Annotated in this window: 52 protein-coding genes (2 of these 52 cut by a window edge); 20 read left to right on the top strand and 32 right to left on the bottom strand. The window is 44.6% G+C overall.

What is annotated here, in order from left to right; genetic code table 11:
* Positions 1-1017 carry the 3' portion of an ABC transporter substrate-binding protein gene (locus R7Q47_RS08570; RefSeq protein ID WP_130546440.1) on the top strand. Its footprint begins 651 nt before the window's first position, so only the last 1017 of its 1668 coding nucleotides appear in the window; its start codon lies beyond the left edge, outside the window; its stop codon occupies positions 1015-1017.
* Positions 1018-1092: 75 nt separating this feature from the next.
* Here R7Q47_RS08570 and ompV read toward each other — a convergent pair whose 3' ends face one another.
* The 4 genes from ompV to R7Q47_RS08590 form a co-directional block, all read right to left on the bottom strand.
* Complete coding sequence (ompV, locus tag R7Q47_RS08575; RefSeq protein WP_017635134.1) at positions 1093-1869, bottom strand: outer membrane protein OmpV; 777 nt, start codon at positions 1867-1869, stop codon at positions 1093-1095.
* Between the two features lie 221 nt (positions 1870-2090).
* Positions 2091-2624, bottom strand: a complete 534-nt coding sequence (locus tag R7Q47_RS08580; protein ID WP_318088921.1) for a copper resistance protein NlpE — start codon at positions 2622-2624, stop codon at positions 2091-2093.
* Between the two features lie 260 nt (positions 2625-2884).
* Complete coding sequence (locus R7Q47_RS08585) at positions 2885-4114, bottom strand: glycine betaine/L-proline ABC transporter ATP-binding protein (protein WP_154204190.1); 1230 nt, start codon at positions 4112-4114, stop codon at positions 2885-2887.
* Positions 4107-5006, bottom strand: a complete 900-nt coding sequence (locus tag R7Q47_RS08590) for a proline/glycine betaine ABC transporter permease (RefSeq protein ID WP_318088922.1) — start codon at positions 5004-5006, stop codon at positions 4107-4109. Before R7Q47_RS08590 ends, R7Q47_RS08585 begins: the two co-directional genes overlap by 8 nt.
* Before the next feature lie 500 nt (positions 5007-5506).
* On the opposite strand from R7Q47_RS08590, the gene R7Q47_RS08595 reads away from it, so the two are divergent.
* The 3 genes from R7Q47_RS08595 to nqrM are packed head-to-tail and all read left to right on the top strand — an operon-like array spanning position 5507 to position 6511.
* On the top strand, positions 5507-5797 hold the full coding sequence (locus tag R7Q47_RS08595; RefSeq protein ID WP_005373924.1) for a DUF134 domain-containing protein: 291 nt from the start codon (positions 5507-5509) through the stop codon (positions 5795-5797).
* Positions 5794-6300 carry a NifB/NifX family molybdenum-iron cluster-binding protein gene (locus tag R7Q47_RS08600; RefSeq protein ID WP_137282820.1) on the top strand — a complete coding sequence of 169 codons (507 nt, stop codon included), beginning with the start codon at positions 5794-5796 and terminating at the stop codon, positions 6298-6300. Before R7Q47_RS08595 ends, R7Q47_RS08600 begins: the two co-directional genes overlap by 4 nt.
* Position 6301: 1 nt before the next feature.
* Entirely contained in the window at positions 6302-6511 is a 210-nt protein-coding gene (gene nqrM / locus R7Q47_RS08605) for a (Na+)-NQR maturation NqrM (protein ID WP_017635136.1), read from the top strand.
* Here nqrM and R7Q47_RS08610 read toward each other — a convergent pair.
* Positions 6489-7301: a phosphotransferase gene (locus tag R7Q47_RS08610; protein WP_318088923.1), complete on the bottom strand. Its 813-nt coding sequence runs from the start codon at positions 7299-7301 to the stop codon at positions 6489-6491. The two genes, nqrM and R7Q47_RS08610, sit on opposite strands and share 23 nt — an antisense overlap.
* A gap of 187 nt (positions 7302-7488) precedes the next feature.
* On the opposite strand from R7Q47_RS08610, the gene R7Q47_RS08615 reads away from it, so the two are divergent.
* Positions 7489-7683, top strand: a complete 195-nt coding sequence (locus R7Q47_RS08615; protein WP_005373920.1) for a hypothetical protein — start codon at positions 7489-7491, stop codon at positions 7681-7683.
* Positions 7684-7758: 75 nt separating this feature from the next.
* Here R7Q47_RS08615 and fusA read toward each other — a convergent pair whose 3' ends face one another.
* From fusA to R7Q47_RS08640, 5 genes are all read right to left on the bottom strand, one after another.
* Positions 7759-9783, bottom strand: coding sequence for an elongation factor G (gene fusA / locus R7Q47_RS08620; RefSeq protein ID WP_154204193.1), 2025 nt, complete (start codon positions 9781-9783; stop codon positions 7759-7761).
* 293 nt (positions 9784-10076) lie between these two features.
* Positions 10077-11069, bottom strand: a complete 993-nt coding sequence (dgcA, locus tag R7Q47_RS08625) for an N-acetyl-D-Glu racemase DgcA (protein ID WP_213966653.1) — start codon at positions 11067-11069, stop codon at positions 10077-10079.
* 50 nt (positions 11070-11119) lie between these two features.
* On the bottom strand, positions 11120-12124 hold the full coding sequence (dgcN, locus tag R7Q47_RS08630; RefSeq protein WP_213966693.1) for an N-acetyltransferase DgcN: 1005 nt from the start codon (positions 12122-12124) through the stop codon (positions 11120-11122).
* Between the two features lie 101 nt (positions 12125-12225).
* The gene (locus R7Q47_RS08635; protein WP_213966652.1) at positions 12226-13107 is read right to left on the bottom strand and encodes a LysR family transcriptional regulator; all 882 of its coding nucleotides are present in this window, start codon (positions 13105-13107) and stop codon (positions 12226-12228) included.
* Positions 13108-13261: 154 nt separating this feature from the next.
* Positions 13262-14470: an MFS transporter gene (locus tag R7Q47_RS08640; protein ID WP_318088924.1), complete on the bottom strand. Its 1209-nt coding sequence runs from the start codon at positions 14468-14470 to the stop codon at positions 13262-13264.
* A 201-nt stretch (positions 14471-14671) separates the two neighbouring features.
* Here R7Q47_RS08640 and soxR point away from each other — a divergent pair, with 201 nt between their 5' ends.
* Positions 14672-15106 carry a redox-sensitive transcriptional activator SoxR gene (soxR, locus tag R7Q47_RS08645; protein ID WP_005373898.1) on the top strand — a complete coding sequence of 145 codons (435 nt, stop codon included), beginning with the start codon at positions 14672-14674 and terminating at the stop codon, positions 15104-15106.
* Between the two features lie 9 nt (positions 15107-15115).
* Here the strand turns inward: soxR and R7Q47_RS08650 are convergent, their stop codons facing one another.
* Positions 15116-15511 (bottom strand): DUF2391 family protein, encoded by a 396-nt coding sequence (locus tag R7Q47_RS08650; RefSeq protein WP_005373896.1) that lies wholly within the window; start codon positions 15509-15511, stop codon positions 15116-15118.
* 13 nt (positions 15512-15524) lie between these two features.
* Positions 15525-16370: a tetratricopeptide repeat protein gene (locus tag R7Q47_RS08655; RefSeq protein WP_005373890.1), complete on the bottom strand. Its 846-nt coding sequence runs from the start codon at positions 16368-16370 to the stop codon at positions 15525-15527.
* 200 nt (positions 16371-16570) lie between these two features.
* Here R7Q47_RS08655 and R7Q47_RS08660 point away from each other — a divergent pair, with 200 nt between their 5' ends.
* On the top strand, positions 16571-17041 hold the full coding sequence (locus tag R7Q47_RS08660; protein WP_017819794.1) for an ASCH domain-containing protein: 471 nt from the start codon (positions 16571-16573) through the stop codon (positions 17039-17041).
* A gap of 54 nt (positions 17042-17095) precedes the next feature.
* Here the strand turns inward: R7Q47_RS08660 and R7Q47_RS08665 are convergent, their stop codons facing one another.
* The gene (locus tag R7Q47_RS08665; protein ID WP_017819795.1) at positions 17096-17683 is read right to left on the bottom strand and encodes a class I SAM-dependent methyltransferase; all 588 of its coding nucleotides are present in this window, start codon (positions 17681-17683) and stop codon (positions 17096-17098) included.
* A 90-nt stretch (positions 17684-17773) separates the two neighbouring features.
* On the bottom strand, positions 17774-19291 hold the full coding sequence (locus R7Q47_RS08670; RefSeq protein ID WP_154204198.1) for a phospholipase D family protein: 1518 nt from the start codon (positions 19289-19291) through the stop codon (positions 17774-17776).
* 518 nt (positions 19292-19809) lie between these two features.
* On the opposite strand from R7Q47_RS08670, the gene R7Q47_RS08675 reads away from it, so the two are divergent.
* From R7Q47_RS08675 to R7Q47_RS08695, 5 genes are all read left to right on the top strand, one after another.
* Entirely contained in the window at positions 19810-20967 is a 1158-nt protein-coding gene (locus tag R7Q47_RS08675; RefSeq protein ID WP_154204199.1) for an efflux RND transporter periplasmic adaptor subunit, read from the top strand.
* A gap of 13 nt (positions 20968-20980) precedes the next feature.
* Entirely contained in the window at positions 20981-24139 is a 3159-nt protein-coding gene (locus R7Q47_RS08680) for an efflux RND transporter permease subunit (protein WP_154204200.1), read from the top strand.
* A gap of 324 nt (positions 24140-24463) precedes the next feature.
* A complete protein-coding gene (locus tag R7Q47_RS08685) occupies positions 24464-24730 on the top strand; it encodes a hypothetical protein (RefSeq protein ID WP_005373876.1) in 267 nt (88 codons plus the stop codon).
* 395 nt (positions 24731-25125) lie between these two features.
* Positions 25126-25974 carry a DNAase gene (locus R7Q47_RS08690; protein ID WP_318088925.1) on the top strand — a complete coding sequence of 283 codons (849 nt, stop codon included), beginning with the start codon at positions 25126-25128 and terminating at the stop codon, positions 25972-25974.
* A gap of 164 nt (positions 25975-26138) precedes the next feature.
* The gene (locus tag R7Q47_RS08695; protein ID WP_033906310.1) at positions 26139-26978 is read left to right on the top strand and encodes a hypothetical protein; all 840 of its coding nucleotides are present in this window, start codon (positions 26139-26141) and stop codon (positions 26976-26978) included.
* Between the two features lie 507 nt (positions 26979-27485).
* Here the strand turns inward: R7Q47_RS08695 and R7Q47_RS08700 are convergent.
* The 9 genes from R7Q47_RS08700 to R7Q47_RS08740 form a co-directional block, all read right to left on the bottom strand.
* A complete protein-coding gene (locus R7Q47_RS08700; protein ID WP_318088926.1) occupies positions 27486-30587 on the bottom strand; it encodes an efflux RND transporter permease subunit in 3102 nt (1033 codons plus the stop codon).
* The gene (locus R7Q47_RS08705; protein WP_258509836.1) at positions 30584-31912 is read right to left on the bottom strand and encodes an efflux RND transporter periplasmic adaptor subunit; all 1329 of its coding nucleotides are present in this window, start codon (positions 31910-31912) and stop codon (positions 30584-30586) included. The genes R7Q47_RS08700 and R7Q47_RS08705 overlap by 4 nt, the downstream gene beginning before the upstream one ends.
* Positions 31899-32555, bottom strand: a complete 657-nt coding sequence (locus R7Q47_RS08710) for a TetR/AcrR family transcriptional regulator (RefSeq protein ID WP_025998534.1) — start codon at positions 32553-32555, stop codon at positions 31899-31901. The genes R7Q47_RS08705 and R7Q47_RS08710 overlap by 14 nt, the downstream gene beginning before the upstream one ends.
* A gap of 192 nt (positions 32556-32747) precedes the next feature.
* Complete coding sequence (locus R7Q47_RS08715; protein WP_017633566.1) at positions 32748-33407, bottom strand: HAD family hydrolase; 660 nt, start codon at positions 33405-33407, stop codon at positions 32748-32750.
* Positions 33408-33409: 2 nt separating this feature from the next.
* Positions 33410-34429 carry an ABC transporter ATP-binding protein gene (locus R7Q47_RS08720; protein WP_005373862.1) on the bottom strand — a complete coding sequence of 340 codons (1020 nt, stop codon included), beginning with the start codon at positions 34427-34429 and terminating at the stop codon, positions 33410-33412.
* Complete coding sequence (locus tag R7Q47_RS08725; RefSeq protein ID WP_005373859.1) at positions 34426-35214, bottom strand: ABC transporter permease; 789 nt, start codon at positions 35212-35214, stop codon at positions 34426-34428. Before R7Q47_RS08725 ends, R7Q47_RS08720 begins: the two co-directional genes overlap by 4 nt.
* A gap of 2 nt (positions 35215-35216) precedes the next feature.
* A complete protein-coding gene (locus tag R7Q47_RS08730) occupies positions 35217-36107 on the bottom strand; it encodes an ABC transporter permease (protein WP_248486531.1) in 891 nt (296 codons plus the stop codon).
* A complete protein-coding gene (locus tag R7Q47_RS08735) occupies positions 36104-36928 on the bottom strand; it encodes an alkaline phosphatase family protein (protein WP_005373854.1) in 825 nt (274 codons plus the stop codon). Before R7Q47_RS08735 ends, R7Q47_RS08730 begins: the two co-directional genes overlap by 4 nt.
* A gap of 12 nt (positions 36929-36940) precedes the next feature.
* Positions 36941-38008, bottom strand: a complete 1068-nt coding sequence (locus R7Q47_RS08740; protein ID WP_005373851.1) for an ABC transporter substrate-binding protein — start codon at positions 38006-38008, stop codon at positions 36941-36943.
* Between the two features lie 210 nt (positions 38009-38218).
* Here R7Q47_RS08740 and R7Q47_RS08745 point away from each other — a divergent pair, with 210 nt between their 5' ends.
* The gene (locus R7Q47_RS08745) at positions 38219-38947 is read left to right on the top strand and encodes a UTRA domain-containing protein (RefSeq protein WP_005387087.1); all 729 of its coding nucleotides are present in this window, start codon (positions 38219-38221) and stop codon (positions 38945-38947) included.
* 62 nt (positions 38948-39009) lie between these two features.
* Here R7Q47_RS08745 and R7Q47_RS08750 read toward each other — a convergent pair whose 3' ends face one another.
* Positions 39010-40596 (bottom strand): BCCT family transporter, encoded by a 1587-nt coding sequence (locus R7Q47_RS08750; RefSeq protein ID WP_005373846.1) that lies wholly within the window; start codon positions 40594-40596, stop codon positions 39010-39012.
* 303 nt (positions 40597-40899) lie between these two features.
* On the opposite strand from R7Q47_RS08750, the gene R7Q47_RS08755 reads away from it, so the two are divergent.
* A complete protein-coding gene (locus R7Q47_RS08755; RefSeq protein ID WP_213962707.1) occupies positions 40900-43308 on the top strand; it encodes a beta-mannosidase in 2409 nt (802 codons plus the stop codon).
* A gap of 101 nt (positions 43309-43409) precedes the next feature.
* Here the strand turns inward: R7Q47_RS08755 and R7Q47_RS08760 are convergent, their stop codons facing one another.
* The gene (locus R7Q47_RS08760; protein ID WP_005387084.1) at positions 43410-43664 is read right to left on the bottom strand and encodes a hypothetical protein; all 255 of its coding nucleotides are present in this window, start codon (positions 43662-43664) and stop codon (positions 43410-43412) included.
* Positions 43665-43831: 167 nt separating this feature from the next.
* Between R7Q47_RS08760 and R7Q47_RS08765 the strand changes: the two genes are divergently transcribed.
* Both R7Q47_RS08765 and R7Q47_RS08770 read left to right on the top strand, forming a co-directional pair.
* Positions 43832-44197, top strand: a complete 366-nt coding sequence (locus R7Q47_RS08765; RefSeq protein WP_054576155.1) for a DUF6559 family protein — start codon at positions 43832-43834, stop codon at positions 44195-44197.
* A 137-nt stretch (positions 44198-44334) separates the two neighbouring features.
* The gene (locus R7Q47_RS08770) at positions 44335-45369 is read left to right on the top strand and encodes a PotD/PotF family extracellular solute-binding protein (RefSeq protein ID WP_064369399.1); all 1035 of its coding nucleotides are present in this window, start codon (positions 44335-44337) and stop codon (positions 45367-45369) included.
* A 107-nt stretch (positions 45370-45476) separates the two neighbouring features.
* On the opposite strand, the gene tyrS is transcribed toward R7Q47_RS08770, so the two are convergent.
* The 4 genes from tyrS to ppsA all read right to left on the bottom strand — a co-directional run bounded on the left by tyrS (position 45477) and on the right by ppsA (position 51141).
* Positions 45477-46736 carry a tyrosine--tRNA ligase gene (gene tyrS / locus R7Q47_RS08775; protein ID WP_213969605.1) on the bottom strand — a complete coding sequence of 420 codons (1260 nt, stop codon included), beginning with the start codon at positions 46734-46736 and terminating at the stop codon, positions 45477-45479.
* 82 nt (positions 46737-46818) lie between these two features.
* Complete coding sequence (locus R7Q47_RS08780; protein WP_318088933.1) at positions 46819-47625, bottom strand: helix-turn-helix transcriptional regulator; 807 nt, start codon at positions 47623-47625, stop codon at positions 46819-46821.
* A gap of 193 nt (positions 47626-47818) precedes the next feature.
* The gene (locus tag R7Q47_RS08785; protein ID WP_005373824.1) at positions 47819-48598 is read right to left on the bottom strand and encodes a hypothetical protein; all 780 of its coding nucleotides are present in this window, start codon (positions 48596-48598) and stop codon (positions 47819-47821) included.
* Positions 48599-48768: 170 nt separating this feature from the next.
* Positions 48769-51141 (bottom strand): phosphoenolpyruvate synthase, encoded by a 2373-nt coding sequence (gene ppsA / locus R7Q47_RS08790; RefSeq protein ID WP_005373822.1) that lies wholly within the window; start codon positions 51139-51141, stop codon positions 48769-48771.
* A gap of 251 nt (positions 51142-51392) precedes the next feature.
* Here ppsA and R7Q47_RS08795 point away from each other — a divergent pair, with 251 nt between their 5' ends.
* Positions 51393-52229 (top strand): pyruvate, water dikinase regulatory protein, encoded by an 837-nt coding sequence (locus R7Q47_RS08795; protein WP_005373820.1) that lies wholly within the window; start codon positions 51393-51395, stop codon positions 52227-52229.
* Positions 52230-52305: 76 nt separating this feature from the next.
* Here R7Q47_RS08795 and ansB read toward each other — a convergent pair whose 3' ends face one another.
* Both ansB and R7Q47_RS08805 read right to left on the bottom strand, forming a co-directional pair.
* Positions 52306-53370 (bottom strand): L-asparaginase 2, encoded by a 1065-nt coding sequence (gene ansB / locus R7Q47_RS08800; protein ID WP_318088927.1) that lies wholly within the window; start codon positions 53368-53370, stop codon positions 52306-52308.
* A gap of 370 nt (positions 53371-53740) precedes the next feature.
* Positions 53741-54997, bottom strand: coding sequence for an adenylosuccinate synthase (locus R7Q47_RS08805; RefSeq protein WP_005373814.1), 1257 nt, complete (start codon positions 54995-54997; stop codon positions 53741-53743).
* Between the two features lie 105 nt (positions 54998-55102).
* On the opposite strand from R7Q47_RS08805, the gene R7Q47_RS08810 reads away from it, so the two are divergent.
* The 3 genes from R7Q47_RS08810 to R7Q47_RS08820 all read left to right on the top strand — a co-directional run bounded on the left by R7Q47_RS08810 (position 55103) and on the right by R7Q47_RS08820 (position 57076).
* Complete coding sequence (locus tag R7Q47_RS08810) at positions 55103-55972, top strand: LysR family transcriptional regulator (RefSeq protein ID WP_054702556.1); 870 nt, start codon at positions 55103-55105, stop codon at positions 55970-55972.
* A gap of 19 nt (positions 55973-55991) precedes the next feature.
* Positions 55992-56384, top strand: a complete 393-nt coding sequence (locus R7Q47_RS08815) for a ribosome recycling factor family protein (protein WP_054577722.1) — start codon at positions 55992-55994, stop codon at positions 56382-56384.
* A 77-nt stretch (positions 56385-56461) separates the two neighbouring features.
* A complete protein-coding gene (locus R7Q47_RS08820) occupies positions 56462-57076 on the top strand; it encodes a LysE family translocator (RefSeq protein WP_017633575.1) in 615 nt (204 codons plus the stop codon).
* Positions 57077-57168: 92 nt separating this feature from the next.
* On the opposite strand, the gene R7Q47_RS08825 is transcribed toward R7Q47_RS08820, so the two are convergent.
* Positions 57169-57671, bottom strand: the 3' portion of a protein-coding gene (locus tag R7Q47_RS08825; protein WP_186585493.1) for a DUF2058 domain-containing protein. The gene runs 19 nt beyond the window's last position; only the last 503 of its 522 coding nucleotides appear in the window; its start codon lies off the right edge, out of view — the gene reads right to left on this strand; its stop codon occupies positions 57169-57171.

Raw genomic sequence — 57671 nt, forward strand, 5'->3', positions numbered from 1 at the left:
GAGCTCTGGCAATGCATTGATAGCGTGGTTGCAGAAACATCTAACTGCTTAAAAATTATATTGAAGCATCCGAACAAGTTGTTTCCATACATGCTAGCAACTCCTCATGCGTCTATTCTGTGTCGAGATGTCGTCTCTTTCGGTTCTAGTTATTCCTACCACATAGGGACTGGACCATTTAAAATCAGCGGCTGGAACCAGGAGAGTATGACTCTTGAAGCGCACAAAGAGTATTTTTCAGCACGCGCATTGTTAGATCAAATAACGCTGTCTCATGGTGATGTTAAAACCTTAAATATGTTGAGCTTTAACCAAAGCTCCGATCACGTTGAAGTGGAAAAAATTAGCGCATTTTCATATCTGACCTACCGCGAACGCGTGGAATCCCAACTCACAAAAGAGACTTGGTATCAACTCGCTGATTACATCCATGTGCAAAAGCGAATTTATGATGCGCCAAGTGCCGTTGACAGCATTCAGTTAGAGACTCATGAGCAAGATTTATCAATAACAGATGGTGGTGTGATACCTAAACTGAAAGGTAAAGTGGTATTAGCTGAACCTGTTTGGACGATACCGAGTCTAATTCGCCATTCCGAATGGTTGCACAGTGTGATTCGTGCAACGGGATTGGAGTTGGAGATCGTCGTTATTGATGACATTAGTTTTCCTGAGGTAGTGTCTCACCAAGCAGATTTGCTCTTCATTGAGGAAGTCATGGAAGCACCATTTGAATATGGCATCTTCGAATGGCTGTCGATAGCAACTGGACTGCGTTTTAGTTTTGATCAAAGCCAGATGTTAAGCCACAGAGAAAAGGTTCGCAGGGCGATGGCAGATGATCACTCGCTACAGTCTTTATTAAACCTAGAGAAAGCGCTGCGCGATCAGTACCTATATTTGCCTTTGTTTGTTGGCTACGAAGAAGTGACAAAAACACAGCAAGTGCGAGGTGTGCAGGTGAAGAATACAGGCTATAGCGATTTACATAGGTTATGGATTGCTCATTCACACTAGAGTCTGTGTTCAAGATTATGCAAATGTCCAACGCATAAAGCCATCGAAATGATGGCTTTATAAGGGCGTGTCGGATTAGAAGTTGTACGACACACTTGCGCCAACAACCCATTGGTTTGCACTATCAACGATAGAAGAGTCGCTGATACCGCTGCCTAGGCGCGTGTATTGTGTCATTTGGCTTACTTGCCAGTTGTCGTTGATTGGCATAACAAGTTTGTAGCCAACACCATAGCTTACCGTTGAATCACCTTTGTATGCTTTGCGGTTTGCGTTTGCTTCGCGTTGTTTTACACCAAAGTAGTAATCTACGTAGTCTTCACTTTGATAAGTTAGGTTAGCAAAAGGAACAAAATCAACACTACCGAATTTCATGATGTGGAAGTAAGTCGCGCCCGCTAAGTAACCTTTGTAAGCACCACTGATATCGTGCTGAAGGTATGTAGAAATGACGTTGTTTTGATCCAGTGTAAAGTCTGCGTTTAAACCTAGATCGACGGCGAAACGGCGTTTATCTGTGCCTTTCAGGCTTTTCGCTGTATCACCGTCGCGCATTACACCACTACCTACAAGGTAGGCACTCATGTTGATTAACTCATTGGTGTTACCGAAGAAGCGGTAGTTAATGCCACTTAGGTCGGCATTAAAGTCGTCACCATGGTAACCACCGTTGAGAATTGGTGCTGTATTATGCTTTTGATCTTTGAAAAGATCGCTGCCTTGAGCCACACCAGCTTCTACGTTCCAACCGCCTTCGTTGTTGTAGATGTTACCGTTACGAATGTAAGTATCGCCAGCGAAAGCTGAGCCAGCAGCTGTCAGAGTAAGTAGTGCAATTAATGTTTTTTTCATCATTTTTCCGAGTTGTTCTGTTTTGTTTTGAACACTGTACAAAATGACGTTGTAAGCATCTATCGGCAAAGCGTATGGAAATGTAATGAACAATCAGGGTAAGAAGCAGAATGTTGCTTCAGAATAGAAAGGTTGCTGGAATAGCTTTCGTTAAAATAACGAAAAATCCGAGCTGGGGTGGCTCGGATTTGGGGTATTTATCAGGTATTGATACTAACTTCTTACTGTTTCGTTAAGTTGTATAGTGGTGCTAGGTCACCCGTTACTTTTTCGCCATTCATGTCTAGCTTCATAAGTACGTTTTCACCAACAAAGTATTGGTTTGGTGCATCTTCATTTGTCAACGTTACGATGCTGCCATTTGCGTCCCAAGTGAATTGACCTTCAGATTTTGATTGACCGTCTTCTTTGTCTTGGTAGCTTTCTTCAAGTACGTAAGTGCCATCTTGATTTAGTGTGATGGTCATATCGATACCAGCACAATCCGCGCAAGGTAGTGTTCCTTTGTAGGTGCCGTTCCAGTCCAGAGCACTTTGTGCGTTGTGTTCAGAGTCTACAAATGTCTCTTCAGTAATTACCTGTTCTTCTTCTACTGGTAACGTGTCAATTGTCTCAGTCGTAACGTCTGCACTGGTGGTGACTTCAGTTTCCGTTGCCTGAGGTACTTCAACTGCGGTTGTTTCGGCAGGTTTCTCATCTTGACAGCCTGCAAGAATGATTACCGCGCCTGTTAGTGCCAACATTGTCTTTTTCATTTTATCCCTCTTTAAATCAAGATTTTGTATGAGAGTAATAGTAGACATTTATCGAGGATTTGCGTCATCAAAAAGCAATAGAATGATCTAACTGTGTCAATAAAACCGGATATGAGCATGAAATTGTCAGGAAAATCAGAACAATGTAAATGTTGCTTTGGGTATCAAGCTTGAGCCCACAGACAAATATCTAAAAGGGGAGTGGGAGCGAGTTAATTGATAACAGCCCACATTATTGTGAGTTGTATTATCAACATCATCTAAGAAACGTTATTGAAGCTTGAGCGTGAAGTGCCTCGTTTTGTGCTTCGTTGATCAGAAAACAGCTCCGCAATAACCTGACGATTTAATTCGCCTTTCAAATTGCCGTGCTCATCGATGACGGGCAGTGAATATTCACACGACATGGCTTCAGTCAGCACTTGCTCAATGGCTAAATGTGGAGAGATGATAGGCACCTCTTCATAGATATCATCACGCCAATCTGATATATGAGTTAACTTCGCTGCGTTTAGCAATCCTTGCTGTGTTATCACGCCTTGATAGCCTGCATTGGTCTCATGGTAGGCATAATCACGTTTAACACCTTTCATTTCACTCAGCGCATCTTCAATGGTTTCAGCGCGAACACAGTACGAAGGTGGCTGCATCAGCGTTTCGACCGTCAGTGCTCGCGCTCTATTGACGTCTTTTACAAAGGCTTCAACGTACTCATCGGCAGGATGCAGTAAAATTTCGTCTGGTGAACCTTGTTGGACAAGTTCACCGTCTTTAAGAATCGCGATGCGATCGCCAAGTCGAAGCGCTTCATCTAAATCATGAGTAATGAAAATAATGGTTTTGTGCAGCTTCTGTTGCAGCTCTACCAGCTGATCTTGCATTTCGCTCCGAATCAGAGGGTCCAATGCTGAGAAAGCCTCGTCCATCAACAGTATTTCGGCGTCGGTAGCCAGTGCCCGTGCAAGGCCCACTCGCTGTTGCTGTCCACCCGATAGTTGAGCAGGATACTGGTGCTCATAACCCGTCAGTCCAACGGTTTCTAACCATTCATTTGCTTTTTCTAAGCGCGCCTCTTTATTCATTCCCTGAACTTCCAAACCATATGCGATGTTGTCGATAACAGTGCGATGAGGCAGTAAGCCAAAGCGTTGGAACACCATAGACATCTTGTGACGGCGAAACTGTTCAAGTTCTTTGTTAGAAAGTTGCATGACATCCACCCCTTCTACCAAGATCTGCCCCATGGTTGGATCGATTAATCGGTTGAAGTGGCGAATCATGGTGGATTTTCCAGAACCGGATAACCCCATAATGACAAAAATTTCACCCTTTTGAATTTGCAGGTTGATGTCTTTTAGTCCGACCGTATGGCCCGTTTCCGCTAAAACCTGCTCTTTACTATGTCCCAACTTAACGCGCTCAATCACGCTATTGGGCTTGGGGCCGAAGATTTTATACAGACCGCTGATTTCGATAAGTGGACTAGTCATGTTTTGAGTCTCCTAAATGAGCTTGAGTGCGTTTCGCATACGCTTGTGAAGCACGATCAAAAAGGATTGCTAGGGCGACAATTGCTAAACCATTGAGAAGACCAAGAGTGAAATATTGATTGGTAATAGACTTTAGAACAGGCTGACCTAAACCTTTTACCCCAATCATTGATGCGATGACCACCATTGACAGTGCCATCATGATCGTTTGGTTAATTCCCGCCATGATGGTTGGCATTGCAAGCGGAAGCTGAACCCCAAAAAGCCGTTGCCGAGTGCTGGCACCAAATGCGGTTGCGGCTTCCAATACTTCTTTATCAACTAGACGAATGCCCAAATTGGTTAAACGAATAACCGGTGGAATCGCGTAGATCACTACTGCGATAAGGCCAGGAATTTTCCCGATGCCCAATAACATCACAACTGGAATGAGATACACAAATGCCGGCATGGTTTGCATGACGTCGAGTAATGGTGTTACCACCGACTGAATGCGATTAGAGCGCGCCATAGCGATGCCGATAGGCATACCAAGTGCTATGGCAAGCATAGTACATACAGTGATGATACTGAGCGTGCGCATAGTGTCTTCCCACATTCCAAAATAGCCAATCAGAATCAGCGAACCAAAACATGCAGCGGCCAGTTTCCAAGAGCGGCTGGCGGCATAAACGAGAGTGGTGCAGACACCTAAAATAATGAACCAAGGTGTAGAAATCAGAAGTTTTTCAAACCAGACAAGAAAAGCAAGGAGCGGATCAAACAGAGACTCAATGAGTTCACCATACTCGCGAGAGAAATCTCTATAGGCGCCGTCGAGTGTTTTGCGAATCGCCCTGAGATCAGAGGCATCCATTTCCGGGAATTCGCTGAGCCAATTTGAGTCAGACATATGTACTTCCTTTTTCTGATATACCTAAGCGCTCTCAAGAAACTTAATTTGGCAAGAAGAGTAGGGCACCTAGGCCAAGTAATGGTCGTTCGACAGGTTCTGTATCGAAAGTATTACCCTTTAAGCTCAGGCCAATGTCGTCAAACTTCTCTTTTTCGTTCCTTAGGTATACATCCTTTTAAATAAAACAATCATTAGTGTTCAAACTAATGATTTGCTTGGATTATAGTTTTTCTTCTTCAATAAAATGAACACATTAGCGTGTATTTGTATGAAAAATCTGCGCAAACTAACGTTTTTATTATCCGGTTAATTAGAATTGATCTTTTTGTTCGTTTGTCATCAAAATTCCTAAATTATTAGATGTCTAATTAATGCTGATGTATTACGTATTTGTCGTGTTGATTTTTGCAAACTTAGTTTATTGGCATATGCTAAAAATGTTATTGGCATATGCCAGTTTAAGGCGTAATTTGACTCTGTGTTTTTGAGGGACAATGATGGCAAGACCAAAGATAGAAAGACGAATATGCGGACGTGCGGCTCACCACTGCTTTAAGCCCAATGGCATTCCATTTAATCAGTTGGAGCAAGTCGCCATATTACCAGAAGAGTTAGAAGCGCTACGTTTAGCCGACTTAGAGGGGCTTAGCCAGCAGCAAGCTGCGGAGCAGATGGGCGTTTCTAGACAAACTTTTGGTAACACAGTAAAAAGTGCAAGATTGAAAGTCGCAAAAAGTTTAGTTGAAGGTCATGCATTAGTTTTTCCGAATGAGGAGTCAAACTTATGATTTATGCTATTCCTAATGATGGTGAGCGGGTGGCAAACCACTTTGTAAAAGCACCATACATCGCTATTTATTCTGATACTGACGGTATGCTAAAAAACTTAGCGAACATTGCTTCTATGCCACAAGCGGGTTGCAATGCGAAGTCTCAGTTGATTCAGTCTCTACAAGGGTACAATGTGGATGCTGTTCTTGTGCGAAATATTGGTGAACGTGTATTGGCAAAGCTACTTAGCAGTGGCACGCCAGTATTTAGGCTGTCTACTCGTAGTTCCTTGGAAGATGTGCTTGCGGTTCCAAGAGAGCCTTTGATTGAGCCCTCTCAAGGACGCCCATCAAACAATCATAAGAAAAGTGTTCACCAACAAAAAGGCGGCTGCGGCTCCTGTGGTTGTGGTGGCCAAAAATCAAAACCCTCCTTGTTGGCAAGACCTAAAGCGCTACTCAAAGCAACATCTAGCCCTGCTATACTTAAGCTAGAGTCGATGGCTAATAAGGCAGGTTAATATGGTTTGGTTATTTACCTTTCTTGGTTTTCTCGCAATCATTTTGTTGATGTCACTTGGCGTCATTTTTCACAACAAGCGCATTCAAGGGAGTTGTGGTGGTTTGAATAATGTCGGCGTTGACAAGGTGTGCAATTGTGAAACCTCATGCGCAGAACCTGAAAGGCGTTTATATCAAATCTCAGAGCCTAACTCATCACCTGAGCGCTAAGGCTTTTGGCCCATTGCGGCAAGGTTTGCCGAAACCAGTCCAAATATTTGCTGGTCTGCGGATTCTCTCTGGAGACCAGTATGTTGACTACCTCGACAACGATCCACGCTTTTGCTAGTCCGATATCGCGCGCCAATTCTGTTGTTTCACCTTTCTCTGCGCACTCTATATACTTGCCTGCTACGTTCAAGTAATCATCAAATGTGCCCATGCCCTCGATGAGCGGCGCTAAATCTATCGCGACATGCCCTGTAGAAAAGCGTTCCCAGTCGAACAGCACTAGCTCGCCATTTTCGCGCTGTCCCCAGTTTCCAGCATTCGAGTCTCCGGAGATCAAGTTCTGTCCATCGAAAAGATGCGCCGATCGTTGTTGGAGGTTGTGGAAGAACTGCTCTGTCTCTGAGCCCAGTTCAAGTGTAGCGAGTGCTTGTTGAGTCGCTTGTGGTGTCCACTGGTGGCGGTGATAAACACCATTTGATGTTGGTGGAAGTTGGTGCAGTTTGACGAGTTGTGCAATGACTCGATCATCTTCAAGTAAGAATGCTTGCTCGACTGCGTGGGGAACGTATTCAATGTGCAGAACGTTTTTCTGGTCGTCGAATTGAATCAAGCGCGGTACGTGTATTCCAAGCGCGTTAAACTGTTCGGCATAGCGTTGATAAAACGCGACTTCTATTTGAGTAGGGTTACGTTTTTCTATTACTTGGACGCCATCTTTTTCGATGAGAAAAACTTTGGCACTGCCCATTTGGTTGAGTTCTTGCTGCGACACCGGACTTCCTGTCTTCATGTAGAGAGAGCTCACCTTAATCGCTGCACTCACGTTTGCCAATAGCCACGACAAAGTGCCTCAAAAATATTAAATGCAACTGTTTAAATATGATTTTGTCGTTGGTGTCTAAATTTTACACAGTTACGCCTGTACTCCGATAAATTCGTTCTACGCTTACTATTCGTCTTAATAAAGGAGAACCAAAATGGCTGTAATGAAGCAGGATATTCCAAATCGTGTAACGGTTTACCATGACAATATCGATCAAGAACAAGAGCTGAAAAATGCGATGCTGCCAGAGAAACCGCGCTACTTTAACGGTGCTCCGACTTACAAAGCGAACAGCATCGAAGAGTTTGAAAGCAAAATCAGTCAGATAGGTTTGTCTCTCGATAAATAATTTTTCTTTTACCTAAAAGCGCCCTCAAAATGAGGGCGCTTTTTTATTTGTATGATTGATTTGAATCGTAGGGAATTAACCTTGTTGTGCACTGCCTTGGCAGACTTGCTTCTGCACTGCTGGTGGCGCGGGCTCGTAATGGCTTAAGGTCATACTAAAGCTGCCTTCGCCACCGGTGATGGAGCGTAATCGACGAGCGTAATCTTGCAGCTCGTTTACTGGTGACTTGGCTCTGAGTAAGGTGAAGCTGCTGTCGATTGGCTCGGTGCCTTCGATTAAGCCTCGGTTTCCAGATAAATCTCCAGAAACATCGCCAACGTTCGCGGTTGGGATGTGCAGTTCCATCTGGACAATGGGTTCTAGCACAATAGGATCTGCGTTGTTAATCGCATCTAAAAAGGCTTTCTTACCTGCGATGACAAATGCAATTTCTTTCGAATCGACGGAGTGATATTTACCGTCATAAACGGTGACTTCCACATCCTTAATTGGGTTGCCAGAAATCGCGCCTTCCTCTAACGCTTGCAAAATACCTTTTTCAACAGCAGGAATGAGCGCGGTTGGAATGGCGCCACCCACCACTTTGTTGATGAACTTAAATCCGGCGCCACGCTCGAGTGGACGAACCTTCAATTGCACTTCACCAAACTGGCCTGCACCGCCACTTTGTTTTTTGTGTCGATAATGCCCTTCGGCAGGTTTGGTGATGGTTTCAAAGTACTCGACGCTTGGTTGGCAGGTTTCGACGTCCAGTTTGTACACGTTCGCCATCTTTTCTAATGCGACTTTGAGGTGAAACTCCCCTTGTCCGCTGATGATGGTTTCGTTGGTGCGAGCGCGATGTTCGATGCGCAGCGAAGGATCTTCACTGGCGATTTTATTCAGCACATCTCCTAATTTTTGCTCATCTCCACGCTTAAGAGGCTTCAAGCACAAAGAATACATGGAGTCAGGAAGGTCCAACGTTTTGAGTTGAACTCCATCTTCTTCGTGAGAGTCATGAACGATTGAATCGAATTCGAGATCATCCACTTTGGCTAAAACGCAGAAGTCGCCTGCAAGCGCGCGAGGGATCTCGGTTCTATCTTTGCCCTGCAGTTGATATAAGTGCCCAACTTTAAATGCCTTGTTGCTTTCGCCAATATAAAGCTGGCTGCCCGCATTGATTTCACCCTGATACACACGTAAGTAGGCAAGTTTTCCCATATATGGGTCGACGCTGACTTTGTACACGTGTGCGACGGTGTGCTCTAAGGTTTCGCAATTTACTTTGATTTTTTTGCCGTTCTTTTCCAGTAGAGGAGGGTTACCCTCGTTTGGCATGGGCATGATCTCCGCCAAGGTGCGCAGCAGCAACTCGACGCCCGCGCCGGTTTGTGCTGAGACAAAACAGACCGGAATCACATGTCCAGTTCTCAGTGCTTCTTCAAACGGATCATGCAGTTGCTCTGCGGTGAGTTCGGAGCCTTGTTCCAGATACAGTTCCATCAGTTCTTCATCGACTTCGATGACTTGGTCAATTAAGGTCTCATGAGCTTCATCTACCGTTGCAAGTAAGGTTTCTCGTCCCAATTCTGGTTCGAAATAGCAGTCAACTACAGATTCCCCGTCAGCCGAAGGTAAGTTGATCGGCAAGCAGTGGTCACCAAAATGCTCAACGATGTTCTCCATCAATCTTTCTAACTGATTACCGTGGTTATCGAGCTTATTGATAATGATCATCTGACATTTTTGCTGCTCTTTAGCAAAGGTGAATAAGCGATCGGAAGTTTGGTTAAGTGGGGTTTGAGGGGCGATGACAAGGGCAGATGTTTCAACGGCAGGAAAAACGCTGATAGTACGGCCAAGTAACTCGTTTTGTCCCGGAGTGTCGATGATATTGAGCCGGTGTTTATTCCAGCGCAGTGCGACTGGCGTTGCTTCAATACTGTGTTGATATTGGATGGATTGAGGGTCGAAGTCGGTAACAGTATCGCCTTTTTCTACGCTGCCTAAATGGTGGGTGGCATCGCAGGTGAAGAGCAGTTTTTCTATCAGTGTGGTTTTACCGGTGCCGGTTTGACCGACAAAAGCGATATTGCGTATTTTATTGATAGGCATAGAGCCTCCTTGCAAGATGGCGTGAAAAACCTACGAATTGCTAGGAAGTGGGTTGTTATAGAAACCCACGCACTGCATTGGAGTAGGGCGGGATTACCGCCTATTCGTTTTCCACGTCATTTTCCGGATGACTCGATGCATAAGATCACCTTCTTGGACTACTGGAATCTTAGCATGCCTCAATAACCATATAATTTATGTGACTTATTTCATGATGGGGCTGATTGTTTTTTTATCGAGATCATAAACTCAGAGGTTCTGACTTTTGGAGTAAAACCTCAGGATTGTTTAGGCTATTTGGAAAGAACGATTTCGCCGTCGCGATAAACCAAGCTTGGCGTTACATCTTGTCCTAGTAACACCGGGCCATCAAGATCGACAACGCTCGCCTGAGCAGCAATGGGTAACGCGGCTCGCATCGCCAGCGACGTCCCCAACATACAACCGGACATGAGGCTAAAACCGAGTTTTTGGGCGTCGTCGGCTAATAATAGTGCTTCAGTGAGCCCGCCAGTTTTATCTAGCTTAATGTTCACCATCTCGTATTTGCCAAGCAGTTGATGCAATTGCTCTCTGGTGTGACAACTTTCATCGGCGCAAAGTGGAATGGGGTGTGGAATGCTGGCGAGTACGTCGTCGCAGTCTTGTGGCAACGGTTGCTCGATCATGGTGATATTAAACGGTTCGAGTTGAGCAAATACCGTCGCGAGGTCGAGGTTTTGCCACGCTTCATTCGCATCTAAGACAATTTGTGCGTGCGGCGCGGCATCGCGTACTGCTGCAACGCGCTCAATCACGTTTTCACCATCCAGTTTTACCTTTAGCAGTTTTGCGCCTTGGCTAAGGTAAGCTTGTGCCTGTTTTGCCATCGCTTGCGGCGTGTCGATAGAAACCGTCATCGCCGTCACAATCGCCTCGGGTAACGTAAAGAGGTCGTGAACCTGCTGCTTTTGGCTCAAAAGCGCGTGAAGATGCCAAAGGGCGCAATCCAATGCATTTCTTGCCGCCCCTGCGGGTAATAACGATTGAAGCTGGCTTTTGAGAACCATGACATCAGCTTCGCCTTTGGCATACAAACTTTGCAGTTCATGCGCGGCGTGAGAAATCGCCTTAATCACCGATTCAACCGATTCACCATAACGAGGGTATGGCGTGCATTCACCTTGGGCGGTCATGCCTCGATGTTCAATTGTCACGCGGACTACGTGGCACTCTGTCCGACTGCCGCGAGAGATGCGAAATGGTGTCGCCATGGCAAGCGTGACAGGTTCTACATGAATTTTCATCTCACTAGTTTTCCCTAAACCACAGTTATTTTCTAAACCGTAAATGTTTCTTAAATCGTAAGGAGCCTATCTGCAACCGCATCAACGCCAAAACGTACAGGGTCGGTGACGGGCACTTGGTATTTGTCGCTCCAATCCTGGCATAACTGGGCTGCATCTTCTTCGCTGAGCGCAGAAGTGTTTAAGCAAATACCCACTAATTGAGCGTTTGGATTTGTTAGGCGAGCAGCGGCCAGATTCGCTTCTATCGTTTGTTCAATGGTTGGCAAGCTCACATGTGGTAAGTTCCGGATGTGTGGTCGACCAATCTCATGGCACAGTATCAGAGCGTCAGCTTGTGCGCCGTGAAGTAAGCCCAAACTTACGCCAGCAAACGAAGGGTTAAACAATGAACCTTGCCCTTCGATGATATCCCAATCGTGATCGGTGAACTCAGGGCTGATCGCTTCTACTGCGCCGGAGATAAAATCGGCAACTACAGCATCAATCGAAATGCCACTGCCTGCGATGAGAATTCCGGTTTGACCCGTTGCTTTGAACTCTGCACGACAGTTTTTACGCTTCAATGCATGCTCAATGGCAAGGGCAGAGTACATTTTGCCAACGGAGCAATCTGTCCCTACAGTAAGTACTCGCTTGCCTGCGCGAGCTTTGCCATTGCCGACCTTGAGCGGGGCATCATAATGGCGAACATCATACAGTTTGGTTAATCCGCGTTGTTCTAGATCGGCAAGGGGAGCAAATTCCGCCAAACGTTGGTGCATGCCCGATGCAATTTCAAATCCCATCTCTGCCGCTTCAAGTAAGGTTGCTTGCCAAGCTTCGGGAATGACGCCTCCTGGATTTGCAGTGCCAAGCACCAGCGTTTTTGCTCCTTGCTGCTGCGCTTGTTGTAGTGTCATGTCGGTTAAACCAAGCGATACGGTTTCTGGCGTCAGGCGGATTTGGCCAAGACAAATCTCAGGTCGCCATTGATATATGCCACGCGCGGTTTTTGCTGCGAGTGGATCGGTTACATCGCCAAGAAAAAGTAGGTAAGGTTGAGCAATTTGCATGATGGTTCCCTTCGTCATCGTTATTGCTCATTAATGTAGCCAGACTGATTTAGGAAACCGAATGCTTATTTGTTAGGCAGGTATAACTTCAGGTTATACCTTTAAACCATCTGTTGTTTTAGGGCGGTAATAAATTGCTTTGTCGCAATGGATTGAGGTGTGTGCTCTGCGAATAAAATAGAGACAGAGAAGGACATATTTGGCTCCAAAGCATGCACGGAAACGGCATCATCTTGGCGATATTGTTTGGTGGTCCAAGGGTCTACAATCGCGAATCCTGCTTCGTTTTTCACCAGTTCAGCCGCAGCGGAGTAGCTGCGGACGGTAATGGCATGTTGATAATGCTCGTCACGCGCTGATAAGGTTTGATGCAGCAATAAGCCCAGAGGGTCTCGGCTATCTAAACCGATAATGGGTAAATCGTGACTGATGAGTTCTTCTAAAATGACGGTTTTTTCTGCGGGTATCGCTGCGCTTTTAGGAGCGATCAGTGCTAAGTTTTCTTTCAATAACACGTGCCCCATGATCGCTGGTGGTGTTTCTTCACCGAACGCAATGGCGACATCCAGTTCATGTTTCAGTAATCCTGAGCACAGCTCATCGCGATTGGCCGTTAAGAGCTCAAAGGAGATGCTGTGCTCTTTCGACAACAACGCGACAGTCGGCGCTAACAAGTGTGCGGCCAAAACAGGCGGAGCACCAACTCGTAAATGTTGAGTTCCCTGTTTGACTTTGTTGGTCAGAGAGCGAAATTGTCCGAGTTGTTGATAGACTTTTTCAGCCTCTGGCAATAAGGCTTTGGCTTCTTGAGTGGGAACGAGACGGCCCTTTACACGCTCAAATAAAGCGAAGCTCAGTTGTTGTTCTGTATGGGCGAGAACTCGAGTGACATTAGGTTGGGAAACGTGCAGTAAGCGAGCCGCGCCTGACACCGTTCCTGCTTGCATAATGGCGTAAAAGACTTCTAATTGCCTTAAGTTCACTGAGATTTCCCTCTGCTCATGTTGGTCACCTCAGAATACCCAACCTTGCTGATAAGCGATAGAGGTAAAAGTGCTGGCGTAAAAAATAGGAAGACGATGTTGGTTGCCTTCCTATCTCGCTTTTTCAATTTCTCAACTTCTCAATTTCTATGCTTCACTTTGCTGCTGCATGAAGGGGCAGGTCGTTAAACGGCTCGACGTCTCGGCTGAGTAATCCCATTAAAATCACTGCTAACACCATGACAGCAGCTGCGATTGCAAAACCGTATTGTGTTAGTTCGTAATGACTCAATATTGCAATCAGGACGTAACTGAGAGATTGAATGGTGGTGGCAAACATGCTGATGCCGCCATCGACGCGACCTCGTTGATGAACCGCTACGGTGTGATGCATCCAGTTGACTCTCGCAATGCGATTTAGCGCGTTAAATACGCCAAACAGCGCCGTAAACAACAAGATGATATGCGGGCTCATCGTAAAACTCATCCCGATAAGCGCAAAAGAGACCATAACCATCGAAGCGAACATAATGTGGCTATGGGAGGCACGGTTTAGCACTTTGGTGACAATAAAGCCGGTTAGCAACGAGCCGAGGCCAAAACTGATGTTGAACCCTGCAAACCAATCGCCAGAGATGCCTTGTTCAGAAAACCAAATCGGCACCAGTTTGCTCAAATACGTCAATGCAGGATAAGAGAGGCAAGAGAGCAGAATAAAGCCATAAAATCGGGGTTCGAGACGGAATATTTGTTTGCTCTCTTTGAGTTGCGCGATGAAAGCAACGGATTTTGATGCCCTTAATTGTTGAGTATAAGGCGTCAGAATATAGAACATCGCTGCTAACGCAGAGGCGCTGGCCGCAAACAAAGCAAACTCTTTCATGCCCCACACTTCAAGCAAAACAATACCCAACGCGCCAGCTCCGAGGGTCGTGGATTGCATTACAATTTCTTGCTGACCCGAAATTTTCGCATACTCATGGTGCTGATAATTTTCTTGGGTGAAGGCATTGTTGGTCGTCCATGCAAAATTACTCGAAACCCAATACACCAATTGCGCAAAAGCCAGCAACCAGTGTGACTCAAACCCTAACCAATAAGCAATGAACACCACCAAAGCCATACCCGATTGAAACCATTGATTGAGCACGAGTAGTACTTTGCGTGAATGTCGGTCAATTAAAGTGGAAAAGAAAGGCGTTGCTAGAAAAGAAATCGCGGTGCAGCTCAGAGAAACTAAAGCTACGAAAGTGCCCATGTTAGGTTCGGAAAGCATGACCCATGGCAGCGCCATCATGAATAAGCCAGAGGAGATACTGTCGAAGAAGCGGCCAGCTAAGTACGGCTGAGTTTTATTTTTCATTATGTTTGCCTCTAACTCCCGATGGATTTCAAAAGGTTGATGTCCAACTGTCTTGTGGTTAACAACCAAGTCGTTCGCGCTGAACACATTATCTTGAGATCGCCGGGGTTTAGCGTTAATTAAGATGGTGCAACTTTAAAACCTCAAGTAAACTTGAGGTAAAGCATTTTTTTAACAAAATTGATACGCAGGGAGTCAAGGATGGAAATCAGCGTAGGAGAAGTGGCAAAACGTTCTGGAGTGAAAGTATCTGCCCTACATTTTTACGAGCAAAAAGGACTGATTTCGAGCTGGAGAAATCAAGGTAATCAGCGTCGCTACCATCGCAGTGTGTTGCGCCGTGTTGCGGTGATCAAAGCAGCGCAGCAAGTTGGGTTGTCGTTAGAAGAAATTAAACATGCGTTAGATGAACTGCCGAAACACCAAGCCCCTAACAAAGCGCAATGGGAAGAAATGGCAAGCCATTGGCATGAACAGTTAGAACAAAAGATTCAAAAACTTAAAGCGTTGCAAAACGATTTAGGCGGATGCATTGGCTGCGGGTGCTTGTCGTTAGAAACCTGCGCACTGCGAAACCCTGAAGATGTATTAGGGAAAGACCACTCGGGGTCGAACTTAACGTTAGAAGAAGAGTAGCGATTATCTCTATTCTTTGTCGAAACTGTCGACTACGATCGCGCCCATCGAAGCAGGCATTGTGATGACGATAACGCGCTTTATCGCAACCAAAGGCTCATTCATGAGTGGCAGCTTATCAAGACAGAAAAGAACTAACGCTACCACAACGGCCGCAATGAGGTACGCGATAACCACACGAAAAATAAAGATGGATACGCGATTCTTGATGTGGCTTTGAAACACGCTTTGATACGCGAAAAAACTGAGGAAAATGACAGAAAGACTTAACAGCATGAGCAAGTTTGCCATTGGTAGGCTCTCACCCAATCGCCACGCTTCCTCCGAAAATGAGATCGGGACTGCTAGGGCAAAAGCGCCAACCAATACTTGGCTAGCGTCTTCTAGATTAAAGTGGCTGCTCATGCTGTTTATTCCATTATTCGCTTGCTAGATGTAAGAGCTTTTCAAAACGCTCATTACCGTGCAGCAATTCGAGGTCTCGTTCTTCAGCAAGTAAATCACGAATGGATGGGCTGTATTCAATTGCGCGTTCCAAGTCTTCAATAGCTTGCTCTTCGATACCAAGGCGAGAGTATGCACACGCGCGTTGATACAGTGCAGGGCCGTTGGTGTAATCGACTTCAAGTACGCGGTTACAAATGCTAAGTGCCCAATGGTATTCGTTGATTTCCATCGCTGCGTCGGCTTTGTAAGTCAACGCTTCTAAATCACCTGGACGAATTAATAAGATTTCATCATAGATTTCAATACGTTGTTCTGGAGTTTGAGAGCTTTGTGCACGTAGCCATAAGTTATGGATCTCGTTGATTTTCTCAATCTCTTTGTTGTTTTCACTGATAATGCGAGTTTTGCGTTTTAAATCTCGCTCAAGAGCGACAAACTTTTTCTCGTATTCTTGGGCGATCTTCTCCAATCGTTTATCAGCCATCTCTTTGGTGTTGTGTTTAAACTCACGCAGAGATTGCCATCCGACAAAGGCAATCAGAGATGCGACACCAGCAATGATGTAGAAGAAGTATGTAACGGTCACGTTGGCATAGTTCAACGATTTATCTGCGACCGTTAGCTCGCGATCGGTGATCTCTGTGATCATTCGCTTTTCTAGGCTTTGATAGTCCTGACGCAGCGCTTTTAGTTCATCTAAAATATAGCGTTCCATTAATGGTCTATCTAACAGATCCGATTCTGAATACTTTTCCTCCGATGCCATTGTTGGCAAGGCAAGTATCAGCGAGAAAAAAATACCAATAAATAAGCGCATATAACGTCCTTTCACGAGAAGAGTACAGATAGACCATGCAACAATAGCAAATAGCACAAACGTTTAGCAAAGTTATTACAAAAGAAATAACAGTCGTCTTCGTAGAAGTCATATTCTTGTTGTTTTTCAGTTTGTTCCTGGTGGTTATTTGTTGTGATATCTTTTATCCTCCTTGCGAATTTATGATTAATGGAGTGAGCATGGACGCGCGAGCTAAGGATTACTTAGAACAATTCCTAGAATTATTATCACCAGAACAAAGGGAAGCTGTACCATCAGTCAGTGCTGACTATTATTGTGCCGATGAATACAACGCGAATGTATGCGCAGACTTGGTTCGTATTGGACAGAAAACTGCATCGTGCAGTTTGGAGCTTTGGTATCGAGAACATGGTGAAACCATGCCCCAAGTCGGTCATTTACAAGTAGTGACGAATTGGGATGGGGACCCGGTTTGCGTGATACGAATTACTGACGTAAGTACATGCAAATATGAGAATGTAACCGCAGAGTTTGCCTACGCAGAAGGCGAAGGTGATAGAACCTTAAACTGGTGGCGTGATGCTCATACTGCATTTTTTAAAGCTGAATGCGATGAGTTGAACATCGATTGGCATGAGAAACGTACGCTGGTTTTAGAGCGTTTTGAAGTGGTGTATCCCGTCAATTAATCTCTGATAGCAGCACTGATTTGAAGTGCTGCTTTCTTTACTGAGAGACCATTTTTAGCGCTTTCGAGCGGTCACACTAAACATGTGCCAATGTTTTTGGCTTCCGACTACAGTGGTCCCGTCTTCATCTCTTTCATGCAATGAAATGAGGTCGTAACCTTCGAATAAGCTTTCCACTTCCTTTTTTGTTAATGCGGTAATGTTTGGGTGCATTTCGGAGGTAACCCAGGAGTCTTTCACTCCCAAGAAATCGCCGCAGAAGATACCGCCCGGTTGTAATGCGCTGTCTATTTTTGTCCAGACTTGTTTGAAGCCTGTGTCAGGGCAAAAGAACAAACTGGCATTTGCGATAACCAAGCTGCACTGAGGGTAATTAAATTCAGTAAAACAGCACTGCGAAACCGAAAATCGTTTATTACCTTCAAAGCGTGTTAAACAAGTTTTTACTGCATCTTCATTGCTATCACATGCGTGAACCTTAAATCCCTGTTCGAGTAGAAAGTGGCTGTCTCGACCTATTCCGCAGCCAATATCAAGAGCGACTTTGCCTTCTATCTTAAGTTGGTTTACGGCATTTTCCACGTTTGGGCGGTGAGGTTGGCTTAAAATTTTCTGATAGTATTCATTCCATTGCGCTGGCATTGAACTTCCTTATGTTGGTTGTGTCCCCTGCCCAAAACTAGCGTCCATTTTGTTTTGCTTGACTGGGGAGGTTTGCAGTATTGGCAGCTGTTATAGCTGATCTTCAATCGGTAATATTCCGGAGAACCAAGCGCCCATTTTTCGCCATACTCCTGCTTCTGGTTCGGAGTCGTATTCTTCGCCTGTTTTTACGTCGGTCCAGACAATGTCCCCGTCGCGCAGAGTTAAGGCGTAGGCGTTACTCGACAGTTGATTCGGCAGTTGTTCTAGAAACATTTGCACATATTCTGGCTGTTCGATAACAACGGCCATTTCGGTATTCAAAGCGGCCGAACGTGGGTCCCAGTTCATCGAACCAACGAAAAGTGTTTTGTTATCAATCGTCATTGCTTTAGCGTGTAAACTTGCTCTGCTACTCCCCGTAAGGCTCCACTTACTTTTGAGTTTCGCGCTCGCTTTTACTTCCCAAAGCTTGATTCCAGCTTCGAGTAGATCTTTTCGATATTTTGCGTACCAACCATGCACGGCAAACACATCGTTAGACGCGAGGCTATTGGTCACAATCGTGATATCAACGCCTCGCTTGGCCGCGTTACTTAATGCTTGAGTACCTGCTTCAGTTGGAACGAAATAGGGAGAAATGAGCACAAATGAACCCTCAACACTTTTAACCAGTTCCGACAAATTATCAATAAGTTGGCTCTCTCGGGTCGCGACTTTATCGGGCAGATCAAACCATACTTTCGCTTCTCCCCAGTAGAGCTTGAGTTTGCCTTGTTTTAGATCTTGGTACATATCCAGTTGAGTGAAGTCATAGCGGCCGGTTGAAAACTTTTCCTCTAACCGGAGTTTATTGACCTGCTTTTGAATCGCTTGGTCGGTAATTTGCTGTGAATTCGGTGTAATCCATTCCATTGGTATCGAATAGGCGCTATTCCAGTAGAGGTCGAACTGATCGGCAGTTTGTTGTACCGCCTCACCATAGAGCAGAAGATCAAAATCACCAAACTCAACTTGCGATTCAAAAGAGAAGTATTCATTGCCGATATTTCTACCTCCGACAATGGCGGAAACACTGTCTGCAATCAGAGACTTATTGTGCATACGACGATTAAGGCGTTCAAAATCGCTAGCAAGAGCGAACCAACGGGAGTCGCGATACTGATGCGGGTTAAATAAGCGGATTTCTATATTAGGATGTGCATTGAGGGCAGCCATCACATCGTCGTTTCGCTTTTGCATATCGTCAAGCAACAGCCTTACTCGAACACCACGCTTTGCCGCTTCATACAAGCGCCACGTTATTAGCTGACTCGTTTCGTCACCACGGTAAATATAGTATTGAAGATCAAGGCTTTTCTGGGCGGACTCGATCAAAGAGGTTCGAGCAAGAAGGGCATCGTGTCCCTGATTTAACGGTGCAAAGCCAGTTATGGACTTAGGGTCTCTCCCGTAAGCTTCAAAGTACTGCGCAAGAACAGAATCCTTTTGATAACCGAGCTGAAAGCTGGTGGACTTTTCACTGGCGTCATTCAACGATACGGATGAGCATGCCGATAAAATAGTGAGCAGCGAGGGGAAGAGCAACTTGGCGAGCGTTTGTAACAAAGCACATTTCCTTGTCTTACAGAGTGTTACCTACTCCAAATTATAGACTTAAGCTGACGCCACATGCACCCAGAACCGTTTGATAACGAGCGATTAATCAATGAATTGCCATAGAACCTGCACTAAGTTCAACTTTTAGAGCGCAGATAATCATTTATTTTAATTATCATTATGGCCGTATTGGTCATAATCACTAATATCTGGTGATTATGACCAATAGCACACTGGATAAAATAATGGTTTTTATATAACCATATGATTTTTAATAAATAAATGCTTGGCATGTCATTTGCTGTTTAGAATAAAAGTTAAGTCAGAGCAACTTGCGCAGTTGGTTAATTTTTTGTTAATTTTATTAACTTTGAATTGGCAATAACTATCTAGTTAGCTGCTTAAAAGACTAGGCAAGCGCCGCTTTGATGTTTATTCAAATTCAATTCTCTCACCACCATGCTTACCGGGAGCAATGGACTGAATAAAAGTGTGGTGTTGAAAACAACAATAAAAAAGGATTTTCGATGTTAGCAAAACCCATATTACGTTGGCTTTTACCCTTCGTCGTCGTTGGAGGCTCTTATGCAGGATATGCTGCAATTGCCGCAACTGCGCCGGAAAAAGAGTCAACCAAAGATGCAATTACAGAACCTACTGTTCAGGCTTCTTCTCTTTTTCCTACTGATCACAAAGTGGTGATTACCAGTCACGGTGAATTAGTCCCTTTTGAAAAAACACACCTTTCCGCGCAAGTCAGTGGTGAAGTGATAAGTTGGCACCCGAATTTTGTAACGGGTGGCATCGTGAAACGAGGAGAGGTTCTTTTCACAATTGAAAGTGACAACTATGAAGCGTCGGTTTTACAAGCTGAAGCCGATTTAGCTAGTGCACGCGCAAACTTGATTGAGGAACAAGCGAAAGCCGAAGTTGCAAAACGTCAGGCAAAGAGACTGAGCGATAAGCAAGTGACGGATCTGTATTTACGCAAGCCTCACGTTTTGAGCGCACAAGCCCAAGTGAAGTCGGCTCAAGCGGCACTCAAACGAGCAAAAAGAGAGTTAGAAAATTGCAAAGTCGTTGCACCTTACGATGCGCTGGTTGTTGAGCGTGATATTGGTGTTGGTCAATTTGTTACATCTGGTTCTCGAGTAGCCACGTTAAACAACATCGAAGTGGCAGAGGTGCATGTACCCATTGCCGGTTTTGATAGTGCATTTTTACCCGAATCCATTGGTGAACTCACTGCGACAGTGACGCAGCAAGGTGTATTTTCTACCACTAGAGAAGGTCGAGTAGTTCGTGATTTAGGCATGATTGATAGCGCTACCCGAATGATTAACATGGTCATTCAAATCGCGGACCCATACGGTGTCGATAACCAGCAGCCTCCAATTAAATTCGGCTCCTACGTTGAAGTGAGCTTCACTGGTAAGGAACTTAAGCATATCTACCGCTTACCACAGGAATTAGTAAAAAATCGTACCGTGTGGGTGGTGAATGGCGATAATCAACTTCAACCCAGAACTGTCACGGTTTGGAGAGCAGAAGGTGAGTTTTTGCTGGTGGGCGAAGGCTTAGAGCAAAGTGATAAGTTGGTACTGACCTTACCAGAGTACCCTCAAAAAGGCATGGCGGTACAAATCGCAAAAAAGAGTGACGACTCCGAAACCGTCGTACAGTAAGTAGGAGTTTGTCATGGAAGATACTAAACAAAAGGGCTTGATTGCCTATTTTGCGAATAACCCCGTCGCTGCCAACCTTTTGATGGTGTTCATCATTATCATGGGTGTGGTGAGTTTTCTCTTTATTCAAAGGCAGATGTTTCCGAATATTGAGGTGAACTACATTGATGTTCGTGCGACTTATCCTGGCGCTTCTCCTCAAGAGATAGAAGAGAGTATTCTCGTTAAGGTCGAGGAATCGATTAAAGACGTCACCGGGATTAAAAAAGCAGTCTCAACGGCCTCTAGAGGTAGCGCTTATGTTTCTATCGAGGTAGACGTTAATGCCGATATCAAGCGTGTCTTAGATGATGTAAATCAACGTATTGATACCTTGTCTAACCTACCAGCGGGCATGGAACCAATCAATGTTTACCAAGTTGAATGGCGCCAAGATGTAATTGAAATGGGGTTAGTTGGGGACCGACCGCTCGAGGAGCTTAAACCGATTGCTAAGCAAATCGAAGATGAATTACTTCAGTTAGAAAACGTCATGCTGGTGTATCTGAGTGCGCCAGAAGAAGAAATAGCGATTGAAGTAGACCCACTTGTTCTTCGTAAATACGACCTGACGTTGAGCGATATCAGCAGCGCGATCAGCCGTTACTCAGCCAACTTTTCTGCGGGCGAAGTAAAAACAAACTCAGGGATGATTGCAGTAAGGATTGAAAACCAATACTACCGTGGTGATGAGTTTAGAAATATTCCTGTAAAGCTTGGCGCAAATGGTGCGAAGGTTTTACTGCAAGATATCGCCACGATCAAAGATGGCTTTACGGAAGAAGAGCGCTATTTTGAATACTCAGGGCAAAATGCGATCTACATGTCTGTTGAAGCAACTCGTGATCAGAACATTATCCCTGTTGCACAGTCCGTTCGTAATTATATTGAAGCAAAAAACAAGACATTGCCGCAGGATGTTAAGCTCAAAGTCTTGGTTGATACGACTTATTATTTAAATGGGCGTCTCGACATGATGTTGAAAAACTTGCTGCAAGGCGCTGCATTAGTCGCGATTATGCTGACCATTTTCCTACGTTTCCGCTTGGCTATCTGGGTAATGATCGGCTTACCAGTGTGTTTCCTTGGTGCGGTGATGATGATGCCAGCTTTGGGTATTACAGTGAACATCGTCTCGCTGTTCGCTTTCATTATGGTGCTCGGAATTGTAGTTGATGACGCCATCGTGATGGGAGAGAGCGCTTACAGCGAAATTGAAGAAAAAGGCGGTGGCGTCGAAAACGTGGTTCGTGGTGTAAAACGTGTTGCCACACCAGCCACTTTCGGTGTGTTAACCACAATTGCTGTGTTTGCCCCTTTCTTGTTGTCTAGCGGTATTGATAGTGCCTTCTTTTATGGTATCGCGGGGGTTGTGATTCTTTGTTTGATCTTCAGTTTGATTGAATCAAAGTTGATCCTACCAGCGCACTTGGCGCATACCCATTTTAAACCAGTCAAGCCTGGTGGATGGCGAGATCGTTTCAACCAACGTTTCTTCGGCTTTGTAAACGGTCCGTATCGTAACTTTGTAACAACATGCACCCATTGGCGCTGGACAGTGTTTGCTGTGTTCTGTGGTTTACTGCTGATCAGCGCGGCTTTGATCAACGCGAATTATGTTCGGGTGATCCCTAACCCTAAAGTGCCGACCGACTATCCTGCGATCACTATTGAAATGAATGATACCGTTTCAAGTGAGCAGACAATCAGTGCACTCAAGACTATTGAACGTGTCATGCAAAAGATCGAATCTGAGACCATTGCAGAACATGGTCAAGGAATGATTCGTGATGTGCTGTCGTACAACAGAAGCCGCACCGAAGGTCGTGTATTAGTACCTCTGGTTGATGAAGAGTTACGCCCGTTCAATACATTTGAACTGGCTCGACGTTGGCGTGAAGCTATGCCTGTTATTCCAGGTATGAAGAGCATCAAAATCCGCGAGCAGAGTGCGGGTGGTGGTGACAGAGATGAGTTTGGCTACTTGTTGTTTGGTTCTAACATCAATGAGCTCAACGAGGCTGGGCGTTACTTGATAGAGCGTTTACAGCTGGAAGAAGGGTTATATGATATTTCATCTTCTATTGATTCTGGAAGCAAAGAAGTACTCCTGTCTCTTGCGCCTGTAGCGTACGATCTCGGTCTGGATCTCACCATGATCGCAGAGCAAGTTGGTGGCAGCTTTTATGGTGGCGAAGCACAGCGCATTATTCGTGATGGTGAAGAAATTAAAGTTATGGTGCGTTACCCGCAACTGACGCGTGAAGCATTCTCATCATTGCGTTACGCCGTGATTACAACACCAGCAGGTAAGAAGGTCATGCTAGGTGATGTGGTGAAGATCAACGAGCAGCCGGGCGTGAGTAGCATTCGACGTGAAGGCGGGTATCAAACCGTTTATGTTTATGGTTCCATAGACGAAGAATTGGTTGAACCTCAAGAAATCGTGAAGGTCATTGACGACAATATCTTACCGGACATGAAGCAAGCCTTCCCAACTGTGAAAACAGAATTGGGCGGTGATATTGAAGAGCAGGCTGCGCAGCGTAATGAACAGATTTTGTTCTTTATTGCAGGCATGATCATCGTCTACATCTTGTTAGCTGTACCGTTAAAAAGTTATACCCAACCTTTGATTGTAATGTCCGTCATTCCGTTTAGTCTGACGGGGGCGATTTGGGGCCATTTCTGGCTAGGTTTAGACATCAGTATGATGTCGACATTTGGTTTGATCGCCGCTGCTGGCGTGGTTATCAACGACTCTCTGGTTATGACAGATTACGTAAACCAAGTGAGAGAAAAGGGTATGAACATCAAACAAGCGGTTGTTGAGGCGGGTTGTGCTCGTTTTCGAGCTATCACGCTCACCTCAATAACGACGTTTGCGGGTGTATTGCCGATAATGTTTGAAACGAGTTTGCAGGCGCGTTTTGTCATACCGATGGCTGTCGCTTTGGGCTTTGCGGTGTTGTACGCAACGGTTCTGACTTTAGTGTTGGTGCCTTGTTTGTATTTAATGCTTGAAGATATTAAAAATATTTTCAGATCGATTAAGAGGTTTATCCATCGTTTGATTAATCGTTTCAGAAAGTCGCCAGTGACGTCGAGCGTTGAAGCAAGCGTATCGAGTTAACAAGCTTGATGTTAACGATTAGGAGCAGCCTTCGGGCTGCTTTTTTGTTTCCGCATTTTGATTCAAAGTGATTTTTTAGTGGGCAGTTACGTAATTATCTGATGAGAAAACTGCCTGACAAAGCATTTCTAATATGTATGTTTCTAATGTTTTAAATTCGCATGGTTAATTTGACACTTGGTTAGCGAAATTTACCAGACGAAGATAACGTTGAATATGAGGTTTTATTTAAGTTGTTGAAAAATAACAAAATAAAAGTTGGCATCGTATGTGCAATATATGAATTGTAATTAAAATTAACTGCTAATCCTCAAGGAGCTTATTATGAAAAGCGTATTTCTATCTACTCTAAGTCTTATTGCTGTAATGTCATCACCAATCGCTGCTGCTAACACTTTAGACAAAGAGGAGTGGAGCTCAGATTTACGTCAGGACTTTTCTGAAATGAAACATGAAGCTATAGCAGATATTCAGCAAATGAACATGGATGCCATTCACGCACGTGATGAGCGTATCGTGAAAAACATTAAAGATGAGCAAGAACAGTTAGTAAAGGTAACGTGCCACAAAGAGAAAGCAAGCAAGTCATAAACGCCGATAAAAGAGACTAACAGACGAAAATGAATCCAATACGAGTTCGGTGTTAGTTAGCAGTAAGCACTGACCTTGTTGCTCTACTTGCCAGCCTTTTAAGGCTGGCTTTTTTGTTTCTCATTTCATGGGTGGAGATCAGATCCTCAAGCCTATTATCAATAGTTGGCGTGTTTGATGAGCTATTGCTGGATGGAGCGGATGTAACTTTTAAAAGTGTAGATTTCAGTAAAGTGGAGGTGATGTTAGATATTTAAAATTTTGAAAAGATCCGATCTCCTTTTTGACCTTCATAATACCTTAGTATGTGGCTTACCTTTACTTGAATTAGAACTCATATTGCAGGCGTTCGTTTAAAGGTATTGATGCATATTTGAAGAGTAAGAGATAGACATATGAGTTTTATTAAAATGTGTAAAGATGGTTTTAGAGGAAAGCCGGATTTCTCTGACTTATTACATAATGCGTTCCAGATAGATGACTTAGTGCTGTCATTTGAGTGTCCGAACAACATATATGAAGGACATGTATACCAGGATCTTGTTAATTTAGAACAGTTCGATGTTGAATCAAAAATAGAGAGGCATGAAAGGTTTGTAAAGTTAGCTATGGTATATTTTTTGTTTCAGAAGAAAATATTAAACCCTTTGCTTCCTATTAACAAACAAGGTGGATTATATATTAGGCTACGGGTTAAATCTACTGGAGAAGATATTGATAATATTAGTCAATTGTCCTCATTTTTAGAGAGAGAATATTATGATTTTTATCATGCCCCGGAGCAAAGTGAAGGCTCTATGAGGGGGTATCATACAGACTTGATGAAAGAATTGACTAAGCGTGCGAATAAACAATGGGGAGAAATTCCAGAAAGTGAACACCGAAAAAGAGAAAAAGAAGAATATTTAATTAGAGGTTTCTTAAGTGGTTATCCACCAATAAAGTGTGAGATAGTTGAAGTTGGAAAAAACAAATACTCAAAATACTCAGAAGGTAATCTTAAGTATAAGAGTGAATTACGAAGAGTATACAATTTACCCATAAAAAATGAATTCTACCTGAGCATCGAGTTTTGGTATAAGTACGAATCGATGTTTGCTAAGCAGAAGTTTTTAGATTGGGTGAGAAGTGCGGATGAAACCTTTGAAAAAAAAGTATTGGAATTACTGGATTTGTCTCCGCTCATCGACTCGTATACAGCCAAAGCGGTAAAGGGATTGAACGAAAAAACTAAGGCAGAGTAACACAGCGTCAAGAAAAGCTAGCAAAGTATGTAGCCATGAGAGAAAAATGAATCAAATTGGATGTCTATTTACCTTTGTACGCCATGGCGCATATAAAGCCAATGGATTTAGTATAGAGCCTATCACAAATATCAATACATATTTAAATAACAAGAGATATAAATATGAATTTTATCAAAATCTTTAAAGATGGGTTTAGAGGGAAACCAGATTTTGCACACTTGTTACATAATGTATTCCAGATAGATGACTTAGTACTATCATTTGAATGTCCGAACAATATATATGAAGGTCATGTATACCAAGATTTTATTGAATTACAACGATTCAATATTGATTCAAAAGTAGAGCGGCATGAAAAGTTTATAAACTTGGCCACGATTTATTTCTCTTTTCAAAATAAAATAATAAATCCACTATTACCAATCAATAAACAAGGTGGTTTATATATTAGGTTAAGGATTAAGTCTGCAGATAAATATATTACTAGTGTTAATCAACTATCTTCATTTATAGAGAAAGAGTACGTAGATTTTTATCATGCTGTAGAGTCACCTGACGGTTCTCAAAAAGGTGATCATACAGAGTTGATGAATGATGCCATTGCGTATGCAAATCATCGTTGGGGAATGGACCCGATAAACGAAGAAAAAAAGAGAGCGAAAGAAGAGTTCCTTGTAGGAGAGTTTCTTCGTGGTTACCCTCCAATCAAATGCCAAGATATCAAGATTGGTGGAAATACATTTTCAAAATATGTAGAAGGAAATTTGGAGTATAAAAAAGACTATCGAAGAGTGTACAATTTGCCTATCAAAAATGAGTTTTACTTTAGTATTGAATTTTTATATGAAATCGAGCCTATGTTTGCTCAAAAAAAGTTTTTAGATTGGGTAAGACACGCGGATGAAATCTTTGAAAAAAATGTTTTAGAGTTGCTAGCACTGTCTCCGCTTATTGATTCGCATACTACCTCCAAATCCGAAAGGTTGGCAAAAAAAAGTTGATCCAGAGCGTTCATACTTAACTTAAAGAAAAAAGCCCGCGAAGAATGCTTTCACGGGCGAAAAAAGGGCACCAAATTGGGTGTCTATTCATTTTGGAGGTGGTCGAACGTCCATATAAAACTGACAATAGGCTTGGTGAGAGGCTTACCACCAGCGCGACCAACGAGGCTAAAGTTAACATTGTTGTAATGATTGTTAAAATGTTAATTCTTCAATCAATGTTTTCATTATCGTGAGTTTAAATTGTGAATGTGTTGCCTGCGTGTATTTTTACTCTGTGAAATGCCGTTTTTGACAATAAAACATATTATAAATCTTGTGTTGGTTATTTGATTTGGTTATATAAAACTCAACATACTTAATCCTTAACTGTTCATATTTACACTTAATGAGACACAATAACCCTCTGTTTGTTAAGTGATTGTGTGTTTTTTAACGCATTGGTATTGAACAAAAAGCGACCTAAGCCGTTCTTGTTCATTTTGATAAGTTTACTTATCAGTCGTTTTAGATTTCTTCGTGCTTATGGACTAGGCCGAAGTCAGCTAAAATGGCATACGCAGCAGGGATCATAAACAACACCAGCAGAGTGGATGCGAAAATACCAAACACGATGGAGATAACCAGTGGTTGGATAACCTGTGCTTGCAAACTGGTTTCAGTCAGTAACGGAAGCAAACCTGCTGCAGTGGTCATTGATGTTAGGAATACTGCTCTAAAGCGTTCCCGACTGGCTTTGACTACTGAGTCATGTACATTATCCCCTTCATCCACATGATGGCGTATGTACTGAACTAACAGAATCGAGTCATTCACCACAATCCCTGCTAATGAGACGAAGCCCATCATACTTGGCATACTTAATGAGTGACCGAGTAGGATGTGTCCCCATACCACGCCAATAAAAGCGAGGGGAATCGCAAGCATGACGACGAATGGTTCCAAATAACTGCGGAATTGGTAACTCAGAATCGCAAACACGCCAAACAAACCAAGCAAGAAGCCTTTACCCATTGATGCGCCAGTTTCAGCGGTATCTTTGGCTTCACCTTCAAAATCAAAGCGAAGACCAGGGTACTTTTGCATAAGCTTTGGTGCTTCATCCTGTTGGAACTGACGAATAATGGCGGTTGAGTTGGCTTTCGTATTGTCGATATCGCCGAATACGCTCACAGTGCGCAAGCCATCGATGCGCTGGATTCTTACGTAATTACGTTGGAAATCCAAAGTCGCAATGGTCGCGAGTGGAATTTGACTGCCATCGGACAAGATAATTGGGAAGTTTGCCAATTGCTGTAAGTCACCAGCTTGCGCTTTATCAAGGCGAACTTCGATGGAAATGTTTTCAACCCCAACTTGGATTTCGTCTGCGGTTTGGCCAAAGAAAGCCGCGCGCAATTGATTGGCGATGAGTTGGCCGTTAATCCCATAAGCTTCTGCACCCGGACGCAGTTTAACCAAGACTTCTTCTTTACCCATACGCATGTCATCCAACACGCCATGGACACCGTCAAACTCATTCAAGTATTGCTGAATGTCGATAGAGGCCGCTTTGAGCGCATCCAGATCATCATGTTTCGCTCGAATTTCAATCGCTCGTCCACCTGGCCCCATGGTCGGTTGTTTAAATACCAGTGAGATTGGATCGGCAAGTTCACCGATGTCTTCGCGCCATGCATCGATAAATTCATCGATGAGTGTGTTACGACTCTCTGCACCCAGCAAATCCAGACGTACCGTGGCAATGTGAGGGCCAGATTCATTCGCGTCGGCGTTAGCGTTGAATTGACTGGTGATGTGCAGAACCAATGGATTGCCGTCTTCCACTTTTTCTGTCCATTCTTTATCTAGCTTTTGAGCGGAAGCAACGATCTTACCGACGACAGCTTCCGTTTGAGACAGAGAAGAACCCGGAGGAAGAATAATACGCGCTTCTGCAATGTCGCCATCCAGTTCAGGGAAGGGTTGGAACTTGAGCAAACCACCTACTAACGTGGCAGCGGAGATAAGAAGCAAGGCAACCACACCGCCCATAAAGGCATAGCGATACTCGACCACTTTATCCACTGCGTTGACCAAGGTGGTGTTGCGGAAGTTTTCAAAAGAAGCGAGCAGCTTTTGTTTGAACTTCGGTGTTTTTCGCTCTTGCTTTTGTTTGTGTAGTGAGTGAGAAAGGTGGTTAGGTAGAATCAAGAAGGCTTCCACCAAACTTAAACTCAGTACGAGGATCAGAACTTGAGGAACCGCTTTAAGTACCGCACCCATTTCACCTTGCAAAAATAACAAGCTACCGAAAATACACACCGTAGTTAAAAAGGAAGAGATGACCCCCGGCAGTACCTTTTTCACTCCTTTTATCACGGCATCATCGATCTCTTCTCCTCGGTCGAGGTGAGCGGCAATCGATTCGGCAATAACGATGGCATCATCCATCATGATACCGATGGCCATGAGTAACCCGACCAAAGACATGATGTTGATGGACAGGCCAAGTTGCGCCATCAAAAATAACCCACCTAAGAAGGCAACGGGTAAACCAGCTGCGACCCAAAAGGAATAGCGAAAACTAAAGAACAACCACATGGTGGCGAAGACCAGAATGATACCTTGCCAACCGTTTTTGACCATCATGGTCAGGCGATCCCAAAGCACGGATGAAAGGTCATTGGTCATTTGTAGCATCACACCGTCTGGCGCGATAGCTTGTTGTTCTTCGACAAATTGAGCAACACGTTCTTTAATGCGCAGTGCATCGTCTTCTTTGTTTTTGCTGACTTTTAGTAGGGCAGAAGGGTGACCATCAAAGAGGACTTTCTGTTCGTCCAATTCAAATCGGTCGGTAATCGTCGCAATGTCTCTTAGACGGATGATTGACCCATTTGGACCAGAGCCCACGACGATAGTCTCAAGCTCTTCTGGCGTCACGCGTCGTTCGTCAAAGCGGATCAGAAAGTTCTTATCTGGCGTTTCGACATTACCACTTGGCAACTTGACGTTCTGACGACCAATCTGCTCCGCAATATCGCCAACACTTAAGCCAAGTTGTCGAATGGCTTGAGTGTCCAACTCTACTCGGTATTGGTGGTCAGAGAAGCCTGCAACTTCAACCAAAGACACATCATAATCGAGCTTTAATGTGCGTTTAAGTTGTTCTGCATAGGCTTTTAGCTCTGGCCATGTGGTGTCTGCGGTGATCGCGACATCCACAACTGGCTCATTCCAATCTAGCTCTTGGACCACAGGAGACTCAATTTCTTGTGGGAAGTCGTTTATCGAATTGATCTGAGTTTGAACATCAACCAACATGCGGCCGATGTTGGCTTCTTCATTCAGTTTTAAGATAAGACGCGCAGAGCCTTCAATCGCTTCACATTGCGTTTCTTCAATGTTAGCAAGACCATCAACAGCATCTTCCATTCGGACACAGATACTCTCTTCGACTTCTTGCGGGGAAGCGCCGGGGTAAACCACACCAGCTAGGATGTAGGGCGGATCAAACTCAGGAAAAGTTTCACGCTTAATCGTGGAAAGTGAAGAAATCCCCAATATCAGCAGCGTTAGCATCAGCAAGTTGGCTGCTGTTGGGTGCTTGGCGAAGAATCGGATCATGAATCAGACTCCTCAATAGTGGCTTCTGACTGTTCAGGTGACTCTTTCAATAGCATGCCGTTAATCGCAGGCAGCAAATCGTTGATGATCAGCTTCTGACCTTGCTCTAGTTCACCATCGATCACCACTTGGTTATTGCGGCGATATAACACTTCAACCGTGACGACTTGCAGACGACTATCATCGCCCATCAGGTAAATCTTATCGCCATGAAGTGCACGCTCTGGGATGACCCAACTCGGGTTCTCTTGCCCCTCAATTAGGGCTCGCACAAACATGCCGTTCACCAATGGAGGCGAAGACGTTGGGTTTAATGCACGGTAGTCTTGTTCAATTTCCAGAATCACACCGGCAGTCGCTTGGCTTGGATCAACCGTTTCACTGATGCGTGCAACTTTCGCAGGCCAGCTTGCAGAAAGGTTACCGCTGCTGAGTTCAATGTTGGCATGAATCGCATTCATATCAGGTTGTGGAATACCAGATTCATCGCGGACAAACTCACCGATGCTCGTCGCCAAAGTTTGCATGTCATGAATGGACAGTTGAGCTTCCACTTCCATGATATCAATACCATGTCCTGTCACCATGGTTTGCTGGAGGTTAACCACTTGCTTTTTCTCAATTTCGACTTCAGCAATACGCAAATCGTAAGGAAGCGTGATGATGGTTTTATCAAGCGAGCGTTCGGCCTCATCCACTTTTGATGCATTAACTTTAACTAGGGCTTCTGCGACTCGTTTCTCATCCGGCATCAAACCAATTTGATTTTCAATATCCAGTACTAACTTACGTTGAGAGAGTGCGCTTTGCTCTTGCTGATCTACATCCGATTGAGACGTTAGGCCTTTTTTACGTAGGTTTTGTTTACGGTCTAACTCTTTGTTGGCGATAACCAGACGGTTAGCTTCTATCTTGAGTGTGCTTTTGAGATTCGCTTCTTCTTGGTTCAGCTTAGCCAGAGAGGTTTGAGCAGATTTGAGATCGGCTTGAGCTTGAACCAGTTTCAACTCGTAATCGAGTGGGTCGATGCGCAATATTTCCGTTCCTGCTTGCAGCACTTGTCCTTTTTCCAGTTGCGGATGACGGTAGACCACTTTACCCGTCACTTCGGCTATCGCTTTCCATTCCACTTTTGGTGCGATCTTGCCGAAACCTATGGCCACTGGAGCAATGGCTTTTAGCTCAAGAGGAATTGTCTCGACCAACCGTGCACGATCTCCAGCGGGTTTTACGGGCAAATCTGGTTTGAGGCTAATCGCCAAAAACAGAATGACGACCCCAACCGCAAGAGCAGGAAAGAACAGCAGCTTTTTATTTATTTTCATATTGGTCGCCCGAGTCTAAAAATCCATGTTTCATCAGTTGTATGTTGTGTTCGAATAATCGGTTCAAGAAGGCTTCAGAAAGTTCAATGCCATGAATGGCGAGCAGTGCTGGTGGTGCCATAAAAGGAAACACCATCAAGCTGATGTAAGAGACGCGACAAAGTTGAGGGTCGGCGTCTTTTCGTAAAACGCCACTGTCGATCAACTTATCAAAGATCACGCCTTGCATTGGCTTGCTGATATCTGCGAAGACTTTTTCGAGCAGTTTGCGTTGGGTTTCCGATGGGGGCATATTCATAACTTGGGCAACTAAGCGTGGGAACTGTGGTACCTTGATCATTTCGCGGTAGTAGGTGCGCATTAGATCGAGAAAGTTTTGCTCGTTACTGTTGGATACCAACGTCTGCATCTGCTTTTGCATCGGTGACAGTGTTTCGCGCAACATGGTCTCGAACAAGCCTTCTTTGTTGCCAAAGTAGTAACGAATCATCGCCACGTTCACGCCTGCTTTCTGCGCGACTAGGCGAGTAGAGACCTTGTCGTAAGCCATAATGGTGAAGAGTTCGCGCGCGTGGAAAATCAGTTTTTTCCTTGCGTCGATATTATCTGTGGGTCTTCCCGCCCTTCGATGCGCTTCCGTCACAATCTTCTCTCAAAATATTAAACATTTGATTAATTATAAGACGCTGATTTCTCATGCGACATGTGAAAAATTAATCAGTATTTAATCAAGTGATTAATTTGTGATGAAGAGAAGTAAAAAAGAGCAGAAAGAACTGCTCTTTGAACAAATAGAAAAGTATATACTTAGGAAGAACGGTCTTGTGAGGCTATATCACCCCCAACTTAACACACTCCAATTCGGTCTGTTGGCGTGTTCTTTTAGTTGTGGGCATGGATTTACCAGATAAGCGTAGTTCGCGTATTCACAAAGCGGTAAATCGTTGATTGAATCGGTATAGAAATGGATTTCGGAATAAGGCTCAGGCTGATTTTCTAGCCACTGTTTTAATCGCGTGACTTTGCCTTCACGATAACTCGGGATACCGTCGATTTCAGCAGTATAACGGTTGTTTTTCTCGATTAAATCAATTCCGAGTGCGGTTGGAATATTAAGACGGCGACCAACGGCTTCCACCAAAAAAGTGACGCTGGCAGAGATGATAACCATATCTATACCATCACGAGACAGTTGCTCAATCAGGGTTTTGGCTTGAGGGAACTGTTTAGGCAAAATATGGCTTTCAACACATTCTTCAACCAAGGCGTTTACTTCTTCAATCGGCATGTTTTCTAGTGGCTTCATGGAGAACGCTAGGTAATCTTCCATGTCCATTTTGCCTTCAGAGTACAAGGCCATTAGACGCTGATCTTCCATAATAAATAAAGGATCAGTCGCGATGCCTTTCTCAACCATAAACTCGTTCCAAATCATTGCGCAGTCAGCGTTTATTAGGGTTTCATCCATATCAAAAACATACAAAGGTTTGGACATGTTTAGGCTCTCACTGGTTGAATTTCGTTTAGGTTAAAGAGTAGCTCTAGCTGGCTGCCATTCGCTAGTAAGCGTTCTGAAGAGCGGTTAAGTAAGTCAACAGTGAGCTCACACTCTTCAACGTTCACTTGATAGCGAATAACATTACCTAGAAGCTGGTGGTTGGTGATCGTACCTACTTGTGGCGCTGAGATGTGGCTATCATATTGACGACCTTGCTCTTTTACATATATAGACTCTGGGCGAATCGCTACTTTCCATTCGGTATCAATGTTGAAGAGTTGCTTGGCTTTATTGGCCTCTACAAGGTTGTAGTGCCCCATGAAACCGGCCACAAACTCGTTAGCAGGATGAGTATAAATTTCTTCAGGTGTTCCTGCTTGAACAATTTCCCCTTTACTCATTAGGAAGATACGATCAGACATAATCATCGCCTCTTCTTGGTCATGAGTTACGAAGATAGTGGTGAGATTCATCTCTTTCTGAATGTCTCGGATTTGCTGACGAAGGTGTTTGCGGATTTTGGCATCAAGCGCAGAAAGTGGCTCATCAAGCAATAATATGCGAGGTTTCACCACCAACGCTCGAGCGAGTGCGACACGCTGGCGCTGACCGCCAGAAAGTTGATGCGGATAGTGTTTTTCTTTACCTGCCAGATCCACCAGTTTGATGACTTTAGCCACTTCACGTCGAATATCATCATTCGCAAGCTTTTTCATTTTTAAGCCAAATGCAATGTTGCCTTCGACGGTCATATTGGGAAACAGCGCATACGATTGAAAGACCATCCCAATACCACGCTCTTGCGGGACTTGATGCGTGATATCTTCTCCGTTTACCCAAATCTCGCCTCCATCGACAGGGTTAAGCCCAGCAAGGCTGCGAAGTAGTGTCGATTTACCACAACCGCTAGGGCCCAAAAGCGTAATGAATTCACCTTGCTCGATGTTAAAGTGAATATCCTCAAATACGGTGTTATCACCAAAACGTTTAGTTAGATTTTTCGCTGTTACGTAGCTCATTGTTTGACTCCTCGGCTGAAACGACTTGCCAACCAAGTCAGTAAAAAAATAAATAGGAAGTAGGTCATCACTAAGGCAGACGTAAAGTGGCCGCTCGTCTGACGCATGTTATACAAGTAGATTTGCAGGGTTTCATAACGTGTGCCGACTAAAATATTGGCGAACACAAACTCTCCCAATAGAAATGAAAATGAAAGGAAAAGCGATGCCATCAGTCCTTTTTTGAGGTTAGGTAAAATGACCATCAAAAACGCTTTGGTTGTGCTTGCTCCTAGCAAGTGTGCAGCGTCCATTAAATCGTTAAGGTTAATTGCTTCGAAGCTATTAGAAATCGCACGATACATGAACGGTAACGCTATGGTGAAGTAAGTACCTACTAGAATCCAAGGAGTACCGATAAGGGAGATTTCACTGTCAGCATAAAGTTGAAGCAAGCCGACGGAGGACACCACTGGTGGTACAGCGAATGGTAGCAAAATCAATACGTTCATGAGCTTATCGAGCCTTGGAAAGTAGTAAAACACCACGAATATCGCTGGCAGAACTAGAATCACACTGAGGGTTAGCGAAGCAATACAAATAAACAGCGAACGCCCAAACGCTTGCAAAAAGCGTGGGTCGGTCAGCAATTTAACGTACCAATCAAAAGTGAAACCATCTGGAAGCACCGTGGCGCCCCAGCGTGATGAAAGCGAATAGACAAAGGTCGCTAAAATCGGGATGAGCATGATCCCAACAATGGAATAAACCACCGTTTTATGGAATCGAGTATTAACGTTGTTCATGACTACTTCCTACCTGCATAGCTTTTCGAAATGAGCCATTGGTTAATCACTGTGATAAAGGCAAGTAACGCCATTAGAATCACCGAAATTGCAGCGGCGAGATTAGGTTCAAGGAACAGGTCTCCCGATACCAGACTCGCAATTCGAATTGTGATGACGTTATAGTTACCGGAGGTCAGCGCATAAACACTCGCATAAGCGCCAATTGCGTTGGCTATTAAGATAATAAAGGTACCGAATAAGGCTGGTGAGAGCACTGGCAGAGCGATTTTCGCCCAATACTGTGATGTTTTGACTCCCAGTAGCGCAGCAGCTGCTTGCCAATCATCGCTCAACGCGTCGAACGCAGGGTAGAGCAACAACACCGCCAGCGGGATTTGGAAGTAGATGTAAATGGCCAGCAGACCCCATTTACCATAAAGGTCGAAATCACCGAGTAAGCCATACTGCTTGAGCAAAAGGGTAATCGCCCCATTGGTGCCCAAAATAATGATAAAAGCGAATGACAGAGGTACGCCTGCAAAGTTGCTGCTCATGTTCGTAAACGCAATCACACCGTCGCGGACTTTAGAATCGACTCTGCGTAGAGAAGAGACCAACAGAGTCGCAATGGCTAAGCCAAAAATGCTCGACCATACAGCTAACCACAAACTGTTGCCAAACGCCTGCATCATAAAGGCGGAGTCGAGCACTTCAATGTAGTTATCGAAGGCAAACTCGCCATCGTAGATAAAGCTGTTTAACAGTACCCAAATCATCGGTGCGAGTTGAAATAGGTAGAAAAACAGTGCGAAAGGCGCCAACCAAACGGCTGGCTTAAGGCGCTTTAACCAAGTTCTTGCCAAATTTGAACGTGATTCGCTAGAGCTTGGGGAGAGGACTGAACTGCTCATAGTGCTAACAATTCCTGAGTGTATGGCTTCGTGTGGTCAAGGTTTAGCAATTGACAAACGGTGCCACAAATATCAGTTTGCTTAATATGACAATCTTGATGGGTAAACTTATCACCAATGACAAACAGGGGAACTTCTCGCTCTTCAGGTAAAATCCCACCGTGAGAAAGATCGTTGTTCATGCCATGATCGCTGGTCACAATGATTTGATACCCATCAGCAAGCCATTGATCGATGTAGTTGGAAAGAATAATGTCTGCACCTCGCGCACAATTGCGGTATTGGCGAGAGTCTAGGCCAAACTTATGTCCTGTATCGTCGATATTCATCGGATGGATCAGTAAGAAATCAGGTTGATAGTTGCGGCGTAAATACTCTGCGTCCAGGAACAAGGCTTCATCAGGATAATGATCCCAATGGTAAAAGCAGCCGTGCTGGATATTCAGGGTTTCATCATGCGTGAAACGATCGCGAACAGGTTCAAATGGCGCGCGATTATAAAGCTCACTTACCCAGTGGTAGGCAGCCGCAGCGGTCACTTTTCCTTGGGCTTTTGCCAAACTGAAAATGGAATCGTGTTTGGATAGACGAACGATATTGTTGTTTACGATGCCGCTTTCTACAGGGCGAACGCCCGTTAAAATGCACTCATAAAGTGGGCGAGACATAGAGGGCAGCTCACACTGCACAGGATAAAGCGTTGCGCGAGTTTCTTGTTGGGAACGACTTTGTTCTAGAAGACCATTGAGGTAGCCCATGCAATCACGGGCTACCTGATAGTTCAGTCCATCTAGAACAACAAGGATTACCTTATTGCTCATAACGACTTACTCTTATTGCTGGTGGATTAAGACACTTTCTTGCCATTGACGTGGCAGCTTACGTGCGGACTTTTCCCAAGCTGAGAAGTCAGTCACTGGGTGAACATTGCTGTATTGGTCATTAGCAATTAGCTTGTCTTGCACTGCTTGAGGCAGTGTGATGTTGGTGCGGATTGGACGCGCATAACCTTCTGCTAAGTTGATTTGCCCTTGATCGCTGAAGATGTATTCACGAGCAAGCTTTGCTGCATTAGGGTTCTTCGCGTATTTATTGATTATGGTTGTATAACCAGAAATCACAGAGCCATCTTGAGGAATGCTCACTGTAAAGCGGTCGCGGTCAATTTTGTCGCGGTAGTTCAATGCATTGAAGTCCCACATGATCGCCACTTCAACTTCGCCTTTTTCTAGGTTGGCGATGTTCGGATCGGTAAATGAAAGACGACCTTGCTTCGCGAGTTCAGAAAAGAATTTGAGCGCAGGCTTGAGGTTGGATTCGTCCCCACCGTTGGCGAACGCTGCGGCGAGAACCGCGTTGTTTGCCTGTGCTGCTACGCCTACGTCACCTACGGTCACTTTGTAGTCGCCTTTTAATAGGTCATCCCACGTTTTTGGCGCGTCTTTTACGAGGTTATTGTTGGAGATAAAAGAAATAGTGCCAGTGTAAGCAAGTGCCCAATGACCATCTTCGTCTTTTGCCCAATCTGGGATGTCATTCCAAGTTGTTGGTTTATATGGCTGAGTGACGCCTTTTTTAACCGCTACACGTGCGAAGGCAAAGCCTACGTCACCAATGTCTGCGGTCGCGTTTTTCTTCTCAGCTTCGAATTTTGCGATTTCTTGAGCCGAGCTCATATCCGTGTCTTGGTGCTTAAGGTTGTAATTTGACTTTAAATCAGCCCAAGTGTCTTTCCAGTTTGCCCAACTGTCAGGCATACCCACACTGTAAACCGCCCCTTCTTTTTGTGCTGCTGCTACCAAAGATTCAATATCGGCTTCTTTCGCTACTGTTGGCGTAGCGAGCGTTACCGCAATGATTGCCGCTGGTGCGGTAATTGAACGACTTAGCAAAGTTTTCATTGTCTCCATCCTTCTGGACTAGGTCAGTAAGTTCGCTTTGTATGCTATGGATGGAATGTGACGATTTAGCGCAAGTAATTTGACAGTTTTGCTGATTTTATGTGGCACTTATATTTCATACGTTCAGTATGTGTTCTGTTGATTAATGTCATATTTTTGTTACGTAAACGCCTTATGTTATTCGTCAAATTATCGTTGGACTAGATCAGAATGAGAGCGACAGGCACCGGACAATTTGGTACCCAATTAGGAAAAATTAGAAGCAGCTTAAAACAGCAGATTCTTTCCGGCATCATGTCGGAAGGACAAAAACTGCCGTCAGAGAGAGAGCTCAGTGAGCTGTTTTCTACAACTCGAATCACTATCAAAGATGCGTTGGTGTCTTTGGAAACGGAAGGTCTTATTTATCGAGAAGAGCGCCGGGGTTGGTATGTATCTCCTGAGCGTATCTGTTACAACCCGTTGTCTCGTTCTCACTTCCATCAGATGATTCGAGAGCAGCATCGTATTGCAGAAACTAAGTTACTCAACGTGCGAAGTGAAATGGCCGCAGGTGAGTATGCCAAATCGTTAGAGGTGGAGCGAATTACCCCAATTTATGTAATTGAACGGTTACGTTTTATTGATGGGCGAGCGGTATTGTTTGTTGAGAACGTGCTCAAAGCGGCACTGTTTGAGGGTATATTGTCTGAGAACCTCACCATGTCCCTGACGGGCATTTATCGTGAGAAGTATGGTTACGAGACAAAGCGCTCTCGTTTTGATGTGATTCCAACGTCAGCTCCTGCTCATGTCGCTAAGGCGTTGAACCTAGCTGAAGGACAACCCGTTCTGAAAATTCGGCGGGTAAACTACAAACAAGATGGGCATTTAATGGACTGCGAATTCGAGTATTGGCGTCCAGACGCCGTGATGATTCGCATTGATAGCGTAGGATAAAGCGCAGAATTAAAAAGAGCCCAATGAAGGGCTCTTTTTCGCATATTGGTTAGAGAGGCGGTTTAAACGAGGCCTTGCTCTTTTGCCATTCTGCTTGCAATGCCGGGTGCTTTCCAAATGCTTGGCAGCAAAATGAAAGACACAGGTACGGCAGTAATTACAATGAAAGACTGCAATGCAGAAATACCACCAGAGCCCATTGAGATAAGCGCAATAGCGACAATACCCATAATCAGCCCCCAGAACGAGCGAATCACTGCGTTTGGTTCTGTTGAGCCCGTCATCACTACACTGATTGTGTAAGTCATCGAGTCACCCGTCGTCACGATAAATGTTGTCGTTAAGATCAGGAACAGAACCGAAATGATCATTGGGTAAGGTAATTCACCAGTAATCGCTAGCAGTGCTGCAGGCAAGTTAAAGCCTTCAAACGCAGATGAAATCAAACCAGGGTTATCAAGTTCAAACGCAAGGCCACTGCCACCAACTATACTAAACCAGAAGCAAGTAATCAGCGGTGCCGCGATGCTAATAGACATGATTAATTGGCGAATTGTACGACCACGAGAGATACGAGCAATAAAGATCGCCATCATTGGGCCATAACCGATAAACCAACCCCAGAAGAATACTGTCCACCAGCTTAGCCAGCCTGTATCACCACGGTAAAGTGCCATAGGGAAGAAGTTATCCACCATACGACCAACGCCTTGCACGTAGCCATCAACGATAAAGCTTGTCGGCCCGAAGAACAGGATGTAACCAATTAACAGTACAGACAAAATGATGTTGTAACGACTGACGATTTGAATACCCTTGCTCAAACCGCTCAGTGCGGAAAGGGTATACATCAGGATCGCCGCCATAATAACCATACTTTGCGTTACGAACGTATCTGGCAGGCCAAACAATGAGTTTAGCGCGTAGCTAATTTGTAAACCTAAGAAGCCGATAGGACCGATGGTTCCTGCCGCTACGGCAATGATGCTACATGCGTCAGCAACATCACCAATCCAGCCTTTAATGGCTTTATCACCAAACACAGGGTAAAGCAGAGTACGCGGCTTAAGAGGCAGGCCTTTATCGTAATGCAAGTGCATTAAGACAATGGAAGATAGACCACCAAGGATCGCCCAAGCTAAGAAGCCCCAGTGCATAAAAGACTGAGATAGGGCATTGATTGCGGCAGTTTTCGGTGAGGCTTCCCCGTATAGAGGCGGAGCAGTCACAAAGTGCGCGATAGGCTCAGCAGCGGCCCAGAACACACCACCACCTGCAAGTAGAGTACAGAGTACGATTGACAACCACTTAAAGTTATCAATATCAGGTTTCGCTAGACCACCTAGGCGCACATAACCAGTGCGACCAAACGCAAGAGCCAAACCAATTAGGAAATTCAGAAGAAGCAGTACTTGCCAGTAAGCTCCGAAATATTTAGTAGCAAAGCCGAAGCCGGTGTTAACCATTGCGGTTAGAGAGTCGGTATTCGTTAGAGCAAGTAAAACGAATAGAGTGAGGAAGCTACCACTTAACCAAAAGACAGGATTGGTGAGTTCGAGGCGCTTGAGTAAAGATGGGGGATGAATAGCAGAATAGTCAGCATCCTGAATAGGCGCTGTGTGGGAGGCGGCATTCGTCATATTTGACATAATTACTTCGCTTTTTAGGGCTATGAAGCCGTGCATTTCCCCTCACATCGTTTCAACGAAAAGTGTGAGGATGTTCAAAAAGCCGATGATGTTAACATGTCGAAGTTGCAAATATAACCTTAGATTTCGATTAATTTTTAACAGGTTAGCCAAGTTGCTGATTTTTGGGTAGAGATCAAAAGAAAGAGTTTTTACGTGAAATGCACCGCATTTCGTATGTAATTAACATTTCCCTTGTTTTTGCATGGGATTGTCAGGATTACATTGAGAAAACATGTTTTTCCCAAGCTAAGGTGTCACTCGATGGCTCACTTCGAACTTAACGGGCAGTGGATGCTTACCTCGCCACAGCGTCCCAATCTTGAAATTCCAATGTTTATTCCGGGCGATAATGTGTCGGCGCTTTTACAAGCAGAGCAGATTCCAGATCCTTATTTTGCCGATAATGAAAACAAAGTTCGATGGATTGAAGAGTGTGAGTGGCATATCTCACGTGAGTTTGACGTCGACGCGTTTACGTTGTCTGCCAAGCAAATTTGGATGACGCTAACTCGTGTCGATACATTGGCAACCTTCTATGTTAATGGTGAGTTAGCACTAACTTGCAGCAACATGTTTACCCAGCAACGTGTGGATATTAAACCGCATTTAAAGCAAGGTACTAACACGATTCGGGTTGAGTTTGCTCGGGTGGATTTAGAAGGTATCGCAAGAGCAAAAAAACTGCCATTTCCTATTCCATCGGCAATGGGCAACAACCAAATTCCACACATGAACTTGATCCGCAAAACACAGTGCCATTCCGGATGGGACTGGGGCATTTGCTTGATGGTATCGGGTATTTACGACCCCATTCAAATCGACATTGTGAATGAGCTTTGGCTCAAAGGCTTCTCGACAGAGCAGCAATGGCAAGCCGATGGGAGTGTGTTTCTTGATGTAGTAGTTGAAGTGGAAACGGACAGTCAACGCCATGAAATGATGGTTGAATTTAATGGTGAGCGTCAATGTATTCAAACAAAAGGAAGTGGTCACTATCATTGCCAGTTCCACATTTTGGAGCCTCAACGCTGGTGGCCATCGGGTTATGGCGAAGCGTATCTCTATCCCATTACCATTTCTTGCAGAGAGCAAAAGTTAACGCACAACATTGGTTTGCGTCAGCTAACTCTAAATAATCAAGCTGATGAGCACGGCTCTGCAATGGAATTTATCGTCAATGGCGTACCGATTAATGCTAAAGGTGCCAACTGGATCCCTATTGACGCAATGCCGGGGCGAGAGTGCGAAACACGTTATCGCAACCTTTTGCAAAGTGCGGTTGACGCCAACATGAACATGATTCGCGTATGGGGCGGTGGTCAGTACGAGAGTGAAATCTTTTATAACCTTTGTGATGAACTTGGCTTGTTGGTGTGGCAAGACATGATGTTCGCCTGCTCGTTGTACCCATCAAACGACGAGTTTTTAAAAGAGGTAGAAGAAGAACTTAGATTCCAAATCCCGAGGCTCAAGGAGCACCCATCAATCGCACTTTGGTGTGGTGACAATGAAGTGATTGGAGCTATTGGTTGGTATGACGAATCTAAGCGCAGTAAAGTCAAATACACGGTTAACTACGATCGCCTCAACCGCATGATTGAGAAGGAGATTACCGAGCAAGATAGCACTCGCCGTTTCTGGCCAAGTTCCCCATGTAATGGTGAACTGGATTTCGGTGATGCGTGGCATGATGATAGTAAAGGCGATATGCACTTTTGGGACGTTTGGCATTCAGGAAAATCATTCAGTGCCTACCTTGACGTGAATCCTCGTTTTTGCTCTGAGTTTGGTTTTCAATCTTGGCCATCTTTTGCTGAAGTTAAGCGGTTTGTCCCTGAGCAAGACTGGAATATTACATCCCCAACTTTCGAACAACATCAGAAGAACCCTCGAGGTAATAGTATTATCACAGAGATGTTCACGCGCTATTTTCGTTTTCCCTCTGGATTCGAGAGCATGCTGTATTTAAGTCAAGTTCAGCAGGCAATCGCGATCAAAACTGCATGCGATCATTGGCGTGCCATTTCTCCAGTTTGTCGCGGCATGCTGTACTGGCAACTCAACGACAATTGGCCTGTCAGTTCTTGGTCTAGTTTGGAATACAGTGGTCGATGGAAGCAGTTGCACTACCATGCGAAGCGATTTTTTGCGCCACAGTATTTGGTATTTTCCGAGCATACAGGCAAGTTGAGCCTACATTTGCTCAATGATGCCAAAGAGTCCGCAAGCGTCAACACACTGCTTAAGTGGGTAGATTGGCAAGGGGAAGAAAAGCAATGTTGGAGCTTAGAACAAACAGTCATAGCAGACAGCAATACGATTTTGTGGCAATTGGATGAATCGATCGAGAAGGATGAACTTACGTCAGGCTTCTTCTATGTTGAAGCGCAAATCGGTGAAGACAGAATAAGCAACACATGGTTTAGTACTCACGAGCTAAAAACCTTGCCGATAGCGAAAGCCAATATAGATGTCTCTATTGAAGGGAGGCGAATTACATTGATTGCGGATAAGCCTGCGTTTTTTGTTCATTTGGAGAGTGATGCTGATGGAAGGTTCAGTGACTCTAGCTTTACTCTGTTGGTCAACGTTCCAATGACGGTTGAGTATTTAGGTGATGATGTTTCAGGTATGCAGCAGTCGTTGAGGGTATACCACCTTAATGATTAAAGCGGGCATAGAACATCTATATGCTGATAACTAAAAAGGGAGCGTTTGCTCCCTTTTTAGTTACCAAGTATCCGTTATTAAGCTTAGGTTGAGACAGAAGACTATTTAAGTTTCTGATGGACCCGATAGCTAACGACAAAGCCAATGTAGAATAGTGCAGCAAGAGTAATCACTGCCGTCGCGTACGCCAGCAGGCTGTTTAACCCTAAACCAAAAGCCAGAGTGAAGGCGATACCATGAATGGCTTCCGCAGGGATTCGGTACCAAGCAGCGTGGACGGAAGATCCGAATAGGATAAAGGTACTAAGTAAGACAATCGTGCCGCCTATAAAGCCGACCCATCTGCTGTTGTTCATGTTGCAGTCTCAGGGGTTACCGAGGTAACGTAACAAAATATTTCAGAGTCGTATTATACAACCGATCATCGCGAAAAGCGCTAGAGAAATTTCGCGGATAAAACAGAGTGTTTTAATTCGAACAAAAGAATACGACCATAGCCAACTTAATACAGGAATAACAAAACATGTTGAGATTTATACAACGTCGCCGCATTAAGAAAGTGATTAAGCTAATGAGTACCAGATTGATAGTGGGATACGGCAGTCGTGAGTACTTTTCGGTTGGTCAGGTAAAGACGAGCACCAGCGAGTTAAGCTTAAGCGCGTGCCAACAAAAAATTGCGTTGGCGTTGTATGCGAATCCGCAAGATCTTGATTTGGAAAACCAACCAGAATTGCAAGCAATACGCTCAGACGTGGCGCATGATTTCTTTTCTGGTGCCGATTATACCGCTCAAGATGTGCTTAATTTACTCGGCTCTGGTGGCTGGAAAGGCGGTCGAATGGAAGATGGAATGTCTCATCATTTTGGTATGCACAGTCGCTATTAAAAACATGCGTTAATTTTATAAATTCGATAAATATTTTTGCTGTTAAAGATTAATTAAATTTTCTTTCAATTGGGTAACAATTACCTAATTATGCACCCGAATCCCAGCGCGTCGCTGGACTGGTTGGATTGCATACCATGAAATTAATCATCAAAGGATTGGGGCTGAGTGCTCTTGTGCTCAGCATGTTTGCTCATGCAGATAGCAAAACGTTGAACGTTTATGCATGGGGTGGCTATTTGCCGGAATCATCGTTAAAAGCGTTTGAAAAACAAGAAGGCGTTACGATTAATTATTCGACCTTTGAGAATAATGAATCAATGTACACCAAGCTAAAATTGCTAAAAGGTTCTGGCTACGATGTGGTTTTTGCTTCTGCGTACTTCATTGAAAAAATGGGGCGAGAAGGGCTGCTTTCGAAAATAGATCACGCTCAAGTGCCAAACATGCAAGACACAATGGACGGTTTACTTGGCCAAGCGCACGATCCGAAAAATGATTACTCGCTGCCTTATATTTGGGGCATTACCGGGATCAGCTACAACGAATCCATGGTTGAGCAACCAGTGACCAAATGGGCAGACTTATGGGAGTCTCAATACGAACAACAAGTCATGTTGATCGATGACGTGCGCGATGTGTTTGGTATGGCGCTTAAGAAAAATGGCCATAGCGTGAATACAAAAGACGAAGCTGAAATCGAACAGGCTTTTGATTCTCTAGTTGCGCTGAAAAACAACGTATTACTGTATAACTCAGATGCGCCGCAAGTCCCTTACGTGTCCGGTGAAACATCGGTCGGCATGCAATGGAACGGCAACGCATTCCAAGGGCAGGTTGAAATGCCTGAACTGAAGTTCGTGATGCCGGAAGAGGGCGCGGTATTGTGGATGGACAACTTCACTATTCCGTCTGGCAGTAAAAACAAAGCATTGGCGCATAAATTTATTAACTTCATGTACCAATCAGAGAACCAAGCGGAAATCGTGACCAGTTTGGGTTATGCGTCGGCAACAAACGCTGGGCGTGACAAATTGCCAGAAGAGTTGAAAAATAACCGTACTATTTTCCCTTCATCAGAAGACATGAAAAAAGGCGAGTTTATTAATGATGTTGGCGCAGAAACGTTAGCGATTTACGAAAAGTACTGGCAACGTTTAAGAACGCAATAAGCAACGTCTTTGCCTATTGTTAGGCTTAAAATCGTTCAAATTTGGATTCCCCTCATCACGAAAGTGGTGAGGGGAATTTTTTTATAGGTTTTGTACTGCGAGTGTTGCTACGCGGCACGCTTTACGAGGCAGAAGTGCTTTTTACCGCGTTGCAGTAACCAATATTGATCAAACAGTGGGAAGCTTAAACTCGGGTTATCAGCCGCCACTTTTTCACCGTTTACACTGATGGCGTTGTTGCTGATGTGTTCGCGTGCAACACGCTTCGAACTTGCTAAGCCCGACTCAATCAACAGCTCAACCAAATCTTGTTGTGTGCTCTCAATGCTTGGTAAACCATCCAACTCCAACTGTTTTAATTCACCCAAACTCAGTTGTTGCACATTACCGCTGAATAAAGCTTGAGTGATACGCTCGGCACTGGCTAGGCCTTCTTCGCCATGAACAAATCGCGTCATTTCTTCAGCGAGAATACGTTGTGCTTGTGGCTTACCTTGGCTTGCTTGGTCTTGCGCTTCAATGCTGGCAATTTCTTCGCAGCTCAAGAATGTGTAGTAACGCAAGAAGTGGTAAACGTCGGCGTCTTCTGCGCCAAGCCAGAACTGGTAGAACGCGTAAGGAGAGGTCTTGCTAGGATCTAGCCATACTGCACCACCTTCAGTTTTGCCAAATTTGGTGCCATCGGATTTGGTGATCAGCGGCAGAGTTAAGCCAAATACTTGCTCACCATTTTGACGGCGAGTTAAATCGATCCCGCTGACGATGTTTCCCCATTGGTCATTGCCACCGATTTGCAAACGGCAACCGTATCGACGGTTTAGCTCGGCAAAATCATACGATTGCAGTAGGGCGTAGCTAAATTCGGTGAAGGAGATACCTTGGTCAGGTCGTTGCAGGCGTTGTTTTACCGATTCTCGGTTGACCATAGTATTGATCGAGAAGTGCTTACCCACATCGCGGAAGAAGTCGATCACATTGATCGCTTTCATCCAGTCAGCGTTGTTCACCATGATCATCGGCTTGGTCAGTTGGTGATTCATCAACTGCTGAATTTGATTAGAAAGATCGTTAACCCAGCCTGAGACGATTTCCTCTGAGTTCAGACTGCGCTCAGTCGCTTTAAAGCTTGGGTCACCAATCATACCCGTTGCACCGCCAATCAAGGCAACAGCTTGGTGTCCGGCATCTTGAAAGCGCTTAAGCATAATCAAAGGCACGAGGTGGCCGATATGTAAGCTGCCAGCTGTAGGATCGAAGCCGCAGTAAACGGTTTGTGGCTGTAAGAGAAGTGTCTGAATTTCTTCCAAATCGCTGGCTTGTGCAATCAAGCCGCGATCTTGTAAATCTTGCAGTAATGGTGTCGTCATTCTTTTTGTCTGTTTTAGTGGTTGTTACATTCAGACTAAAACGCGACACCTTTTCTCGATATATCCCTTAAGGGACAGTTTTTTATCTTGAATGGAGAATGAGGTGATTGAGGAAAAGCTGGAATAACTCACTCAATGAAGACACATTTAATTGCGAGTAAATTCGCTTTCGATGATTTTTGACCGTGCCTTGAACTAAGTGTAACCGCGCGGCAATTTCTTTGGTGTCAAACCCTTGAGCGAGAAGCGAAGCCACCTCTTGTTCGCGACGGGTGAGTGATTCTACGCCAAACGTTGCTAAAGCTTGCTCAATGGCTAATCGCATACTGCCAGAATAAGCACTCTGTGCAAAAACAGGCTCAGAAAAGGTAAATTCCGTTTGTTTCCAATGCTGCTGACAAAGCGACTGAATTATCGGGAAATAGGGCTTTAGCTTATTTATTTGTTGCTGAGAAAAGTATTTTCCATCAGTCATATATCCGAAGTACAGCATGACCCAACGGCCAGATTCAACTTCGACTAGCATGCTAAGCTCGTCTTTCCACCCTGTTTGATGATAGAACTGCTCGCAGTATGAGGTGAAGTCAACGCCTTTACGCGCCACGTCTTTGAGCGTAAATACGCCTTGTTGCTTTGTCTCGTTTAGTTTGAGAAAAAAAGGGTCATTTTGAAATGAGTCAGTAAGGTAGAGTTGAAAAAGTAACTCTCGCTCGTTCTCAATTGAGTCGTAGAGATAAATAGGATGTTTACCTTCTCGGTAACCTAAAATAACTGCGCAATCAAAATGAAAAAGAGTGCGAATGACACGCATAAGTTTAGGAGTAAAGTTAGGCGTGTTAAGAGCAGAAATTGCTTCTGCTAGCAGATTATTAAAGTTATTGTCAGGCATGGGATACCGAATTGCAGGTGGTTTTGCGCAAGCATAACCAAAAGCAATCCAACGAGAAAGGGAAGTCGCCATCTTCTGGTGACTTCCATAGAGAAAGTTGCGTAAGTGCTCAGTTTTGAGGAATCATATCCCCGTTAACTTATTGATAAGGGTGCATAACAACGGTTTTATTTAAGCGATTAGTTGCTATGCATTACTGCGAGTTAGTGAGCTCTTCGTTAACCCAATATTTAGAACCAGACACGTTAGCATCGATGAGCAAACCTTTAGCGTTCAACTGATAGACGGCGACGCCGCTGTTAAATTGTTTTGAAAGTTGCTCTGAATCTTCGCCCGCAACAGCAGAGGCTTCACTTGTGGCCTCCCATCCTTCGTTGACGAACGTATCAAAGTCTTCTTTGCTCTCAAACAGAACCACTTGTTGGTAAAATTTGCCGCCAGCCCCAAGTGCAACGCCCAAACCAAACATATTCATATAAGTGCGTTCTTCTGTTTCCTTATTCACTGCGACTCCTGACCCTGAGTTGGTGTGAAACAGCAAAGATAATTTACGAGAATCAAAGACCGCGTAGCCGTACGCGTTGTCGTAAATAGCTTTTGCCTCCGGCTTTTCATTAAATAACTTGAGCAAAGCGCTATCTGCCATTAAGTCCACGGCTTGGCGAGCTTCTTCTGGCGTATCGCCTTCCATCAGCTCATCAATTTTTTTGTCGGCAGCATCTATCCATTCTTTGCTTTTCTCGATGCTGGCTTCTGTCCATTCGCCTGCGGTATTGATCGCTTCCTCGGACCAATTCGTGAAATCTTGCCACGCTTGTTTTGAAAACGCTTTGGTGTCGTCCCAAGCATCTTGGGCAGTATCAGAAACTGCGTCGCCAAGCTCAGACATTTTATTGGAAATTTCATCCCAATCGGCATAAGCAGGGGATGCCAGGAGCATCAATGTAGTAAGGAGTGCGATAGGCTTTTTCATCAAATTCTCTCTGGAGTTATCGATATACCATTCATTTTAGGTCATCAGACTTTGATAATGAAATTGACTAAATGACGAACTTGAGAGAGGAATCACGAACTGATTGTGAAATGACGTGTGAATAACAAAGCCCTCACAAGGGGAGTGTGAGGGCTAGAGTTTATCGTGTGTTACTTGCTGCTAACTTTACCTAGTTTTAACCAAGTATCGATAACCGTATCTGGGTTTAGTGATACAGAGCTAATACCTTGATCCATTAGCCATTCCGCTAGGTCGTCGTGGTCTGATGGGCCTTGACCACAAATACCAACGTATTTGCCTGCTTTTGTTGCCGCGTCAATCGCCATCTGAAGCATCACCTTAACCGCTGGGTTGCGCTCATCAAATAGATGTGCGACATCGCCAGAGTCACGGTCAAGACCAAGCGTTAGCTGAGTCATGTCGTTTGAGCCAATCGAGAAGCCATCAAAGTACTTCAAGAACTCATCGGCAAGGACCGCGTTGGATGGCAGTTCGCACATCATGATGACTTTAAGACCCTGATCGCCACGGCGCAGATCAAACTTCGCTAGCAAATCAATCACTGATGCTGCTTCGCTTGGTGTACGAACAAATGGGATCATGATTTCAACGTTTTTCAGACCCATTTCGTTACGAACGCGTTTGATTGCTTGAGTTTCTAGCTCGAAGCAGTCTTCAAACACTGGAGAAATGTAACGAGACGCGCCACGGAAGCCAAGCATTGGGTTTTCTTCATGCGGTTCGTATGCTTTACCGCCAACCAAGTTGCTGTATTCATTAGACTTAAAGTCAGACATACGAACAATAACACGTTTCGGCCAAAATGCCGCAGCAATGGTTGCGATACCTTCTGTCAGCTTGCTTACGTAGAAATCGATAGGATCTTTGTAACCACGAATACGCTGAGTGATTTCTGCTTTTAGCTCATCGCTTTGTGCATCAAAGTTAAGTAATGCTTTCGGGTGGATACCAATCATCTTATTGATGATGAATTCAAGACGAGCAAGACCAACACCTTCATTTGGAATTTGTGCGAAGTCAAACGCGCGATCAGGGTTACCCACGTTCATCATCACTTTTGTTGGTAGCAGTGGCAGTTCATCAACAGAAGAGCGTTTTACATCAAATTCAAGTTCACCTTGGTAAACGTAGCCCGTTTCACCTTCAGAACAAGATACTGTCACGGTTGCACCATCGGTTAACTTGCTTGTCGCATCGCCACAGCCAACGATTGCAGGAATACCAAGCTCACGAGCGATGATGGCAGCGTGACAAGTACGGCCACCACGGTTGGTTACGATTGCAGATGCTTTTTTCATCACTGGTTCCCAATCTGGGTCAGTCATGTCTGTAACTAGCACGTCACCTTCTTGGACTAAAGACATTTGGTCCAGAGAGTCAACCAAGCGAACCACGCCTTTACCGATGCGCTGACCGATTGCACGACCTTCAACTAAAACATCCGCTTTGTTTTGTAGCTCGTAGCGCTCAATCACGTTTTGTTCCGTTTGTGAACATACGGTTTCAGGACGCGCTTGAACAATGTACAGCTTGCCATCAATGCCATCTTTTGCCCATTCAATGTCCATTGGACGCTGATAGTGCTTTTCGATGATCATTGCTTGTTTTGCGAGCTCTTTAATCTCGTCGTCGTTCAATGAGAACGTGTTGCGCTCTTCATCAGAAGTATCAACGATGTCAACTTGTTTGCCGATTTCTTGGTTATCTGAGTAGATCATTTTGATCAACTTAGAACCAAATGTTTTCTTAACGATTGGGTGTTCGCCTGCTTCAAGCATTGGCTTGTGAACGTAGAACTCGTCAGGGTTTACTGCACCTTGAACGACCATCTCGCCTAGACCCCATGAAGAGGTGATGAAGACAACTTGGTCGAAACCCGATTCAGTGTCTAGTGTAAACATAACACCCGACGAGGCTTTATCTGAACGCACCATTCGTTGGATACCCGCAGATAGCGAGATGCCACGGTGGTCGAACCCTTGGTGAACGCGGTAAGAAATCGCACGGTCGTTAAATAGAGAAGCGTAAACGTGCTTAGTTGCTTCTAGTACTGCGTCGATGCCTTTCACGTTCAAAAACGTTTCTTGCTGACCAGCAAAAGAAGCATCAGGTAGGTCTTCTGCCGTAGCAGATGAACGAACTGCGACTGAAAGCTCAGGATTGCCTTCGATCAGTTCTTGGTAGTTTTCACGAATTTCTTGTTCAAGGTCCGCAGGGAAAGGGGCCTCTAATACCCATTGACGAATGTTTGCACCTGTCTTACGCAGAGCTTCTACATCTTCAACGTCTAGTTCATCGAGTAATTGGTGAATACGCTCATCCAAACCTTCGTGGTCAAGGAATTGGTTAAACGCGTATGAGGTTGTCGCAAAACCATTTGGTACAGAAACGCCTGCGTTTGCTAGGTTAGAAACCATTTCGCCAAGTGAAGCATTCTTACCGCCGACTTTGTCGACATCATCCATGGATAGGCCATTGAACCAGAGGGTGTTCTTTTGCATGTCTTTCTCCAGAAACATTGCAGCTTAGTAGGGGGACTTAAATCGATCTAAACAAACGCATGTTGGCGGTTATTACACGTTGACCATACATTGCTTCATTTAGATTGATATCAAAGGCAAACGATTACGTTCTGGCTGAAAAAAATTCAAAAGAATTTTTAAAGCTGTGGTGAACCTAACTGAAAGCCAAACTGATTTATTAATATTATGTGTACCATCCTACTCAAAAGATTTTGAAAAATTAAACAGAAATGCAAATAAATAACCAAAGTCGTGATGTGTTCTATGTTTCTGACGGTACGGCGATAACATGTGAGACATTAGGGCATGTTGTTCTCGGTCAATTTCCGTTCATTCCTAACGAAAAAACCTTTCCGTTTGTTGAAAGCCAGGACAAAGCTACTGACGTAGTCAAAGAAATTGAAACTTCCTACCAGCGCAATGGCGTCAAACCTCTGGTCTTTTTCTCAATTGTCGTTCCAGAAGTACGTGAAATGCTGCTTGAAGCGCCGGCATACAGTTACGATGTTTTGGAGAGTATTGTGCAGAAAGTGCAAGACGACATTCAGATGGCACCAAAGCCTAAGTTGCAGCGTTCTCGCAGCGTGGGGAAAGATTCCGACACCTATTTTGACCGTATTGCGGCTATTGAATACACATTGGCGCATGATGATGGCATCACGCTAAAAGGGTTGGAACAAGCCGATATTATCCTGCTGGGAGTATCGCGCAGCGGAAAAACGCCGACTAGCTTGTACATGGCGATGCAATTTGGTTTACGTGTTGTGAACTATCCGTTCATTGCGGAAGATGTGAAGATGATGCGTTTGTTGCCTGAATTTGAGATCCATCGTCATAAGTTGTTTGGGCTGACGATCGATCCCGAGCGCTTGACTGAAATCCGTGAGAATCGTTTGTCTGGAAGTGATTACGCTAGCACAGAGCAGTGCAAGCTGGAGCTAGACACTGTTGAGGCTTTGTTTAGAAGAGAGGCGATCCCATATATCAATACGTCCTCTCTGTCTGTTGAGGAAATTACTACGCGTATTCTGGAAAAAGCAGGAATGAAGCGTCGCTTGTTTGGCTAACAAGAGACGCTCATGTCGCTATGTGTAAGAGGAGGTGAGGTGTGTACCTCCTCTATCGAATGAACCTTAGACAGAATTAATAGTATTGGAACATCTTTTGGATGTCTTGATAGTTTTTGGTCTGAGTCAGTGACAGCATCAGTAAGATACGTGCTTTTTGTGGGTTCAATGTACCAGCGGCAACAAAGCCGTATTTTTCGTCATCAATTTCAGCATCCAAAGTGGTTGAGCCGCTAGGCGTTCGGGAGCTTCTTACAACAACAACGCCATCTTTACTCGCTTTCTCTAGCTCATCAAACACAGTGTGGTACAAGTTACCATTACCGACACCAGCACTTACGATGCCGTCAAACTTCGCATCCACAAAGGCTTTCACTGGCAAATTGGAGGCATTTGCATAGTTATAAACAATACCGACCTTAGGCAACTTAGTAAGCTTTGATACATCGAATGGGGTTTCTGTCGTATGTTTACGCTCTGGGCTTCGTTGATATTTGGCATCGCTATTATGAATGTAGCCGATAGCACCAAAGTTGGGTGACTGGAAAGTGCTGACGGAGGTTGTATTGGTTTTTGTCACATCTCGCGCATCGAAAATCGTGTCATTCATTGCGACTAGCACGCCACGTCCTTCTGAATCTTCATCGGTGGCTGTTACGACTGCATTGTATAAGTTGACTGGTCCATCAGCACTCATTGCGGTGGAAGGACGCATTGCACCGACGATCACGACAGGCTTTTTGCTCTTGACGGTCAGATCAAGGAAGTAAGCGGTTTCCTCTAACGTATCCGTACCATGAGTAATGACGATGCCGTCAACATCATCTTGAGCGAGTAGCTCATTAACTCTTTTCGATAATTTTAGCCACACTTCATCATTCATATCTTGTGAACCGATACTGACCACTTGCTCTCCAGAAATATCGGCAATGTTGGTCATACTCGGCACCGCAGTAATCAATGATTCAACGCCGACTTTACCTGCTGTGTAGTTTGACTCGGTTGCAGATTGACCTGCGCCTGCTATGGTGCCGCCAGTGGCAAGAATTTTAATGTTCGGAAGATCGGATTGCGCGAAAGACAAAGAACTAAGGCACAAACCAAGGGTTATCGTACTGAGGCGGAAAAGATTTTTCGTCATGGGAATCACCTGCTGTTAGGTTGGATGTTGGGGAACTCATCTATCCTAAAAACAGCGGGTTAGATTTTTTGAGTACTAGTTCAACAAATTGCAGATGAAGATCGTGATCAACTAATCACTTAAAGAATATTAAATCAACCAGTTAACCTAATTGGCGTGCTTCTTTAACAAGTGAGATGTGCTAGTAACGTGCACAACGTGTTAAGTCCTATAATTTATTGATTTATAAATAACGGAGGTAGGAGTCTCGTGATGAGGTTATTAAACATGAATTTAGCCGTGCAATTTTCCAAAGTTTACAGTGTAAAAAAAAGCGGCTTTACCCCGGAACAGATAAAAGCCGCTTGCCAATGATGTGTTAATTCACATCTTATCGCATAATCATTTGTTCACGACCAGGACCCACAGACACCATTTTTACTGGTACGCCCATGAGTTCCTCAATGCGTAGAACGTATTTCTGTGCTGCTACTGGAAGCTCTTCAAACTTACGACAACCTGTGATGTCCTCGCTCCAGCTTTCCATCTTCTCGTAGATTGGCGCAAGAGAGGCAGTTTGAGGCCAGATTGGGTTTTCGCTGTGGTCGCCTTCGTAGCCAACACAGATTTTTAGATCGTTAAGGCCTGTCAAACAGTCTACTTTCGTTAGCGCAATTTCAGTTGCGGCTTGCAGTTCAACGCCATTCTTCGTAGCGACTGCGTCGAAGTAGCCCATGTCGCGTGGACGACCCGTAGTTGCACCGAACTCGCCAGCAAGTTCGCGGAAAGCGTCTTGCTCTTCCATTGCAGTGATCAACGTACCAGTACCCACTGATGAGCTGAAGGCTTTTGCAACCGCAATAACGCGTTCAGGACGAAGTGCCGGAAGGCCACTACCGATACCCGCGTACATTGATACAACGTTAGAAGATGTTGTCCAAGGGTACTCACCGTAAACAAGGTCACGACCCGCACCAAGCTGCGCTTCGAACAATAGAGTTTTGTCTTTCGCTTGTAGTTCTTTTAGAGGAAGCGTTACGTTGCAAATTGAATCGCGCCAAGGTGCAGAGACTTCTAGCAGCCAGTTCGCCAGTTCTTCAGCGGTTTGTTCAAACTCGAACGTCGGGTAAAGTGCACGCAGTTGCGGCAGTTTCCAATCCATCATGAATTGAAGGCGTTCAACCAATACTTCTGGTTGCTTCAACCAACCAACTAGGATGCCTTTCTTCATTACGCGGTCACCGTACGCAGGTGCAATACCTTGACGAGTTGAACCGTATGCTTTGTCGCCTAAACGCTGTTCTTCTAGCGTATCTTCTAGTGCGTGTAGAGGTAGACACAGTGTTGCGCGATCAGAGATGCACATATTCACTTTTACGCCTGCTTCTTCAACTTCCGCAATCTCCTGAGACAGCAACGCAGGGCTGATAACCATACCCGGACCTAACACTGCCAAACAGTCTGGGTTGAATACGCCACTTGGAAGCTGGTGCAGCTTGAACGTACCTAGATCGTTAACCACGGTGTGACCCGCGTTGTTACCACCTTGGAAACGAATGCTCGCAGAAGCTTGCTCTGCCAAAAAGTCAACGATGCGGCCTTTGCCTTCATCACCCCAGTTTGCACCCACAACAACGATAGACGACATAATTTAATCTCCAAAAACAGATGCAAAAATCTTAAGGTGTTCGCCATAATAAGAGAAATTAATTATACTCATTAACTTGATAAGAATCTCATATCGGAATTGGCAATGTTAGATTTGAACTGGCTGCGAACCTTCGTAACTCTTGCAGAGGTAAAACACTTTGGTAAAACAGCGACGGAACTGCACATGACGCAGCCGAACGTAAGTTTGCATATCAAGCAGTTGGAGCAAGCCACGCGCACGAAATTGATTGAGCGAAATCCTGTGCAGTTGACGCAAGCGGGGAAGCGTTTGTTAGTTACGGCGCAGCGGATGCTCAATGAGCTGCAAATTTGTCAGTCGGATCTCAATGCCATCAACGATCTTACGCAGGGGACGCTTTCTATTGCGGCGAGCGATATTGTTTCACGTTTACTGCTTATCAAACCATTTCAGCAATTCAAAAGTGAATATCCGGGGATCGACTTGGCATTGTTCAACACCACATCTTCTCAAGCGGTGGATTTGGTGAAAAGTGCACGTGCCGATATCGGCTTTGTTATCGCACAAAAAGAGAGTCAACCGCTGCATTTTACGCCTCTCACGCAGATTCACTGGTGTGCGTTTGGCGATAACATTTTTGAGTGGCAAGACAATCGAAAAGAGAGCCAGACGCTGATCCTGCTAGGGCACGATACTCGAACCCGAGAGCTGATTGATGCGTCTTTACCTGAACTAAATCTGCCTAAGCATCGCGTGATGGAAGTGGGCAGTGTGGAAGCACAAATCGACTGGGCGGAAGCGGGGTTTGGGACTGCTATTGTGCCGGATTTCTCGCTCGATCCGAGATTAAAGCTTTCCCGAGAAGTTACGCCTTTGCCAAGTTTTCCAAACACTGATTTCGGCTACATCGTGCGTCAAAATCAGGTGTTATCCAAAGCGGCAAAACAGTTGTTGGCTTGGGTTGGCGAGAATGTGTCGGTGGTTGAGGGCTAAGGCGATGAAAGAAAAGGCCATGAAAGAAACGAAGATTACGATTTCGCTCCCATCCTTGATTCACCGTATTGGGGGCGACCATGCCAAGCGAGCGAAAACACTCGCAGCAGAAAAACAGTGCGATCTTAAGCGAATTAGACGATCTCGTCACTGGCAAATCTCAGGCGAGGCTTTGGATGTAAAAGCGTTTTTAGAGCTTCTCAAAAACGAAGAAGCAGAGACGATGCGATTTGCGATCAACAAAATCGAACAAGCTCTACTTGCTCACCAAGACAAATTGGAACCTTTGGACGTGAAGTTGATACGTTTGGTGAGACAAAACCCAAACATCACCTTAGCGGAGCTGATGGCTGAAACGAACTGCACGTTAGTTCAAGCTCGCACGGCACGATTTGATGCTGAGTTGCTTTAAGATCGGTTTGTGGTTTACTCACTTTATTAACAGATGTTAGGGTACCGATCAAAATCACTCACTAAGACCATTTTATTATGGATATTTGGCAGCTTCTCCTTTTTATTCCTGCTTGCTTCGCTCTAAATATGGCTCCAGGCCCAAACAATTTATTGGCAATGAATAATGCGCGTTGTTACGGCTTTAGGGCCGCGTTTACGGCCAGTTTAGGCAGAATTGCTGCTTTTTCAGCGATGATTGCGTTGTCTGCATCAGGTCTGGCTGTGATTTTGTATACGTCAGAAATGCTATTTTTGGCAATAAAGTTAGTAGGGGCGCTGTATCTACTGTGGATTGCGTTCAACCTTTGGCGTTCAGAGTCCAGTCCGATCTCTGACTTGGACAATTCGCGCAATTACGCAGGACTTGCGAAGCAAGAATTTACGCTTGCTGCTGGCAACCCGAAAGCGATACTTATTTTTACTGCATTCTTGCCGCAATTTGTTGATGCCAATGCCAACGTTCAAGAGCAGTTTTTTGCCCTTGGCTCGACGTTTTTGATATTAGAAATGGTCGCCATTTCAATCTATGCCATCTTTGGTTTGTACTTGAGACACTGGTTTTCAAATCCCAAAATGGCGAAACGTTTCAATCGCGGATGTTCGTTGTTTTTAGCCGCATCAGGGGCGAATTTGCTACTAAGTAAGCAATAACAACACATCATCTCTGTAGATTATTTTTCTATAAAAAGAGCCGCTGATGTTACATCAGCGGCTCTTTTCGTTGATGCATCGATTATTTATTGTTACCACATCAAATCGTCAGGCACGACGAAATCTGCGTATGGGTCGTCTTCTGCTGGAATGTCCGATTCAGATTCTTTTTGTTCGATGATGACGGACTCATCACGTTGAGCAATTTTATTCGCTACTCCACGTGGAATGACAACATAGCTTTCACCAACAATTGCGATTGCCAAAATACCTTTAATCAACTGCTCGCGGATAAGTGAATCTACATAAAGAGATTTCACTAGCGTACCGTGAGTGAAGTTGTATTTGATGTCGCCATCTTTTAAGTCGATCTTGTTCATCTCAATCAATTGATTGATCTGCGCTTTGATCTCTTTGTTTAATCGCTCAGCATTTTGCTGCTCGCTCAATTGTTTATCACGCTCTAACTGTTGGCGTTTATTCTCTTCAACCGCCGCTTTTACTTCGCGTGCTTGAACGCGTGATTTTTTAGAGCCTTTCTTCGCTTTCTTTAGTTTCTTTTCATTAACTAAGCCAGCTTTCAGCATTTGTTCTT

Source organism: Vibrio sp. Vb0349, assembly GCF_033338975.1.

Excerpts from the sequence above, each read along its gene's own strand:
- ompV (WP_017635134.1), bottom strand. The coding sequence starts at position 1,869 with ATGAAAAAAACATTAATTGCACTACTTACTCTGACAGCTGCTGGCTCA.
- R7Q47_RS08580 (WP_318088921.1), bottom strand. The coding sequence starts at position 2,624 with ATGAAAAAGACAATGTTGGCACTAACAGGCGCGGTAATCATTCTTGCA.
- R7Q47_RS08585 (WP_154204190.1), bottom strand. The coding sequence starts at position 4,114 with ATGACTAGTCCACTTATCGAAATCAGCGGTCTGTATAAAATCTTCGGC.
- R7Q47_RS08590 (WP_318088922.1), bottom strand. The coding sequence starts at position 5,006 with ATGTCTGACTCAAATTGGCTCAGCGAATTCCCGGAAATGGATGCCTCT.
- R7Q47_RS08595 (WP_005373924.1), top strand. The coding sequence starts at position 5,507 with ATGGCAAGACCAAAGATAGAAAGACGAATATGCGGACGTGCGGCTCAC.
- R7Q47_RS08600 (WP_137282820.1), top strand. The coding sequence starts at position 5,794 with ATGATTTATGCTATTCCTAATGATGGTGAGCGGGTGGCAAACCACTTT.
- nqrM (WP_017635136.1), top strand. The coding sequence starts at position 6,302 with ATGGTTTGGTTATTTACCTTTCTTGGTTTTCTCGCAATCATTTTGTTG.
- R7Q47_RS08610 (WP_318088923.1), bottom strand. The coding sequence starts at position 7,301 with ATGAAGACAGGAAGTCCGGTGTCGCAGCAAGAACTCAACCAAATGGGC.
- R7Q47_RS08615 (WP_005373920.1), top strand. The coding sequence starts at position 7,489 with ATGGCTGTAATGAAGCAGGATATTCCAAATCGTGTAACGGTTTACCAT.
- fusA (WP_154204193.1), bottom strand. The coding sequence starts at position 9,783 with ATGCCTATCAATAAAATACGCAATATCGCTTTTGTCGGTCAAACCGGC.
- dgcA (WP_213966653.1), bottom strand. The coding sequence starts at position 11,069 with ATGAAAATTCATGTAGAACCTGTCACGCTTGCCATGGCGACACCATTT.
- dgcN (WP_213966693.1), bottom strand. The coding sequence starts at position 12,124 with ATGCAAATTGCTCAACCTTACCTACTTTTTCTTGGCGATGTAACCGAT.
- R7Q47_RS08640 (WP_318088924.1), bottom strand. The coding sequence starts at position 14,470 with ATGAAAAATAAAACTCAGCCGTACTTAGCTGGCCGCTTCTTCGACAGT.
- soxR (WP_005373898.1), top strand. The coding sequence starts at position 14,672 with ATGGAAATCAGCGTAGGAGAAGTGGCAAAACGTTCTGGAGTGAAAGTA.
- R7Q47_RS08650 (WP_005373896.1), bottom strand. The coding sequence starts at position 15,511 with ATGAGCAGCCACTTTAATCTAGAAGACGCTAGCCAAGTATTGGTTGGC.
- R7Q47_RS08655 (WP_005373890.1), bottom strand. The coding sequence starts at position 16,370 with ATGCGCTTATTTATTGGTATTTTTTTCTCGCTGATACTTGCCTTGCCA.
- R7Q47_RS08660 (WP_017819794.1), top strand. The coding sequence starts at position 16,571 with ATGGACGCGCGAGCTAAGGATTACTTAGAACAATTCCTAGAATTATTA.
- R7Q47_RS08665 (WP_017819795.1), bottom strand. The coding sequence starts at position 17,683 with ATGCCAGCGCAATGGAATGAATACTATCAGAAAATTTTAAGCCAACCT.
- R7Q47_RS08675 (WP_154204199.1), top strand. The coding sequence starts at position 19,810 with ATGTTAGCAAAACCCATATTACGTTGGCTTTTACCCTTCGTCGTCGTT.
- R7Q47_RS08680 (WP_154204200.1), top strand. The coding sequence starts at position 20,981 with ATGGAAGATACTAAACAAAAGGGCTTGATTGCCTATTTTGCGAATAAC.
- R7Q47_RS08685 (WP_005373876.1), top strand. The coding sequence starts at position 24,464 with ATGAAAAGCGTATTTCTATCTACTCTAAGTCTTATTGCTGTAATGTCA.
- R7Q47_RS08690 (WP_318088925.1), top strand. The coding sequence starts at position 25,126 with ATGAGTTTTATTAAAATGTGTAAAGATGGTTTTAGAGGAAAGCCGGAT.
- R7Q47_RS08695 (WP_033906310.1), top strand. The coding sequence starts at position 26,139 with ATGAATTTTATCAAAATCTTTAAAGATGGGTTTAGAGGGAAACCAGAT.
- R7Q47_RS08700 (WP_318088926.1), bottom strand. The coding sequence starts at position 30,587 with ATGATCCGATTCTTCGCCAAGCACCCAACAGCAGCCAACTTGCTGATG.
- R7Q47_RS08705 (WP_258509836.1), bottom strand. The coding sequence starts at position 31,912 with ATGAAAATAAATAAAAAGCTGCTGTTCTTTCCTGCTCTTGCGGTTGGG.
- R7Q47_RS08715 (WP_017633566.1), bottom strand. The coding sequence starts at position 33,407 with ATGTCCAAACCTTTGTATGTTTTTGATATGGATGAAACCCTAATAAAC.
- R7Q47_RS08720 (WP_005373862.1), bottom strand. The coding sequence starts at position 34,429 with ATGAGCTACGTAACAGCGAAAAATCTAACTAAACGTTTTGGTGATAAC.
- R7Q47_RS08725 (WP_005373859.1), bottom strand. The coding sequence starts at position 35,214 with ATGAACAACGTTAATACTCGATTCCATAAAACGGTGGTTTATTCCATT.
- R7Q47_RS08730 (WP_248486531.1), bottom strand. The coding sequence starts at position 36,107 with ATGAGCAGTTCAGTCCTCTCCCCAAGCTCTAGCGAATCACGTTCAAAT.
- R7Q47_RS08735 (WP_005373854.1), bottom strand. The coding sequence starts at position 36,928 with ATGAGCAATAAGGTAATCCTTGTTGTTCTAGATGGACTGAACTATCAG.
- R7Q47_RS08740 (WP_005373851.1), bottom strand. The coding sequence starts at position 38,008 with ATGAAAACTTTGCTAAGTCGTTCAATTACCGCACCAGCGGCAATCATT.
- R7Q47_RS08745 (WP_005387087.1), top strand. The coding sequence starts at position 38,219 with ATGAGAGCGACAGGCACCGGACAATTTGGTACCCAATTAGGAAAAATT.
- R7Q47_RS08750 (WP_005373846.1), bottom strand. The coding sequence starts at position 40,596 with ATGTCAAATATGACGAATGCCGCCTCCCACACAGCGCCTATTCAGGAT.
- R7Q47_RS08755 (WP_213962707.1), top strand. The coding sequence starts at position 40,900 with ATGGCTCACTTCGAACTTAACGGGCAGTGGATGCTTACCTCGCCACAG.
- R7Q47_RS08760 (WP_005387084.1), bottom strand. The coding sequence starts at position 43,664 with ATGAACAACAGCAGATGGGTCGGCTTTATAGGCGGCACGATTGTCTTA.
- R7Q47_RS08765 (WP_054576155.1), top strand. The coding sequence starts at position 43,832 with ATGTTGAGATTTATACAACGTCGCCGCATTAAGAAAGTGATTAAGCTA.
- R7Q47_RS08770 (WP_064369399.1), top strand. The coding sequence starts at position 44,335 with ATGAAATTAATCATCAAAGGATTGGGGCTGAGTGCTCTTGTGCTCAGC.
- tyrS (WP_213969605.1), bottom strand. The coding sequence starts at position 46,736 with ATGACGACACCATTACTGCAAGATTTACAAGATCGCGGCTTGATTGCA.
- R7Q47_RS08780 (WP_318088933.1), bottom strand. The coding sequence starts at position 47,625 with ATGCCTGACAATAACTTTAATAATCTGCTAGCAGAAGCAATTTCTGCT.
- R7Q47_RS08785 (WP_005373824.1), bottom strand. The coding sequence starts at position 48,598 with ATGAAAAAGCCTATCGCACTCCTTACTACATTGATGCTCCTGGCATCC.
- ppsA (WP_005373822.1), bottom strand. The coding sequence starts at position 51,141 with ATGCAAAAGAACACCCTCTGGTTCAATGGCCTATCCATGGATGATGTC.
- R7Q47_RS08795 (WP_005373820.1), top strand. The coding sequence starts at position 51,393 with ATGCAAATAAATAACCAAAGTCGTGATGTGTTCTATGTTTCTGACGGT.
- ansB (WP_318088927.1), bottom strand. The coding sequence starts at position 53,370 with ATGACGAAAAATCTTTTCCGCCTCAGTACGATAACCCTTGGTTTGTGC.
- R7Q47_RS08805 (WP_005373814.1), bottom strand. The coding sequence starts at position 54,997 with ATGTCGTCTATCGTTGTTGTGGGTGCAAACTGGGGTGATGAAGGCAAA.
- R7Q47_RS08810 (WP_054702556.1), top strand. The coding sequence starts at position 55,103 with ATGTTAGATTTGAACTGGCTGCGAACCTTCGTAACTCTTGCAGAGGTA.
- R7Q47_RS08815 (WP_054577722.1), top strand. The coding sequence starts at position 55,992 with ATGAAAGAAACGAAGATTACGATTTCGCTCCCATCCTTGATTCACCGT.
- R7Q47_RS08820 (WP_017633575.1), top strand. The coding sequence starts at position 56,462 with ATGGATATTTGGCAGCTTCTCCTTTTTATTCCTGCTTGCTTCGCTCTA.